General features: G+C 34.1%; 54 protein-coding genes (1 of these 54 cut by a window edge). 38 read left to right on the top strand and 16 right to left on the bottom strand.

Annotated features, from left to right (window positions below; translation table 11 throughout):
* Positions 1-48 precede the first annotated feature (48 nt).
* The 3 genes from tyrS to P2W65_RS15050 form a co-directional block, all read right to left on the bottom strand.
* On the bottom strand, positions 49-1,251 hold the full coding sequence (gene tyrS / locus P2W65_RS15040; protein WP_289658655.1) for a tyrosine--tRNA ligase: 1,203 nt from the start codon (positions 1,249-1,251) through the stop codon (positions 49-51).
* Between the two features lie 261 nt (positions 1,252-1,512).
* Positions 1,513-2,619 carry an NADH:flavin oxidoreductase gene (locus tag P2W65_RS15045; protein ID WP_289658657.1) on the bottom strand — a complete coding sequence of 369 codons (1,107 nt, stop codon included), beginning with the start codon at positions 2,617-2,619 and terminating at the stop codon, positions 1,513-1,515.
* 7 nt (positions 2,620-2,626) lie between these two features.
* The gene (locus tag P2W65_RS15050) at positions 2,627-2,929 is read right to left on the bottom strand and encodes an ArsR/SmtB family transcription factor (protein ID WP_091496855.1); all 303 of its coding nucleotides are present in this window, start codon (positions 2,927-2,929) and stop codon (positions 2,627-2,629) included.
* A gap of 223 nt (positions 2,930-3,152) precedes the next feature.
* Between P2W65_RS15050 and P2W65_RS15055 the strand changes: the two genes are divergently transcribed.
* Entirely contained in the window at positions 3,153-3,641 is a 489-nt protein-coding gene (locus P2W65_RS15055; RefSeq protein ID WP_289658661.1) for a TlpA family protein disulfide reductase, read from the top strand.
* Between the two features lie 62 nt (positions 3,642-3,703).
* The gene (locus P2W65_RS15060) at positions 3,704-4,108 is read left to right on the top strand and encodes a lysozyme inhibitor LprI family protein (RefSeq protein WP_289658663.1); all 405 of its coding nucleotides are present in this window, start codon (positions 3,704-3,706) and stop codon (positions 4,106-4,108) included.
* Positions 4,109-4,176: 68 nt separating this feature from the next.
* On the opposite strand, the gene P2W65_RS15065 is transcribed toward P2W65_RS15060, so the two are convergent.
* Entirely contained in the window at positions 4,177-4,557 is a 381-nt protein-coding gene (locus P2W65_RS15065) for a hypothetical protein (RefSeq protein ID WP_109192937.1), read from the bottom strand.
* 212 nt (positions 4,558-4,769) lie between these two features.
* On the opposite strand from P2W65_RS15065, the gene galA reads away from it, so the two are divergent.
* The 7 genes from galA (at position 4,770) to P2W65_RS15100 (ending at position 14,420) form a co-directional block, all read left to right on the top strand.
* Positions 4,770-7,586 (top strand): beta-galactosidase GalA, encoded by a 2,817-nt coding sequence (gene galA / locus P2W65_RS15070; protein ID WP_289658666.1) that lies wholly within the window; start codon positions 4,770-4,772, stop codon positions 7,584-7,586.
* 254 nt (positions 7,587-7,840) lie between these two features.
* Entirely contained in the window at positions 7,841-8,710 is an 870-nt protein-coding gene (locus P2W65_RS15075) for a helix-turn-helix domain-containing protein (RefSeq protein WP_289658668.1), read from the top strand.
* Positions 8,711-9,110: 400 nt separating this feature from the next.
* Positions 9,111-9,518, top strand: coding sequence for a cupin domain-containing protein (locus P2W65_RS15080; protein WP_289658670.1), 408 nt, complete (start codon positions 9,111-9,113; stop codon positions 9,516-9,518).
* A 230-nt stretch (positions 9,519-9,748) separates the two neighbouring features.
* Positions 9,749-10,801, top strand: coding sequence for an NAD(P)-dependent alcohol dehydrogenase (locus P2W65_RS15085; protein WP_289658672.1), 1,053 nt, complete (start codon positions 9,749-9,751; stop codon positions 10,799-10,801).
* Positions 10,802-10,987: 186 nt separating this feature from the next.
* Positions 10,988-11,971 (top strand): aldo/keto reductase, encoded by a 984-nt coding sequence (locus P2W65_RS15090; RefSeq protein WP_289658674.1) that lies wholly within the window; start codon positions 10,988-10,990, stop codon positions 11,969-11,971.
* A 121-nt stretch (positions 11,972-12,092) separates the two neighbouring features.
* On the top strand, positions 12,093-12,965 hold the full coding sequence (locus P2W65_RS15095; RefSeq protein ID WP_289658676.1) for an AraC family transcriptional regulator: 873 nt from the start codon (positions 12,093-12,095) through the stop codon (positions 12,963-12,965).
* A 93-nt stretch (positions 12,966-13,058) separates the two neighbouring features.
* Complete coding sequence (locus P2W65_RS15100) at positions 13,059-14,420, top strand: amidohydrolase (RefSeq protein ID WP_289658678.1); 1,362 nt, start codon at positions 13,059-13,061, stop codon at positions 14,418-14,420.
* A gap of 192 nt (positions 14,421-14,612) precedes the next feature.
* Here P2W65_RS15100 and P2W65_RS15105 read toward each other — a convergent pair whose 3' ends face one another.
* Entirely contained in the window at positions 14,613-15,200 is a 588-nt protein-coding gene (locus tag P2W65_RS15105; protein WP_289658680.1) for a DUF4142 domain-containing protein, read from the bottom strand.
* Between the two features lie 207 nt (positions 15,201-15,407).
* Here P2W65_RS15105 and P2W65_RS15110 point away from each other — a divergent pair, with 207 nt between their 5' ends.
* From P2W65_RS15110 to P2W65_RS15145, 8 genes are all read left to right on the top strand, one after another.
* Entirely contained in the window at positions 15,408-16,208 is an 801-nt protein-coding gene (locus tag P2W65_RS15110; protein WP_289658681.1) for a hypothetical protein, read from the top strand.
* Positions 16,209-16,240: 32 nt separating this feature from the next.
* The gene (locus P2W65_RS15115; RefSeq protein ID WP_289658683.1) at positions 16,241-17,113 is read left to right on the top strand and encodes an XAC2610-related protein; all 873 of its coding nucleotides are present in this window, start codon (positions 16,241-16,243) and stop codon (positions 17,111-17,113) included.
* A 3-nt stretch (positions 17,114-17,116) separates the two neighbouring features.
* Entirely contained in the window at positions 17,117-17,512 is a 396-nt protein-coding gene (locus P2W65_RS15120) for a hypothetical protein (protein WP_289658685.1), read from the top strand.
* Positions 17,513-17,525: 13 nt separating this feature from the next.
* Positions 17,526-17,975 (top strand): hypothetical protein, encoded by a 450-nt coding sequence (locus tag P2W65_RS15125; protein ID WP_289658687.1) that lies wholly within the window; start codon positions 17,526-17,528, stop codon positions 17,973-17,975.
* Positions 17,976-18,176: 201 nt separating this feature from the next.
* Positions 18,177-18,416 carry a DUF7218 family protein gene (locus P2W65_RS15130; protein WP_179003443.1) on the top strand — a complete coding sequence of 80 codons (240 nt, stop codon included), beginning with the start codon at positions 18,177-18,179 and terminating at the stop codon, positions 18,414-18,416.
* Positions 18,417-18,457: 41 nt separating this feature from the next.
* The gene (locus tag P2W65_RS15135) at positions 18,458-19,552 is read left to right on the top strand and encodes a DNA topoisomerase IB (protein ID WP_289658690.1); all 1,095 of its coding nucleotides are present in this window, start codon (positions 18,458-18,460) and stop codon (positions 19,550-19,552) included.
* An 81-nt stretch (positions 19,553-19,633) separates the two neighbouring features.
* A complete protein-coding gene (locus tag P2W65_RS15140) occupies positions 19,634-19,795 on the top strand; it encodes a DUF1328 domain-containing protein (protein WP_091496826.1) in 162 nt (53 codons plus the stop codon).
* Positions 19,796-19,889: 94 nt separating this feature from the next.
* The gene (locus P2W65_RS15145; RefSeq protein ID WP_289658692.1) at positions 19,890-20,534 is read left to right on the top strand and encodes a DUF5661 family protein; all 645 of its coding nucleotides are present in this window, start codon (positions 19,890-19,892) and stop codon (positions 20,532-20,534) included.
* A 62-nt stretch (positions 20,535-20,596) separates the two neighbouring features.
* Here the strand turns inward: P2W65_RS15145 and P2W65_RS15150 are convergent, their stop codons facing one another.
* Positions 20,597-21,157, bottom strand: a complete 561-nt coding sequence (locus P2W65_RS15150) for a hypothetical protein (RefSeq protein WP_289658694.1) — start codon at positions 21,155-21,157, stop codon at positions 20,597-20,599.
* Between the two features lie 188 nt (positions 21,158-21,345).
* On the opposite strand from P2W65_RS15150, the gene P2W65_RS15155 reads away from it, so the two are divergent.
* The 3 genes from P2W65_RS15155 (at position 21,346) to P2W65_RS15165 (ending at position 23,440) form a co-directional block, all read left to right on the top strand.
* A complete protein-coding gene (locus P2W65_RS15155; RefSeq protein WP_289658696.1) occupies positions 21,346-21,927 on the top strand; it encodes a YciE/YciF ferroxidase family protein in 582 nt (193 codons plus the stop codon).
* Between the two features lie 68 nt (positions 21,928-21,995).
* Entirely contained in the window at positions 21,996-22,727 is a 732-nt protein-coding gene (locus P2W65_RS15160; RefSeq protein WP_289658698.1) for a DNA-formamidopyrimidine glycosylase family protein, read from the top strand.
* On the top strand, positions 22,724-23,440 hold the full coding sequence (locus tag P2W65_RS15165; RefSeq protein ID WP_289658699.1) for a DUF72 domain-containing protein: 717 nt from the start codon (positions 22,724-22,726) through the stop codon (positions 23,438-23,440). Before P2W65_RS15160 ends, P2W65_RS15165 begins: the two co-directional genes overlap by 4 nt.
* A 174-nt stretch (positions 23,441-23,614) precedes the next feature.
* Here P2W65_RS15165 and P2W65_RS15170 read toward each other — a convergent pair whose 3' ends face one another.
* Positions 23,615-24,115, bottom strand: coding sequence for a pyridoxamine 5'-phosphate oxidase family protein (locus tag P2W65_RS15170; RefSeq protein WP_289658701.1), 501 nt, complete (start codon positions 24,113-24,115; stop codon positions 23,615-23,617).
* A 225-nt stretch (positions 24,116-24,340) separates the two neighbouring features.
* On the opposite strand from P2W65_RS15170, the gene P2W65_RS15175 reads away from it, so the two are divergent.
* Positions 24,341-24,772, top strand: coding sequence for a response regulator (locus tag P2W65_RS15175; protein ID WP_289658703.1), 432 nt, complete (start codon positions 24,341-24,343; stop codon positions 24,770-24,772).
* Positions 24,773-24,774: 2 nt separating this feature from the next.
* Here the strand turns inward: P2W65_RS15175 and P2W65_RS15180 are convergent, their stop codons facing one another.
* Positions 24,775-27,975: a PAS domain S-box protein gene (locus tag P2W65_RS15180; protein ID WP_289658706.1), complete on the bottom strand. Its 3,201-nt coding sequence runs from the start codon at positions 27,973-27,975 to the stop codon at positions 24,775-24,777.
* 198 nt (positions 27,976-28,173) lie between these two features.
* Between P2W65_RS15180 and P2W65_RS15185 the strand changes: the two genes are divergently transcribed.
* Entirely contained in the window at positions 28,174-28,515 is a 342-nt protein-coding gene (locus P2W65_RS15185) for a hypothetical protein (RefSeq protein ID WP_289658708.1), read from the top strand.
* A gap of 332 nt (positions 28,516-28,847) precedes the next feature.
* The gene (locus tag P2W65_RS15190) at positions 28,848-29,672 is read left to right on the top strand and encodes a hypothetical protein (RefSeq protein WP_289658709.1); all 825 of its coding nucleotides are present in this window, start codon (positions 28,848-28,850) and stop codon (positions 29,670-29,672) included.
* Positions 29,673-29,734: 62 nt separating this feature from the next.
* Here the strand turns inward: P2W65_RS15190 and P2W65_RS15195 are convergent, their stop codons facing one another.
* Complete coding sequence (locus tag P2W65_RS15195) at positions 29,735-29,995, bottom strand: SemiSWEET family sugar transporter (protein ID WP_289658711.1); 261 nt, start codon at positions 29,993-29,995, stop codon at positions 29,735-29,737.
* Positions 29,996-30,252: 257 nt separating this feature from the next.
* The gene (locus tag P2W65_RS15200) at positions 30,253-31,101 is read right to left on the bottom strand and encodes an SDR family oxidoreductase (protein WP_289658713.1); all 849 of its coding nucleotides are present in this window, start codon (positions 31,099-31,101) and stop codon (positions 30,253-30,255) included.
* A gap of 371 nt (positions 31,102-31,472) precedes the next feature.
* Between P2W65_RS15200 and P2W65_RS15205 the strand changes: the two genes are divergently transcribed.
* From P2W65_RS15205 to P2W65_RS15225, 5 genes are read left to right on the top strand one after another with little or no spacing between them, the layout of a single operon-like run.
* Positions 31,473-32,693, top strand: a complete 1,221-nt coding sequence (locus P2W65_RS15205; RefSeq protein ID WP_289658715.1) for a hybrid sensor histidine kinase/response regulator — start codon at positions 31,473-31,475, stop codon at positions 32,691-32,693.
* 11 nt (positions 32,694-32,704) lie between these two features.
* A complete protein-coding gene (locus P2W65_RS15210) occupies positions 32,705-36,271 on the top strand; it encodes a response regulator (protein ID WP_289658717.1) in 3,567 nt (1,188 codons plus the stop codon).
* A gap of 18 nt (positions 36,272-36,289) precedes the next feature.
* A complete protein-coding gene (locus P2W65_RS15215; protein ID WP_109192962.1) occupies positions 36,290-36,655 on the top strand; it encodes a response regulator in 366 nt (121 codons plus the stop codon).
* A 7-nt stretch (positions 36,656-36,662) separates the two neighbouring features.
* On the top strand, positions 36,663-37,472 hold the full coding sequence (locus tag P2W65_RS15220) for a CheR family methyltransferase (protein WP_179003455.1): 810 nt from the start codon (positions 36,663-36,665) through the stop codon (positions 37,470-37,472).
* Entirely contained in the window at positions 37,454-38,047 is a 594-nt protein-coding gene (locus P2W65_RS15225) for a chemotaxis protein CheB (RefSeq protein WP_289658723.1), read from the top strand. Before P2W65_RS15220 ends, P2W65_RS15225 begins: the two co-directional genes overlap by 19 nt.
* A 184-nt stretch (positions 38,048-38,231) precedes the next feature.
* On the opposite strand, the gene P2W65_RS15230 is transcribed toward P2W65_RS15225, so the two are convergent.
* Together P2W65_RS15230 and P2W65_RS15235 are read right to left on the bottom strand one after the other, a co-directional pair.
* Positions 38,232-38,990, bottom strand: a complete 759-nt coding sequence (locus tag P2W65_RS15230; RefSeq protein ID WP_289658725.1) for a porin family protein — start codon at positions 38,988-38,990, stop codon at positions 38,232-38,234.
* Between the two features lie 10 nt (positions 38,991-39,000).
* Positions 39,001-40,122 carry a hypothetical protein gene (locus tag P2W65_RS15235; protein ID WP_289658727.1) on the bottom strand — a complete coding sequence of 374 codons (1,122 nt, stop codon included), beginning with the start codon at positions 40,120-40,122 and terminating at the stop codon, positions 39,001-39,003.
* Between the two features lie 234 nt (positions 40,123-40,356).
* Here P2W65_RS15235 and P2W65_RS15240 point away from each other — a divergent pair, with 234 nt between their 5' ends.
* The 8 genes from P2W65_RS15240 (at position 40,357) to P2W65_RS15275 (ending at position 50,325) form a co-directional block, all read left to right on the top strand.
* Positions 40,357-40,680 (top strand): DUF6660 family protein, encoded by a 324-nt coding sequence (locus P2W65_RS15240; RefSeq protein ID WP_289658728.1) that lies wholly within the window; start codon positions 40,357-40,359, stop codon positions 40,678-40,680.
* 97 nt (positions 40,681-40,777) lie between these two features.
* Entirely contained in the window at positions 40,778-43,921 is a 3,144-nt protein-coding gene (locus tag P2W65_RS15245) for an efflux RND transporter permease subunit (RefSeq protein WP_289658730.1), read from the top strand.
* Positions 43,922-43,941: 20 nt separating this feature from the next.
* Positions 43,942-45,201, top strand: coding sequence for a TolC family protein (locus P2W65_RS15250; protein ID WP_289658732.1), 1,260 nt, complete (start codon positions 43,942-43,944; stop codon positions 45,199-45,201).
* A 2-nt stretch (positions 45,202-45,203) separates the two neighbouring features.
* Positions 45,204-46,487, top strand: coding sequence for an efflux RND transporter periplasmic adaptor subunit (locus P2W65_RS15255; RefSeq protein ID WP_289658734.1), 1,284 nt, complete (start codon positions 45,204-45,206; stop codon positions 46,485-46,487).
* 482 nt (positions 46,488-46,969) lie between these two features.
* Positions 46,970-47,185, top strand: coding sequence for a hypothetical protein (locus tag P2W65_RS15260; protein WP_289658737.1), 216 nt, complete (start codon positions 46,970-46,972; stop codon positions 47,183-47,185).
* 75 nt (positions 47,186-47,260) lie between these two features.
* Complete coding sequence (locus P2W65_RS15265; protein ID WP_289658739.1) at positions 47,261-47,449, top strand: hypothetical protein; 189 nt, start codon at positions 47,261-47,263, stop codon at positions 47,447-47,449.
* Between the two features lie 584 nt (positions 47,450-48,033).
* On the top strand, positions 48,034-49,149 hold the full coding sequence (locus tag P2W65_RS15270) for an IS3 family transposase (RefSeq protein ID WP_289658741.1): 1,116 nt from the start codon (positions 48,034-48,036) through the stop codon (positions 49,147-49,149).
* A 6-nt stretch (positions 49,150-49,155) separates the two neighbouring features.
* Positions 49,156-50,325: an IS3 family transposase gene (locus P2W65_RS15275; protein ID WP_289658743.1), complete on the top strand. Its 1,170-nt coding sequence runs from the start codon at positions 49,156-49,158 to the stop codon at positions 50,323-50,325.
* Between the two features lie 157 nt (positions 50,326-50,482).
* Here P2W65_RS15275 and P2W65_RS15280 read toward each other — a convergent pair whose 3' ends face one another.
* Positions 50,483-51,769 (bottom strand): phage tail-like protein, encoded by a 1,287-nt coding sequence (locus P2W65_RS15280; RefSeq protein WP_289658746.1) that lies wholly within the window; start codon positions 51,767-51,769, stop codon positions 50,483-50,485.
* A 449-nt stretch (positions 51,770-52,218) separates the two neighbouring features.
* Here P2W65_RS15280 and P2W65_RS15285 point away from each other — a divergent pair, with 449 nt between their 5' ends.
* Entirely contained in the window at positions 52,219-52,911 is a 693-nt protein-coding gene (locus tag P2W65_RS15285) for a LexA family transcriptional regulator (protein ID WP_289658748.1), read from the top strand.
* A gap of 260 nt (positions 52,912-53,171) precedes the next feature.
* Here the strand turns inward: P2W65_RS15285 and P2W65_RS15290 are convergent, their stop codons facing one another.
* The 3 genes from P2W65_RS15290 to P2W65_RS15300 all read right to left on the bottom strand — a co-directional run bounded on the left by P2W65_RS15290 (position 53,172) and on the right by P2W65_RS15300 (position 56,508).
* The gene (locus P2W65_RS15290; RefSeq protein WP_289658750.1) at positions 53,172-54,233 is read right to left on the bottom strand and encodes a phage tail-like protein; all 1,062 of its coding nucleotides are present in this window, start codon (positions 54,231-54,233) and stop codon (positions 53,172-53,174) included.
* Positions 54,234-54,308: 75 nt separating this feature from the next.
* Positions 54,309-55,454 carry a phage tail-like protein gene (locus P2W65_RS15295; protein ID WP_289658752.1) on the bottom strand — a complete coding sequence of 382 codons (1,146 nt, stop codon included), beginning with the start codon at positions 55,452-55,454 and terminating at the stop codon, positions 54,309-54,311.
* Positions 55,429-56,508 (bottom strand): phage tail-like protein, encoded by a 1,080-nt coding sequence (locus P2W65_RS15300; RefSeq protein WP_289658754.1) that lies wholly within the window; start codon positions 56,506-56,508, stop codon positions 55,429-55,431. Before P2W65_RS15300 ends, P2W65_RS15295 begins: the two co-directional genes overlap by 26 nt.
* 789 nt (positions 56,509-57,297) lie before the next feature.
* Between P2W65_RS15300 and P2W65_RS15305 the strand changes: the two genes are divergently transcribed.
* Positions 57,298-57,671 carry the 5' end (the start) of a heavy metal translocating P-type ATPase gene (locus tag P2W65_RS15305; RefSeq protein WP_289658756.1) on the top strand. The gene runs 1,624 nt beyond the window's last position, so only the first 374 of its 1,998 coding nucleotides appear in the window; the start codon lies at positions 57,298-57,300; its stop codon lies beyond the right edge, outside the window.

Here is a 57,671-nt window from a genome sequence, read left to right on the forward strand (position 1 = left end):
AAAGTAAAACCTTTGTTTCTCTGTTACTTTGCCGCTTTGCACCTTAACCTAGAGTAACTCATAAAAATTCCTTTTCCCAATTTTAATTTTGGTCTCTTTGATTAGCGGAACCAACTCGTATGGATTTAGAATCTTCTCCTGATTAATCTGAACAGCGCCACTTTCAATCAATCTTCTGTTTGCTGATTTTGTGATGTCATTTTTAATTAAAGAACAAAGATCAATCAGGGTGATTTGATTGGATTCGTTTTCTAAAGAAGATATCATAACCGAAACGAATGATTTTGCTTCTTGATTTTTATTTTGAAATTGATTGACAAAGAATCTTTCAGCTTCCTCAGCGCTATTTTGATTATGGTATTGTTTGATGATGTTTTTTGCAATTAACTTTTTAATATTCATGGGGTTTTCAAGTTCCAATCTTTTTTTGATTTCCAGTTTCTCTTTAAATGAAAAATCGGTTGTCAAATCTAGAAATTCCAAAATAAGATCATCTGGAATTGACATCGTTTTGCCAAACATTTCATTTGGTTCATCCGTTAAACCAATAATATTGCTCAAAGATTTACTCATTTTTTCTTTTCCATCCAATCCTCTTAATAAAGGCATACACATCACAATTTGGCCGGACATTTTAAAGGTTTCCTGTAATTGTCTTCCCATGGTACAATTAAAAAGCTGATCGGTGCCGCCCATTTCGATATCAGCATTAATTTTAACCGAATCAAAACCTTGTAATATTGGGTACACCAATTCGTGCATTGCAATTGGGGAATTCTCCGTAAAACGTTTGTTGAAATCATTTCGTTGCATAAGCTGGGCAACAGTCACGTTTGACATAATCTGAATTACTTCAGAAAAAGAAAGCGCATCAAGCCAATCAGAATTAAAAACGATTTGTGCTTTTTCAACATCAATAATTTTGGATAATTGTGCGATGTAAGTTTCAGCATTATGACGTACTTCTTCAGCAGTTAATGGTTTTCTACTTTTGTTTTTTCCTGTCGGATCGCCAATTCTGGCTGTAAAACTTCCCACTAAAATCACAATTTGATGCCCCAAATCCTGAAATTGTTTTAGCTTTTTCAAGACAACAGCATGTCCTAAATGTAGATCAGGCGCTGTGGGGTCAAATCCTAGTTTAATAATTAGTTTTCTGTTTTCTTTTGCAGCTTGATTTAGCTTTTCTTCCAAACCATTTTCAGGCAGGAAGATGGCGACATTTTCTTTAAGTTTTTGAATTGTTTCCATTTTTTTTGAAAATAAAAAAGCCCGGACAAAATGCCCGGGCTTTAAGGTTTATATAATTTATCTGTTTATTTACAGTTGAGAATACGTTGAATTATATGCATAGCCTATCCGAGCAGATATTATTGCATAATAATAAGTGCTGAAAAATGGAAGACGTAATATGCTGTTCAAGAATTTCATGACTGCAAAGATAAAATTTTTAATTATGGTATTCAAAAAAACTTAGCGGCTAAGAATCTTAGCTACTTAGCATCTTGAAATTTATTCTAAAACCAATTGTCCTAAAGCTTCTTTGCTAAAACCTTTTAACTCATCAGTTTTCCCTGCTTTGATTTTAGCCACCCAATTCGGATCAGATAAAAGCGGTCTTCCAACGGCAACTAAATCAAAATCGCCTCTGTCGAAACGTCTGTTTAATTCTTCCAAAGAAGTCGGCTGAGAGCTTTCTCCTGCAAATGCACCGAAGAAATCACCAGAAAGTCCGACAGAACCTACCGTAATAGTTGGTGCTCCCGTTACTTTTTTAGCCCAGCCTGCAAAGTTTAAATCAGATCCTTCAAATTCTGGTTCCCAGAATCTGCGTTGAGAAGCGTGTATAATATCAACTCCAGCATCTACAAGAGGAGTAAGCCAAGCTTCTAATTCCTGTGGATTTTTAGCCAGTTTATAATTGTAATCAGAAGGTTTGAATTGAGAAAAACGCATAATAACGGCAAAATCATTTCCAACTTGCTTTCTAATTTCTTTGATTACTTCAATAGCAAAGCGATTACGTTCCGGAAGAGTTTTTCCTCCATAAATATCTTCACGTAAATTAGTTTCAGCTCTAAAGAATTGATCGATTAAATATCCGTGTGCTCCGTGAATTTCGATTGTATCAAAACCTAATCTTTTAGCATCAGCTGCAGCTTTACCAAAAGCAAGGATGGTATCTTCGATATCTTTTTCAGTCATTGCTACACCATTTCTAAAATCAGGACGATTCAATCCCGACGGACCTTCGAAAGGAACTGGCGGAACCCATCCTGAATGATGATTGTCCATAATTCCCATGTGCCAGATCTGTGGCCCCATTTGTCCACCGGCAGCGTGAACTTCATCAATTACTTTTTTCCATCCGTTTAAGGCTAAATCGCCATAAAAATGAGGAACATTAGCATCGTTAGAAGAAGAAGGTCTGTCAATTACAGTTCCTTCAGATAAAATCAAACCAACTTCGCCTTCCGCTCTTTTTTGGTAGTAAGCGGCTACTTCGTCAGTTGGAACTCCGTTTGGAGAAAAAGAGCGCGTCATTGGCGCCATTACGATTCTGTTTTTCAGGTTTAACGTTTTTAAGTTAAACGGAGAAAAAAGGTTGTTTGTACTCATAGTAATTTTACAAATTAGATTGAATTAATTTACTAAGTGCTTCAAAGGCACCTTCGTTGCGTTTATAGTAAGTCCATTGTCCCACACGTTTGGCTTCGATAAAACCAGCACGTTGTAAAATAGACAGATATTCTGAAACTGTCGATTGTGTTAAACCAGCCTTAGCCTGAATCTGACCCACACATACTCCGTGTTCAAATCCGGCATGTTCCAGCTGGCCCGGAAAGTTAATTTCCGGTTCTTTTAACCATTCCAGCATTTGTAGCCTGGACTTGTTAGATAAAGCTTTAAAAATTTCTATCGTTTCCATGGTACAAATATATCGACTTTTCCCGATATATCAATTAAGAGAAATTTATTTAGCATAATTTTATGATTGAGGAAGGATAAAATGCTGAGATGCTTTAGAATTTTAGTAAAGAAAATTTATATTTGTTTTTGTATTCTATTCTCATTTTATGTTATTTCTGAAATGACAAACAATGTGGTTATAGCAAAATTTTATTGCCCTCAAATCAAATTAAACTTAAATCATGAAAAAAACTTTACTCATTTTTACATTCTTATGCTGTGTAATAACCAATTCAAAAGCCCAGGTTGTAGGTGCTGATGTTGGAGACATTGCGCCAGAAATTGATCTTCCAGATGCAAAAGGAGAAAATATAGCACTCTCTTCTTTAAGAGGTTCTTTAGTATTAATTGATTTTTGGGCTTCTTGGTGCGGACCCTGCATTAAAGAACAGCCGTCATTGTTAAAATTACACAACGCATATCCAGATAAGTTATCAATTTATAGTGTTTCGATGGATACAAAAAAAGCTTTATGGACAGCTGCAATTGCAAAAGGAAAATTACCTTGGACAAATGTAAGTGATTTAAAATATTGGCAGTCTCCGGTTGTTGGAGATTATAGGCTTCAATCTGTTCCTTTGAATTTTCTAGTGGATAAGAATGGAATTATTTTAGCTAAAAACGTTCACGGAAAAGGCCTTGAAGATATGGTGAGAAGTATTTTAGAATAAATATTTATTGATTTACAGAATTATGTATCATTTAGGAATAACAATAATTAAATAGTAAGATTATGATTAAAAAGACGCTTTTAGTACTCTTCGCTTTGATTTCGTTTAAATCCAATTCACAGACGTTGGAAACAGTTTCAAAAATGAAATCCAATTATCAGAAATGTTTGGATAGGGGAAATAATATGAGCGGTTGTTCTATAAATTATTACAATCAATCGGACAGTTTACTAAATGTTGTTTATAAAAATCTGAAAGAGAAAATAAGTTCGAAAGAACAGTCAAAATTGAAAAAAGAACAGTTGGAATGGCTTAAAAAACGTGATTTGTATTTCGAAAAAGTTTATGCTGACACCAAGAAAGAAGGTCATTTTATTGAGGGAACTCGAGATTTTGAAATGGTCGTTTTTGATGAAAAAGCCAATTTTGTTTTCGGACGAGTAAAAGAACTGATTAAGAGAAATTAGATTTTGTAATCTCAAATTCAAAAGTTAAAATAAAAAGCCCAATTGATTTCAATTGGGCTTTTCTCTTTTTAAGACTCTTTGATTGGTTTTTTAACCCCGCCAAAACTTGTTTTCAGCATTTCTCTAATCTGAAATTGAGTTTTGTTTCCCGATGCACTTTTCCACTCTTTAAGATCAAAAATATGAATCTGATCAGCGTAAGGATTTGTTAGAAATGAAATTCTGGAAATCGCATATTTATAATATTTCAATTCATGAGATACATGTCGGTTTGGAACGACTATCAGAATATTTTCCCATTTCAGGAAATCCTTTGCAACATCACTTCTCTCTGTTAATCCTAAAGATTCAAAAAAAGCAACAATTTTTTGATCATTAAGCTCGCTAATCTTATGATCCAGGGTTTTAAATTTACTGTGGAGTCTATTTTCATTTATAATAGTACTCATAATAATTCTTGCTTTTTTTATGATTTTAAGATAAAGTTACATCAAAAGAAAATTATTCTTGAATCTTAAGCCATTAGATTCATTCTAAATTTTGAAAGCCTGTTTACAAGCATTAATATGAATGAGTTATCAGCTTTTGATAAAATACTATTAATGCGTTTATGCTAAAAACCTTATTTTTATCGCTATTTGATTTACTAACAACCACCTTTATGAAAACCACTTTTGTTTCAAAATCTTTGCTTTCTTTTTTTCTGTTATTCTCTTTCTGGGTTTCGGCTCAAAAATCGGATAGAGAACTAATTTTAATTGATAAAGACTGGCGATTTTCGTTTGGACATTTATATGATACACAAAAAGATTTTGGACATGCTACAGGCTATTTTTCATACTTAACTAAAACAGGTTTTGGAGACGGGCCTGCAGCAAAAGATTTTGACGATCGTGCTTGGAGAAAACTTAGTCTTCCTCACGATTGGGCAGTTGAACAGCCTTTTAGCGAAAGCGGCAGTTTCAGCCACGGATTTAAAGCAGCAGGTAAAAATTATCCTGAAAAAAGCATTGGCTGGTACAGAAAGAAAATCACTATTCCAGAAAGTGATTTGGGTAAAATTATATCCATCAAATTTGACGGTGTTTTTAGAAATTCGAAAGTATTTTTTAACGGATTTTATCTTGGAACAGAACAAAGTGGTTACAACGGTTTTGAATACGATGTAACGGCTTATGTGAATTATGGTGGAGAAAACACTATTGTTGTGCGCGCCGATGCATCTATGGAAGAAGGCTGGTTTTATGAAGGAGCAGGGATTTACAGACATGTGTATTTACAGAAAACAAATCCAGTTCATATTAAGGCAAATGGAACTTATGTGACTTCAGAGTTTAAAAATAACGATGCTGATGTTATTGTAGCTGTTTCAATAGAAAATAAAGGAAATTATAAAGGTTCGATTGAAATTGTTCAGACTATTTTTGATAATGAAAAGAAACAGATTGCAGCTTTTTCAGAAAGTCTTTTAGCGCCGGAGTTTTATAAAACAATTACACATCATTCAAAATTCTATGTTGAGAATCCTAAATTATGGGATATTGATTCGCCGAATTTATATCGTTTAGTAACTCAAATCAAGCAAAATGAAAAACTAATTGATAGTTATGAAACTACTTTTGGAATTAGAACTATTGCATTTGATCCTGAAAATGGTTTTTTTATTAATGGAAAATCTCTCAAATTAAAAGGAACCAACAATCATCAGGATCATGCAGGAATTGGTACGGCGTTGCCAGATGAAATTCAGTATTATAGAATTAAAAAGCTCAAAGAAATGGGTTCAAATGCGTATCGTTGTTCGCATCATCCGCCGACTCCTGAGCTATTAAAAGCTTGTGATGAATTAGGAATGCTGGTGATTGATGAAACTCGTTTAATGGGAATTAACGATTATCATTTAAATGATTTACAGCGAATGATGGAACGTGACCGAAATCATCCCAGTATTTTCTGCTGGTCGGTTGGAAATGAAGAATGGAATATTGAAGGAGGTATTGTAGGTGAAAGAGTCACTAATGTAATGCAGAATTTTGCCAAAAGTATCGATCCGACAAGACCAGTAACAGTTGGAATTAGCAGTGGATTTAAAAGTGGGATTTCGTCTGTAGTTGAAATTATGGGTTATAATTATCTTGGAAACGGAGATATTGATGCACATAGAAATCAGTTTAAAAATCAGCCCGGACTGGGAACGGAGGAAGGTTCTACGTTTGCAACCCGAGGAATTTATTTTACAGATGATACTAAACATTACCAAAGTGCCTATGACAAAAAGCCAAGACCGACTTTTTATAGTATAGAAGAAGGCTGGAAATTTTATGCGGAAAGACCATATTTAGCAGGGATGTTTATCTGGACAGGTTTTGATTATCGAGGAGAACCAACACCTTACGGCTGGCCATCAGTAACTTCCTATTTCGGAATGATGGATGTCTGTGGCTTTCCGAAAGACAATGTTTTCTATCTGAAATCTTGGTGGGGAAAGGAACCTGTTTTACACCTATTACCGCATTGGAACTGGAGTGGAATGGAAGGCGCAGCAATTGATGTCTGGGCTTATTCAAATTGCGATGAAGTAGAACTTTTTCTAAACAAGAAAAGCTTAGGCAAAAAGAAAATGGAGCAAAATGGACATTTAGAATGGAAAGTAAATTACACACCGGGAACTTTGGAAGCAGTAGGGTATAAAAATGGTAAAAAAGTACTGACTGAAATTCAGAAAACTACAGGAAAGGCCGAAAATATCAAGTTGTCATTAGATAAAGAAAATGTTGCAAAAGGAAATGTTTCTGTAGTTACGGTTGAAGTTACAGATAAAAATGGCTTGCCTGTTCCCACAGCAAATGATGAAATTGAATTTTCAATAAAAGGCGGTAAAATTTTAGGCGTAGGAAATGGCGATCCAACTTCATTAGAAAACGATCAGTTTATAGATGACCTAGCTTTGGTTGCTATAACTAACTTTCAGGAACAAAAAGGAACAACTGCTGTTTTGCCTCAGCAATTATCAAATTATCCAGAAAAAGATTGGATAACTGCTTTTAAAGACCGTGATTATAAAAAACAAGCACCGAGTTATATTTATAAAGGAGAATTTGAATTGAAAAGCAATTCGGCTAAAAATGCAGTGAATTTCTTCTACAAAAAAATAGGAGTAGAAACAGTTGTTTTTGTAAACGGAAATAAAGTTGAACCAAGTAAAGAAGATGCTCAAAAATATACTTTTAATACAGCGATTTTAAAAGAAGGAAAAAATACTATTTATATCGCAGTAACACCTTTGCAAAAAGTAAAAGACTGGGATGTAATGAATACTGATCCGGGAATTATTCAGGTCATAACACCAGCAGAATCTTGGAAAAGAAAACTTTTTAACGGTTATGCACAAATCATTATCCAAAAAGAAGATAATGCCAAAGAAGTTATTTTATCCGCTTCCGCGAAAGGATTAAGAACCGGAAGCTTGAAGAATTAATTTTTAACCGCAAGGAGCGCTAAGATTTACGCAAGGTTCGCAAGTTTTTTTTATAGAAGAAAATGATCTCGCAAAGTCGCTAAGACGCAAAGAAATTGGAAAACTCTGCGTCTTAGCGACTTTGCGAGATTCTATTGTTCTTTTTTTGCGTGCTTTGCGTAAATCTTAGCGCTCCTTGCGGTTAAACCTGAAACTTAAAACCTGAAACAAAAATAAACCAAAATAATATTGTTTGATTTTCATAACTTTGCAAAATGAATAATCAGACAGAAACTCAGAATTGCGATTTTACTTCAGATTTAAAAATGAAGGGATTTAAAGTGTATCCTATAAATGGGGATTTTAGTAAAGTTCCAGTTTACAGTCGAAGAGACTTTTATAAAATCTGTATCAACACTAGTAAAAGCCTTATACAATACGCTGACCGTGGTATCGAGACCGACGGAAGCATTTTGTTTTTTGGTAATCCGATTATTCCTTATTCTTGGGAAACGCTTTCAGAGAATTATGAAGGTTATGCCTGTGTCTTTACAGAAGAATTTCTGAAAGCAAAAGACCGTTCTGAAACTTTGCAGGAATCACCTTTATTTAAAATAGGAGGTACGCCAATTTTTTCTTTAAATGCTGAACAAAAGGTTTTTATAGATTCATTATTCCAGAAAATGATTCAGGAATATGAAACCGATTATGTTTTTAAAGACGATTTGATGCGCAGTTATGTCAACTTGATTATTCATGAATCAATGAAGATGCAGCCTTCGGAGAATTTCTTCAAACATAAAAATGCCTCTTCTAGGATTACATCTCTATTCCTAGAATTGTTAGAAAGACAATTTCCGATAGAAACCAAAAATGAGCCATTAACATTAAAGACACCGCAGGATTATGCGCAAAGTCTAGCGGTTCATGTCAATCATTTGAACCGTTCTGTAAAAGAAATTACCGGAAGACCAACAACGGCTCACATTACAGACCGAATTATTAACGAAGCCAAAGCATTATTACAGCATACCGATTGGAGTATTTCTGACATTGGTTATTCTCTAGGATTTGAATATCCGAGTTATTTTAATAATTATTTTAAAAGGCTTACAGGAACGGTTCCAAAATCACTTCGTATGTAAATTGTTTCAATTTCATAATTTTTTGTTTGAATATTGTTATTTTTCAGAAGCATTGTTAGCCTAATTTTGCCTCTGAAATTACAGTATTAATCATTTATCAGCTTTTAACGGACTAAATAACTACTTCATAAAGCGTCTTCTAGCTTTCTCCAATTTAGTTTCCCGATTCTGATAATTCCTAAAACCGAAAAAAATTATGAAAAACTCTGAAATGAATTAACAACTCTATTTTCTAAAGCGAGATTCAGCTTTTAGAATATTTTACACCAGCTGGAAGGGAAATTAACCAAACAGTGAATTTATACATTATACAAAAAAGAATAACGGGTTATTCTTAACGTTTTGGTAATGAATAATATATAGTTTAAAATAAAATCAAACTCAAAAAATAAGTAAATTTATGTCAACAAATTATTCAGCCGTTATCGAAGAAGGAAAAGTCCCGAACACCTATATGACGGGTGACGTTTCCTATAAAAAACAAACCAGTGATATTCACCCAGAAAACACTGTTGTAAAGGAAGTGACTTTCGAGCCTTGTGCAAGAAGTAATTGGCATAGTAATGCAGGCTTGCATATGCTGATTACGAAAGAAGGAAGTGGTTATTACCAAGAGAGAGGAAGTGCAGTGAGAATGCTTAAAAAAGATGAAGTTGTAACTATTTTACCAGGTGTAGAGCACTGGTACGGTGCCACTCCGTTTGATAAATTCTCTTATGTAGCTATTATTACAGAAGTGGATAAAGGACACGGTGTCTGGATGGAAGCTGTAACTGATGGAGAGTATTTTCTCTTAAGTAGTTTCTAGTAAAGTTGCTATCCCTATAGCTATCGGGACTAAGATACTGAGATTCTAAGTTTTTTTGCTTGATGCATAAATCTCGCAAAGTCGCGAAGTCGCAGAGTTTTATTTTCTTGCGTGCTTTGCGTAAACTTTTGCTCCCGATAGCTATCGGGATTGCGGTTAAACCTGAAACCTGAAACCTGAAACCTGAAACTTGAAACTTGAAACAAAAAACTAAACAAATTATAAAAAAAATGGAAACAAAAAGCATTAAAGCCTTTGGTACAGAAGCAGCCGAAGCACCATTACAAACCTTAGATATTAAAAGAAGAGCAGTACAGGCACATGATGTTGAAATCGAAATTTTATACTGCGGAATCTGTCACTCAGACTTACATACAGCTAGAAACGAATGGCATGGAACAATTTATCCAATCGTTCCCGGACACGAAATTGTGGGTCGTATTACAAAAGTAGGAGAACATGTAAAAGGTTTCAAAGTTGGCGATCTGGCAGGAGTAGGTTGTATGGTAGATTCTTGCAGAGAATGCGAACATTGTAAAAATGATCAGGAACAGTTCTGCGATGAAGGAAATATTCAGACATTCAATTCTCCGGATAAACATTTAGGAGGACAAACTTACGGAGGTTATTCTCAAAGTATTACGGTTGATGAAAGCTTCGTTCTGCACATTTCAGATAAATTAAATCTTGCTGCTGTAGCGCCATTATTATGTGCCGGAATCACCACTTATTCGCCATTAAAACACTGGAAAGTTGGCCCTGGTCAAAAAGTAGGAATCGTTGGAATTGGAGGTCTTGGACACATGGGAATCAAAATAGCAAAAGCTATGGGAGCTCATGTAGTGGTTTTTACAACTTCATTATCTAAAACTGATGATGCAAAACGTCTTGGAGCAGATGAGGTTGTATTGTCTACAGACGAAACGCAAATGGCACAACATGCCAGAAGTTTAAACTTTATTTTAGACTGCGTTTCTGCGGAACACAATATCGATTCTTATTTAAATTTACTAAAAGTTGACGGTACGCTTACTTTGGTTGGTGCACCAATGGATCCGCTTCCTGTAACCTCTTTCAGTTTGATTTTAGGAAGAAGAAGTTTCTCGGGCTCGCTAATTGGAGGAATTAAAGAAACTCAGGAAATGCTTGATTTCTGTGCAGAACACAACATTACTTCAGATGTTGAAGTAATTGGTGTTAATGATGTAAACGACGCCTATGAAAGATTATTAAAAGGTGATGTCAAATACCGTTTTGTAATTGATATGGAGTCTTTGAAATAGGTTCAAAGTGACAAAGTAACAAAGGTTCAGAGGTTTTTCTTTAAGAAATCTTTGAGCTTTTGTCAAACTAATTCAAAAGAATTTAAAACTAGGTTTAAAGTGACAGGGATTTAAACTTGCAGAGGTTTTTGCTAAGAAACCTTTGTCTCTCTGTCCCTTTGAATCTTTGTAACTAAAAAAGAAAAAATGCAAACACGTAAACTAGGAAATAGTGGCTTGGAAGTCTCTGCTTTGGGACTGGGCTGTATGGGAATGAGTTTTGGATATGGTCCTGCTCATGACAAAAAAGAGATGATCAGTCTTTTGCGTTCTGCTTATGAAAAAGGAATTACTTTTTTTGATACTGCCGAATGTTATGGACCATTTCTTAATGAAGAATTGCTTGGAGAAGCTTTAGCTCCTTTTCGCGATAAAATTGTAATTGCAACTAAATTCGGTTTTTTGGAAGGAGATTCTAAAAAAGGGTTAGACAGCCGTCCAGAATGGATTAGAAAAAGTATAGAAGGTTCATTAAAAAGATTGAACACTGATGTAATTGATTTGTATTATCAGCATCGTGTAGATCCAAATGTTCCAATCGAAGAGGTTGCAGGAACTATAAAAGATTTAATTCAGGAAGGAAAAGTGAAACATTTTGGACTTTCGGAAGCTGGAGCTGAAAGTATTCGTCGCGCGCACGCTGTCCAGTCTGTTACAGCCTTACAGAGCGAATATTCGCTTTGGTGGAGAACACCGGAAGAAGAAATTTTCCCAACCTTAGAAGAGCTTGGAATTGGATTTGTGCCTTTCAGTCCATTAGGAAGAGGTTTTTTAACTGCAAAAATTGATGAAAATACGGAATTTGACAGTTCAGATTTTAGAAATACACTGCCTCGTTTTGCTCCTGAAGCCAGAAAGGCAAATCAAACTATTGTTGACTTAATTACCAAAATAGCTTTTGAAAAAGGAGTAACAAATGCACAAATTGCCCTTGCTTGGATTTTAGCTCAAAAACCTTGGATTGCACCAATTCCAGGAACAACTAAATTGCATAGATTAGAAGAAAACCTTGGTGCAGCTACTATAGAGCTTTCAGCAAAAGATGTTGCAGAATTAACAGAAGCAGCTTCAAAAATTACAATCGAAGGCTCGAGATACCCACAGCATTTGCAAAATACAGTGGGGAGATAAGATTCTGAGATGCTGAGTTACTAAGGTTCTAGGCTTCGAGATACTAAGTTTCTGAGTAAAACTTAGTATCTTAGCATCTTAGTAACGCAGCATCTTTTTTAAAAATCAAAAGTAAAGTTTTTTGAATAAAGAATCGATTCCTATATTATCTGTTGGAAATATACTTGGAGAAGAAACTTTGGGTATCACTTTATTTCGTCATAGTGTAAAGGGACGAAATACATTTGAACAACCTCATAAGCATGATTTTTATTTGGTTTTCTTTGTCGAAAAAGGATCTGGAATTCATAATGTAGATTTTACTCAATATGAAGTTGCAAATCATCAAGTTTATTTTGTTCGCCCTGGACAAGTTCATAATTGGCTTCTAAATGTCGATACGGTTGGTTTTCAACTCATGCTTTCACCTGAAATAATTACGGTTTTCTCGAATCTAATGCAATTTTCTTTTTTTGAACAAAGTGTTCCATGTTGTCTTTCGTTAAACCAAAGTAAATTTCAAGAATTTGAAAATCATCTTCATGAAATAGAAAAAACGGTTTCTGAAAATGATTTGATTACAAAAGAAATTACTTTGCTTCGTTTGCATTTATTACTGAAACTACTTCAGAAGGAATATTTGCTTGAATTTCCAGAGCATGATTCGTCTTCTAAGCCAGAAAAAATAATTAAAAACTTTAACGCCTTAATCGATCTTTATTTTAACAAAGAGTCTTCTGTGAATTTTTATGCAGAAAAGTTGAACATAACGCCAAATTATCTCAATATGCTTTCGCAGAGATACTTAAAAACACCAGCAGGAGATGTAATAAAATATAGAACGATACTTGAAGCCAAAAGACTTCTAACTAGTACCGACTTATCGATAAAGGAAATTGCTTATCAGCTGGGCTTCAATGACAATACCTATTTTAGTAAAGTTTTTAAAAAGTACACTGGAAAAACACCAGGCGATTTTAAAGAAAGTTATAAATTTTACCATCCTTATCCGTAATATTACCGTTCTATTTTCGGTTTGTAAACGATTTTTGCAAGACATGATCTTCAATATAAATTTGAAGCAGTATTGAAAATGTAAAATTTAGTTATGGAAGAAAATCTGATAAGCAGAAAGAAATTTTTAGGATTAGGCGCAGCTGCAACTGGCGCAGCATTGTTTTCTGGAATTGGAGCAAATGCAGCTTCGAAAGTTTTGCCTTTTACGGAAGATAACAAAACTTCAGGAGAATACATTTTAAGCAATGTACGATTGGAGGACGGTTTTGAATACAACGAAAAAAATGAAGTTGTGGCAACAAAAACGTCTCTATACAGTCTGCATATTGCCAATGGAAAAATCAAAAATATAACTTCGGGTAAGGCAACTTTAAAGCTAAAAACTATTGATGCAAAAGGACTTTTGATGCTCCCAGGTTTGAGAGATATGCACATTCATATTGATAAAACGTATTATGGAGGGACTTGGAATGCAGCACCTAGAAAAGGCTATACGGTAAAAGACATGATTACGCTGGAGCAAAAAATCATTCCACAATTATTAACCGATTCGCAGCGTAAAGCAGAAGAAGCCATTCAATTGATGAAGAGTAAAGGCAGTTATTTTGCGAGATGCCAGTGTAATATCGATCCAGTTAGCGGATTGAAAAGTTTGGAACATCTTTTAGCCGCATTAGAAAATAACAAAGATAGTTTTGGATGGGAAATTGTTGCTTTTCCGCAGCATGGAATTTTATATTCTCAGTCAGAACCTTTATTACGAGAAGCAGCCAAAATGGGAGTTGATTTTATTGGAGGGCTCGATCCAACAAGTGTTGATGGGAATATGGAAAAGTCACTGGATACGATGTTTCAGATTGCACTGGATAATAAAAAAGGGATTGATATCCATTTGCATGAATCGCCGCCATCTGGTAAAGCAGCAATTGAATACATTATAAAAAAGACAGAAGAAAATAAGGAACTACAAGGAAAAACTTATATCAGCCACGGTTTTGCATTGGCCCGAATGGAACCAAAAGATATGGAGAAAATTGCCGAACAGATGGGGAATTTAGGAATTAGCGTAATTTCAACCATTCCGATGGGAAGAACCATTATGCCTATTCCGACCCTGAAAAAATATGGTGTAAAGCTTATGACAGGAACAGACAGTATTGTCGATCACTGGCAGCCATTTGGAACCTGCGATATGCTAGAAAAAGCAAAATTATGCGCACAGCTTTATGGATGGACAGATGAGTTTGGTTTAAGCCGTGCCTTACATATTGCCACAAAAGATGAAATTTTACCGCTTAATGATGCAGGAACACGTACCTGGCCAATAGAAGGAAACGATGCCGATTTTATTTTGGTAAAAGCAAGCTGTTCTGCTGAAGCGGTTGCCCGACTTCCAAAAAGAGAAGGCGTATTCTTTAAAGGAAAAATGATCGGAGGAGAATTAAAGATCTAAATTTCTGAAAATCTTAGCTGCTAAGTCTCTAAGAAAAACTTAGCACCTTTGCATCTAAAAAACAAACCCCTTAAGCAATTCAACTCTTAAGGGGTTTTTTAACAAAGATCTGAGGGGTTTAGAACTAAATTGTGAAAAAAATCTACTCAGAATCTTTGCTGTTCAAATAAATAATAACCAATTAAATTTATTTTACTTTTTGTCTAGGTTTTGCTTTAGCAATTTAGCATGTTCTAAATGTGCTGTTAAACCCGCAATACTGTTAGATGCCCACGTTTTAACATCTTCGTCTACCGCATTTTTTGAGGCATCTTGAAGTTTATTAATTGCTTTTTCGTGACCATCGATCATCATATCTGCAAATTTTTTATCAAAATCTACACCTGATTTTTCGTTTAGCTTTTTATATTCTTCCTGACCTTCTTCTGTTAGAGAAGTTGGTAAAGTAAAGTTTTTTGCTTTTGCTAAAGCGCTTACCTCTGAAGCTGATTTAGTATGCTCATCAACAAGCATTTTACCAAATTTTTTCACTTCTGGATTGGTACTTTTACTTTGTGCCAGTTTTCCTATTTCGATTTCAGCTAAATTAATTTCTGCCTGATCTACTAAAAATTCAGAATCATCTTCTTTGCTGTCAATTGAATCAAATTTAGCCTCGTTTGCATCTTCTGCCACTTCTTTTGGATCTTCTTGTTTGGTTTCGTTTTTACAAGATTGAAGAAATAAAATAATTAATCCTGCTCCTAAAATTGCTTTTCCGGCTAATAATAACTTTTTCATGATTGTATGGTTTAAATGTTATGGTGTAAAATTATTCTATAAATTTGAGGAATGTCTTACAAGATTTTTTGAGATCGTTATATGATTTGAATTAAAAATAGCTAGCATACGGTTTCACGTAAAGAAAATACATTATAAATAATAATCTTTGCTTGTAACCAAAATAGAGTAAAACTAAAAGTAACTAAACCAATACAAATCAGCATTATGGGAAATGAAAAAGAGAGTCAAGGCAAACAAATTTTATTAGGAATTTTTATTACTGGATTAGGAGTGTATTCCTATAGATTGTTTGGTAAATTAATGACCAATGATAATAGCGCTATGTCAGTGGCTTGTGAGCTGTTTGGGAAATATTTATTGTCTGCTTTTCTATTTGTAATTGGAATTAAAACGCTTTATGCGGGTATCAAAGGCACTATAAATCAAGAAGAAGAGGATGAGCAATTTGAGCAAATAGAGCCAACAACAAATCAAGAGTTGTTAAATTACAAACCAGAAAACAATGAACCTCAAAATATTAAAGTAGATATTAGAAACGAAGAGTTTGGGGTAAAAAAGACGCTTAATTACAGAGAAGATTTTATAGGCAATAAAATTAGAATGGAAAGTAATACTTATACAGAATATACTAATTATGTTTCGGATGTAAAAAATAAACAATTGTATTTCGAAACTTTAATTTATCTCATGAGATTCATAGAAAAACAGGACAAAAGTGTAGCTATTTCAACTAATAAGTTTTATCAATTAGCATTAGAAAATGTAGATGAAATTGAAAATTTAGATATAATTGAATTAGAAAAAAGAATACTTGAAAATGCACAAAAATGCGAAATAGAATTTAATGATGTTGAAATAGGTTCTTTGCTTAGAAATAGCATAAATATTCTGAAAGGGAAATTTGTTATTAGTCCTGCTGTAACAAATTTATATTTTAAATTATTTGACGTAATGAAAATTCAGGCATTGAATAAAGAGGTTTACTTTTATAGTTTATTAGGTTAAAATACTATTATTGTGGTTATATATAAAGCTTCATGAAACAAAAAATTACTTTACTATTTCTTCTAACAACAACTTTGCTTTCAGCTCAAATATCCTATTCTGGATTTATTGATAAATATCCAATAGAGTTTGTCACCTATGTTTATTCAGATGGAGTAGGCTCTGGAATTTACGCCTACACTAATTTTGATACTCCAATTGCTTTAGATGCTAAACTAAAGGGCAAAACTTTGGTTTTTACAGAAAAAGACAAAAACGATAAAGCTACTGCTAGTCTGACATTTCAAAATTATAATGCAAAAAGTAGTCAGTTAAATGGAATTTGGAAAGATTTAAATTCAGGTAAAGAACTTACAATAAGACTGATTAAGGATTTTGATGTCGAGCTGGCATATGATATGGAAGAGAAAGAAAGGGAAATTCTGCAGCGGGTTTCTTTTAAGGATAAGTATTTTAAATTAGTACTTTCTAAACAAAAAGAGGATTACGAACCGAAAGTGAAAGGAGTGAAGATTTATGAAAAGAAAACAGATAAGCTAATTCAGAAATTCGATGTAGAATGCCAGCTTTTAGGAATAGGAAACATTAGTATTGATGATTACAATTTTGATGGAATTGAAGATTTTTCTGTTTATGAAGGAGGCTCCGCTGGCCCAAATACTTCGAGTTTGTATTTTTTGTACAATCCCAAAACAGGAAAATATTTTGAAAGTAGTTTCAGCGGTTCTTCATTAGAGTTTGATAGTAAAAATAAAAAAATCTACGAACATAACCAATGTTGTGCAGGAACTAGTGTTACTGAAGCTGAGTATAAAGTAGTCAACAATAAAATGGTGCTTCTAAAAAGAAATTGTTTCAAGTTAGATACAAAACTGGGTAAATTAAAAAAAGTTAAATGTGATTAATTTATGACGAAGAGTGCTAAGATTTTTTTCGGAATTTTCTTTTTTGGAGTTTTTTGCTTTTATATTAATTTTTTCTCTCCATTTGTTATGCCTTGGTATAGAGAAGAAGCTATCGAAGCGACTTTAAGTTGGGGAGAGTTGCAAAAACTTCCCAAAGATGCCGATATTACACATTTGGAAAAGAGAGGAAGTATGTTTACCAGACAGTTTATAATTGAATTTACTTGTTCTGATTCACAGATAAAAAAATGGATGCAGGAAAGTAAAGGATTTAAAAACAGTAAAATAAAAGTAAAAGACGGAACAATTATTTATGAAATTCATCCTAAAAAAGGGGCTTATGGCGGAAGAGTCAAGATTAATGGAAATAGAGTTGTAATTGATATGATTTGGAGTTAGTTATAAGGTATTTATGGAAATTAGATCGAAATTTAGAAAACTATTTTGGGTAAGAATTGGAATCGGTTTTTTACTTTTTATTTTTACATTATATCTATGCTTAAATAGTATTTCACAATATTCGCAACTTAGTAAAAACCCTGTTTTTATTATATCGTCTGTGTTTTTGGTCTTGTTCTTTTTTGCAGCATTGGATTTAATTAATGTTTTCAAACTAATCGTTACAAATCAGGAAATTGAAAAAATATTTTTCATATCTGGACGTAAAGAAAAAATCCCTTTCACATCTATTATTGGTTTGAAAAATAAAAAAATAAGGATGCAAACTAAATCAGGTCATCTTACAGATGGTTATACTTTGACTATTTTGGAATTAGATGACAATAGTACCATGATAATTTCACCTGATAATTTTTCCAATTATAAAGAGATTATGTCAGCTATTAGAAGCAAACTGGAATAATATCATAATTTGATTTTTATAGCTTTTACAAAAAGAATCCCGCCATTACAATGAGTGGGATTTTTTTATATCCAGCCTTTCACAATTCCCATCCCACAAATATGAAATTTCCAACAAAAATTCTGTAACGAAATTCTTTCGCTTATGGGGGAACTTTGTATTATAAGATTTTAAAAATACAAACCATTAAAATTTAAAGTCATGCCAGATCCAAGAATTAAAAACGAAGAGCAATATAGAGCACTTGTTAAAAAGGGATATAGCAAAGAAAAATCAGCTCGTATTGCCAACACTCCCGATGCAGGAGTAAAGGGTGGAAAAGCGAAACCTTATGAGGAATGGACAAAAGAAGAGCTTCAGAAGCAAGCATCAAGAGTCGGAATCAAAGGAAGATCGTACATGAACAAAAAAGGACTTATTGAGTCTCTTAGAAATAATTAAAATTCAATTCATTTTATCGATGTGATAAAAATATAAATACCATGAACGCAGCCAGAAAAGAATTATTAATGAATCAGCTGATAAAAGCGCCACATCTCGTGATCGAAAAACTGGATTTGGAGTATGTAAATGATAATCAGCTGACCATTGTACGCTGTCGTGAAGGTGAGGATTTCGTCTATAAAAAAAATGGGAGAAATGTAAAATCAAAATCAGAATTAAAACGAATAAATAGTTTGGTTTTACCACCTGCATGGGAAAATGTAAGAATAGCAGATTGCACAAATGGACACTTACAGGCGGTTGGCGTAGACGACAAAAAAAGAAAACAATATCGTTATCATCCAAAATGGAACCTGATTCGAAACCAGACTAAGTTTTACAAAATAGCCGAATTTGGAGCTAAACTTCCGTCAATTAGAAAGCAAGTTGATATTGATTTAGGAAAGAAAGAATGGTCTAAAGAGAAAGTTACGGCTTTGGTGATTCGATTAATGGAAGAAACGCATATTAGAATTGGAAACGAAAAATACGCCAAAGACAACAAATCGTATGGACTTTCTACTTTAAGAAAGCGTCATATCAATATAAATAAAAATTCGCTTCGGTTTGAGTTTATTGGCAAAAAAGGAAAACTTCATACCATTACAACAAGAAACAAGCAATTGATAAAATTAGTCAGTCGTTGTGAAGAAATTCCAGGTTGGGAAGTTTTTAAATATTATGATAAAAACGGAGAAAAGAAAGTGTTGGACAGTCATATGGTAAATGAATACCTGCACAACATTTCAGGTGAATATTTTAGTGCAAAGGATTTTAGAACATGGGCGGCATCAATTATTTTTTTTGAAAGTTTGATGGAAATGGGTATTACGTCCGATGAAAAAGAAATCAAACAAAACATTTTGACAGCCTTTGATTTAACCGCTGAAGCACTAGGAAACACAAGAAAAGTATGTAAAGATTATTACGTTCATCCGCTTTTAATATCAACATACGAAGACGGAACTATTCAGAAGTATTTTGATAAAGCGAAAAAAAGCCGAAGCACAAAAAAATATTTTACTAAAACAGAAACCGCTTTTTCTGAATTGATCCAGAATTATCAAATCGATTTAGAATCACCGTGTCAATAAAAAAATAGAGTTACTGCATCTCTTTAAAAGCTTTGAATTTGAAATACAAACAAAATCAGTATTAACTAAAAAACTATTATTATGTTACGTTGGACAGTCATTTTTATTATTCTAGCCATAGTGGCGGGAATATTTGGTTTTGGCGGAATTGCCGCTGGAGCTGCTAGTATTGCTAAAATTTTATTCTTCATATTTTTAGTATTATTTATTATTTCTTTAATCTCAGGAAGATCGAAAGTCTAAGAAGAATATCAGTAAAATAAAGAACAAACTACAACGACACATTTATTTCGATAATGTGTCGTTTGTGGTTTCAATAAAGAAAAAAATATCAATCATGGGAACAAAAAGCGGTGCTTATCAGGATGTTTATATTAAAAGGGATGATGAGATGGTAAGCCTAAAAAATGATGTAACAGATTTTTGTGAAAAATACATTAAACCTGTTCATCCTAAAAATTGGGATTGGTCGGTTCGCGACTTTGATAATCCTAAAAACGATCCTACAATTGCCGAAGCCAGAGCAATTGCAAACGTAGTTTTTAAAGATTTAAATAGTAAAAAGACAGATGTTGATCTTTCGACGATGAATAATGTACATGCGATTAAAGCCTATTTAGATCCGAAAAGCAAACACGAAGCTTTTAATATGGAAGAATTTGCTTTTGCATTAAAAGTAGAATTGGAACACGGCAAAGTAAAAGATGTGAATGTGACCAATAATCATCCTTTTTTAACAGCGATGATTGCACTTGCCCACATGACCGAAAGTTTGACTTATTATAAAAGATTAAAAGTGATGGAAGCTGAGGGCGAAATCTATGAGATTATCCGAAAGTTGGAGACTTCTCCAAAAGGAAAGGAACAATGGTATATAGAATTAGGCAAAGCAGAACAGGAACTTGATGAAGCGAGAGCAGGTCTGGCAGAACGCCTGTCGCGAATGGACGATATCCCAGTATTAAAAATTATTGGTGATTAATTGAATTTTAAACTCAATAAAAAGCCGTTAAGAATTGAACTTAACGGCTTTTTTGGTTTCAATTAATAAAACCTTCTTTGGTCTTCTTTTGTAAATTTATTTCTTTTCTTTTGACGCTGGACATCGTCTTCGACATAATTGTTGTTTTCGTAGTCATCATCATCGTCGATATCTTCTAAAACATCTTCGGTTTCATTGAAGTCATTTTCGAATGTATCAGCAGGATTGTCAAATTCGTCGTTTTCAACTTCATCATCTAAATCCTCTTCAATGTATTCCTCTTCGTCATCAAACTCATCGTCAAATTCTTCTCCTTCTTCCAAAACCACTTCATAGACATCGTCATCGGTATCTTCTAAATCTCTGTCATTATGAAAATCGTCATTTAAATCATCCAAATCATCATCATCATAACCATTAAGTTTTTCATCAGGATTTGGTTTATTCGGATTATGGCCGTCTCGAACCGTATATCCTCGCTCTGCATCTTCAGCATTACTACTTTGGGTTCTTTCCGTATTTAAGTCATAAAGTTCCTCATTCATTACAGTGTTTCTGTCTGTAGTATTTGGATTTCCTGGATCTTTAGGAAAGGTGCTGTTTCTTTTATCTGTAGTATCCATGATATTCAATTTTAGTAATTTATATGTTCAAATTTAATACTGAATAATTTAGGAACCCTTATACGATTGTCTTGGTTAATTGTATAATTAACAGATGTTTAGAATGAAATTTAAAGGTAAAATAATATAACCAGTCTGATTTTCCAGACAGTAATTTTATCATCTTATTAATCATAAAAATTATTACCATGAAAACTACAGAGAAAACTACGAATAGTAAAAAAGCCACTGCAAAGGAAACAACGCCTAGAGGAGTTACAAAACCAAAATCGAATGCAGCTTCGGGACTTACAGAATTATTTGAAGACGGTTTAAAAGATATTTATTGGGCAGAAAAAGCTTTGACCAAAGCATTGCCAACAATGGTTAAAAATGCTTCTTCAGTAGAATTGAAAGATGCAATTGACAATCATTTAACCGAAACCGAAGAACAGATTAATCGTCTAGAGGAAGTATTTAAAATTATTGGTAAAAAAGCAACAGCCAAAAAATGCGATGCTATGGAAGGTCTTATTGAAGAAGCTAAAGGAATGCTGGAAGAAACCGAAATTGGCGTGGTACGTGATGCGGCTATTATTGCTGCGAGTCAGAAAATTGAGCATTATGAAATTGCAACTTATGGTACTTTAAGACAATTTGCAGAAACTCTTGGACTGCCGGAAGCAGCAACACTTTTAGAACAGACACTCGATGAAGAAAAAGGTGCAGATAAAATTTTGACTGAAGTCGCAGTAAATGCAGTAAACCTTGAAGCTGCAGAAATTGAATAAAAAATTAAATATACTTATAAGTGCAGTTTTCGGACTGCACTTTTTTCTACAAACCTAAAAAGAATTATATGCCTGAAGGTCCTTCAATAGTGATTTTAAAAGAAGATGTACATCAATTTACTGGAAAGAAAGTCGTTTCTGTTTCTGGAGATGCAAGTATTGATGTCTCCCGACTAAAAGATAAAACTATTAATGCCTTTAAAACCTGGGGTAAACATTTTTTAATTTGTTTTGATTCTTTTACTGTTAAAATTCACATGCTGATGTTTGGCACTTATAGAGTTAACGAACGTAAAGAATCTACGCCACGTTTAAGTCTAGTTTTTGAAAATGGAGAACTCAATTTTTACACCTGTTCCGTTAAACTCTTAGAAGGCGATATTAATTCTCACTACGATTGGAGTGTCGATGTAATGAATGAAAGTTGGGATCCCAAAAAGGCACAAATCAGTTTAGGAGAAATGCCAGATAAAATGATCTGTGATGCAATTTTGGATCAAAACATTTTTGCAGGAGTAGGAAATATCATTAAAAACGAAGTTTTGTATCGCTGTTATATTCACCCAGAATCTATAATTGGAAAAATTCCGCCAAATGATATCAGTCAGATTATTGCCGAATGTTCGACTTATAGTTTTGAATTTTTGTATTGGAAAAAGAAATTTGAACTCAAACAGCATTGGGAAGTTTATACTAAAAGTATCTGTCTAAGATGCAATCTTCCTATTCTTAAAAAACAGACTGGAGACCGAAAACGCAGCAGTTTTTTCTGTACTAATTGTCAAGAATTATACATATGAAAAATCAAGTTTTAATAGGTTGCTCTAGTTATTACAACAGCTTTTGGAAGAAAGTATTTTATCCACAGAGTTTACCCTCAAAAGAATGGTTTAATTTTTACTGCCAGCATTTTAGCACTTATGAGTTTAATGGCAGTTTTTATAAGTTTCCAACGCTTAAAATTTTTCAGAATTGGTACAATAAATCGCCGGAAGTATTTTTGTTTTCAATTAAAGTCCCAAAAGAAATTACACATATCAAAAAACTTCAAGACTGTGAAGGTCTTTTACATGATTTTTATAGCATTTGCCAAAACGGAATGAAAGAAAAATTGGGTGCCATTTTATTCCAGTTTCCGCCTAGCTATGCTTTTAGCAGAGAAAAATTACATAGCATAATTGGTATTTTGAATTACAACTTTCAGAATGTAATCGAATTTCGTCATGAAAGCTGGTGGAATGCTGAAGTTTGGAATTCTTTTAAAGAAAACAATATCACGTTCTGCAGTGTGAGTCATCCCAATCTCCCGAAGACGATATTTATAGATTTTCCTTTACTATATATTAGGTTTCACGGAATTCCAAAGATGTTTCATTCCAGTTATTCTACTGGTGAATTAACAGATATACATACTGCAATTGATTCTAAAAAGAAAGGATTTATTTATTTTAATAACACAGCAAGCGAGGCTGGTATTTTGAATGCATTAGAGTTAAAACGAATGCATGTTTAGAGTAAATTTAACCGCCAAGAACGCAAAAGAGTTACGCAATCCCGATAGCTATCGGGAGCAAAGTTTTTTTTGAGAAGTCCTATATAAAAGCAAGGTTCGCAAAGTTTTGAGTATAAAACTTTGCGAACCTTGTAGTTGTTCTTTGCGAACTTTGCGGTTAAACCACTCCAGCTATTAAAGCTTCAAAGTTCCTTCAATTCCATCATCCATCGTTTGCCCCGTAACCAAAGCAGCAGTCATTTTGGCAATGGCAACCATTTTTCCATTTTTATTGTTCCAGTAATATCCATCTTCTGGAACTACTTTAATCACACTTAAATTCGGATCATCTTCACCGCCAGGCATCCAGACTTTTACCACCGGACTCCATAATTCTTTAATTGTTTCTCGATCGTATGAAATACTTGCCGTTCCGTGAAGCGTAAGAAATTTATCGTGCGGTTCAGAAAAGAAAATTTCTACGGTTGGATTTAATGAAATCTCTGCATTCTGACTGCTATTTCTGTCCGATAAGAACCAAAGTTGTCCCAAATCATCTATTTTTTGTACAGACATTGGTCTTGATTGCAATCTATATTCGTTATACGTACAAAACATACATGTTTTGATGTGCTCTGCCAGATCTTTAATTTTGTCGACAGCAAATTCGTCTCTAAGGTCTTTATGATCTCCCATGATATTGTGTTTTAAAGTTTGTATTTATTTGACAAACAATTGTTTGTCTGATGTTTTATAAAAACAAAGTTGGCATTTTTATCCTCTTTCTAATTATACAATTAGACTTATAAATTATGAGATTTCAATTATTAGGTTTTGTAGGAATTAAGTTTAAATTACGGCTTTCCGGAAAAAATACCCTATATTTGGACTGATTAAATTTACACTCGAAAAAAAAATACAATGGCTGATTACACTATATTCTATACTGACGATGATGAAGATGATATCAGCATTTTTACTGACGCAGTAGATTCGATCCCTAGAGAAATTAAATTGCAGACGTATTCAGGAGGCGAGAAGCTATTAAATGCTATTTTTAATCCCCCAACGACACCTTATGTGGTATTTTTGGATTTGAATATGCCTGGTAAAAATGGTTTTGACGTTTTAGAAGAGTTAAGAAGTGCAGAATATAAAAAAGATATTCCTGTTGTAATTTATTCTACATCAAGTGAACCTAGTATTATTGAGAAATGCCGAGCTCTAGGCGCAAATGCCTTCATAACAAAACCTATTTTGATGAGTGATATTATCAAATCTATAGAGCATGCGATTCAGGTCGAGTGGGATAAATTTGTTCCAACCCAATCTAATTTTGTTTTCAAATTCTAATTTCACGATAAATCAGGGATAAAGACATTAAAAGTCGATCCTTTGTCTTTTTCGCTGGAAACCGTAATAAATCCTTTGTGATTTTCAACGATTTTCTTTACAATTGCAAGACCAATTCCGGTTCCTTTAAATTCGCTTTCCGTATTTAAACGCTGAAATACCTCAAAGATTCTGTCTTTGTATTCTAGATCAAAGCCAATTCCGTTATCTGAGACTTTAAGATGATGATACAGTTTATCTTTAAATTCGGCATTTGGAAGAGTACTGCCGTTAATTTCTGTAACCGAGATTTGTACTCTTGGCGGAATACCATTTCGGGAAAACTTTAAAGCATTTTCTACCAAATTATGTAATAGCTGTCTAAATTGAAATTGAATCAGCGTGGCTTCGCCTAAATCATGATATTCGACTTTGGCTTTCTTTTCTTCAATTCGATCCGAAAAATCGCTAATCACATCTTCTGCAATATCATTTATGTTTACGGTAGTAAAAACCCGATCGGCAGAATTGGCACGTGAGTAAGTCAATAAATCTTGTATAAGAGCCTGCATTTTTTTTGCTGATATTTCAATTTTGGACAAATAGGTTTTAGCATTCGCCGAAATATTCTGATCGTCCAATTCGTTCAATCGGCTGGCAAAAGTTTGTATTTTTCGTAGAGGTTCTTGTAAATCATGACTCGAAATATAAGCAAAAGACTGAAGTTCGATATTCATATTAACCAAATCTCTATTCTGAATTTCGAGTTGAGTTGTACGATCAATAATTTGTTCTTCCAGCTGGTTGGTAAAGTTTTTTTGGTCTTCGATATCAGTGCTGGTTCCAACCCACATCGAAATTTTACCAGATTCATCTAATTGAGCCACTGCACGGCTTAATTGCCAACGATATTCGCCGTCATACCGTTTAAAACGATGTACAAAAAGAAAATCATGCCCTGTTTTTACAGATTCCATCCAGAGTTTTACATTTTCTTCCCGATCATCAGGATGCACTACCTGAAGCCAGCCGTTTTTTTCAATTTCTTTTTTCGAAAATCCGCAAAAGTTATAAAAAGTTTCATTGAAATAATTTAGATTTCCAATTGAATCGCTTGTCCAGATTTGCTGTGGAATAGAGTCAGCAAGAAGTCTGAATTTCTTTTCGCTTTTTTCCAAAACCTGCTGGTTGTTTTTTTCGACAGTAATATCCATGACCGTTCCAATCATTTTGGCCGGTTCTTTATTTTCGTCAAAAAAAACTTTACCATGCACTTTTATCCAGCTGATGGTATTGTCTAATTTTAAAATACGGGCTTCATATCTGTAAATACTAGTTTTAAAAGCCTTTGTTAAAGCTTCCTCTATAATAGGTTCATCTTCAGGAAGAATTCTACTTCTAATATCTTGGTGAACCAACTTTTTGTCTTTTTCAAAACCAAATAGATCCAGTAGATTATCGCTATAAATTAGCTTTTTGGTTTTGAGGTCTAAATCCCACATAGCAATTTCACCAATTTCGGCAGCCAATCGCAATCTTTGTTCGGCAGTTTCCAGTTTTTTTCTGGCTTTAACTTTTGGCGTGACATCATTAACGGTGACCATAATTCCAGATGATTTACCGTTTTTTTCATATAGAGGCGTATACTCATAATCGAGATAGAATTTTTTTAGTTTTCCTTTAATATCAACATAAGCAATTGATTCGTTTTCGCGAATCGTTTTTCCATTACTGATAACTTCGTCTAATAATTCAGGATATTTTTGATTGGTCAATTCGGGAAAAACTTCCAATAAAGGTTTTCCAATAACATCTTTTTCTTCTTTCTGCCAAATGGTATACATCATAGTAGTATTGGCCATTTCGATAATATGTTCTTTTCCTCTAAAGATTGCCATTGCAATTGGAGATTCCATCACAATATTTCGAAAAGCTTTTTCACTCTCGGTCAAAAGATGTCTTCCTTTTACTTCCTCAGTTACCTCATAAGCTACGACGATAACCCCCGTAATAATATCATTTTCTTTCAGCGGATAAAAGACTAGATTAAAATAACCCAGTTCTTCAGTATTATAGCGGTTTAATGTTACAGGAAGTTCATCAGTATAATAAGGAACGCCCGTTTCAAAAACAGTCTTTAATAGTGGAAAAACAGTTTCTTTGGCTTCTGGAACCGAATCAAAAATGGGTTTATCGATAACATCACTTTCATTCTTGTCAATAATATGAAGATAAGTCGCATTCGCCATTTCCAAAATAAGTTCTTCTCCTTTTAAAATACCAATTCCAAGCGGAAGCTGTTTAACGGTATTTCTAAACCTTTTTTCGCTTTCTTCAACTGCATTTCGTGCGTTGACCTGTAGCGTAACATCATTAGCAACAGCCAAAATTCCAGAGATTTCACCGTTGGATTCTTTTAAGGCTTCATAAGTTACATTGATAAAATGAGTTAGGATATTGCCTTTTCGATACAATTTCACAGGGAGTTCTTGAGCTGTAAAAGTTTCTCCAGTCGTATAAACATTTTTTAAAATTTCTTCTAGACCTTGGTCACGAACTTCAGGCAGAGCATCAAAAACGGGTTTATGGAGTACTTCTTCTTCCTTTCGTTCCCAAATTTCGAGCATTAATTTATTGGCAATTTCAATAGTATAGTCGGAACCTCTAAAAATGCACATCGCATTTGGAGCCTGCATAATGTTGTTTAAATGGCGCTCGTTGCTTTCTTTGAGTTTTTTATTGATTAGGACTTTTTCGGTAGTTTCATTACAAATGACTAATACACCCGAAGTCTTTCCTTCTTCATCGTTTACAGGACTGTAGCTGAAAGTCCAATAAACATCTTCCATTTTGCCGTTTCTATAAATAGGAAGCAATTGATCTTCATGCCAGGTAGCTTCTCCTTGAGTTAAAACCTGATCGATTAAAGGTTGAATAAAATCCCATATTTCAGACCAGAAATCGGCTCCTTTTTCGCCAAGTATTGCAGGATGTTTGCCATCGTTTCCTAAACTTGGGCGATAAGCATCATTATAAAAACAAATATGATCTGAACCCCAAAACAAGAACATTGGAAATTTAGAATTTAATAAAATTCCCAAAGTAGTACGAAGACTCTGAGGCCAAAATTCTACTGGTCCAACGGGTGTTTTGCTCCAATCTTTGGCTCGGGTAAGTTCTCCCATTTCTCCTCCATTTGCCAAAAAATCATAATTATTATTCATTAAAAAAGGGTATTTGTCGTCGTGTAATAATTCTAAAGGTCGTATAAAAAAAGCTTACTCAGAGTAAGGCATAGTTAAAATTAATAAAAAATAAAATCTATTTTCATTTGATTTTTGAATGAGCTACGATTAAAATCGTTAGAGTTAATTTTATCTCGTTTCAATACGGAAATTTGATAAACAGATTAAATAAAGACTATGAAACAAGAAGATTCAAAACACGAAACAGACTATATAAAAAGGTATCAGGAGGAAGGATATACCGTTAACTATATATTTGAAAATGACAATTTAATTGATTCAGAGACTAAAATTGCTTACAAGCCTGAAGATATTTTTATAGTAGCGCATCACCGTTACGAAGGAATGAGTGATCCAGACGATATGTCAATTTTATATGTAATCGAAACGAAAGACAATAGAAAAGGAACTCATTTATTAGGTTATGGCCCTACAGCGGATTTAGAGGAAGCAGAATTCTTTAAAGATATTCCGAAAGCCAATTATTCTAAAAATGCCGATATAAACGAACTTACATAAATAGGTAAAAATAGATTGATATTTTTATTTTGCTGATGAGCAGTTGTTTCAAATTTATTTGAGGCAGCTGCTTTTTTTATAAGTTTCTAATATGCTAAGATTCTAAGGGACTAAGTTTTTTAAGATTTTAACTCTTTTGCATCTCGGAATTTTAGCATCTTAGTATCTCAAAATCTTAGCAACTTAAAATAATGAAATATCTCTCCGAAATTGTATAAGAAATTGATTGACAAGATGAACGAAATTTGAAGTATAGAAATTAAGATAAAAACCAAGGTTAGTTTTTGTACGTAAATAATTACTAACTCACTTGTTCAACCAAAAACCATATAATGAAAAAACTTTACATAAATACTGGAGGATTTGATGCTGTCTTTAATAATTTTAAAGAGAGTTTTGGCGGTAAATTAATAATTTCTGCCAATGAATATAAGTTGACTTTTAAATCAAGATGGGCAAAAGGAAGTATTACCGGTGTTCGTTTTGAAAAAGAAATGACTTATCTCAATTTTGATTTTACTTTTAATGAAGATGTTAACTTAAGTATTGAATCTAATCCGTTTACACCAGTGTTTTTTGTGTATTGTGAGAAAGGAAATGTACAGCACAGTTTTGGTGCGAATGGTGATGTAAAAGGTTTGAATAAAAATCAATCGGGAATCATGAGTAATTCTTCGTCTATCAATAGTGTAATGTATTTTGATAGTCACAAACACATTCAGTTTTCTTTAATTGGAATGCCTACAATGGTAAATAATGAAGAGAACAATTTTGTTTCTGAAATCAGAAAGATATTTACAAATGAGTCTGGTAATTACATTTACATTGGAACTGAGAATCATAAAATCGAACAAAAGTTTGAGGAATTGAAAACCATTCCGAAAAAAGGAACAGTTCGTTATTTGATGATGAGAAATATATTAAGAGAAGTTTTAGAATTGGAAATAGCACAGCATAGTTACAACTATTTAAGCACGTTTAATCCGATTTTGAATTTTGCTTCCAAACAAATAAACGAAATCAAAAAACTTTCAACTTTAAGTGTTTCGACTGTAATAATGCCGTTGCAGATGATCCGTAGAAGTTTACAGTCGCGAACACTCAAACAAAAATATCAATTGGAATTAAAATCGTACAACCAGAAATTAGCTAGCTAAAAAGCCTGACATATACTTCAAAAAAACAGCTCCAAACGGGCTGTTTTTTTCTTTTTATAAACTTATTCTTTTTCATAATGAAGAATAAAATATACCATAATAAGATTTAAACAAAGTGAAATTCCATTAGTGATAATAATTGGCCAGTCGCTTTTCAAAATGCCATAGACAATCCATATCGCAATTCCGAAAGTTAGTATTGAAAACATTTTGAGCGAAATCTCTTTTACTTTTTTGGTTTTCCAAACTTTTAAAATCTGCGGAATTGTGGAAATGGTAATACAAGCTCCAGCAAAAAGTCCGATGATGTCTATAAAGGTCATTTTTTTGAGGTTCTAAGTTTCTAAGTTTCTAAGTTTCTGAGATGCTGAGTTTTTTGGTTCTTGCAAAGTCGCGGAGACGGAAAGTTTTGTCTTACGCAGATTTGGCGGATTCTAGCAGATTTTTATGTTTCTTTAATAAAAAAAAACTTAGCGTCTTTGCGACTCTGCGAGATTAAAACATAATAAACTTAAAAAAACTCTGCGACCCTTGCGTATCCCGATAGCTATCGGGATTGCGCTCTTTGCGGTTAAAAAAACTACGCACCAACCAATTCACCACCATTTATATGAATAAACTGCCCCGTAATATAACTACTGTCCTCACAAGCCAGAAATACATAAGCAGGCGCAACTTCAGAAGGCTGTCCGGCTCTTTCCATCGGATTATCTTTTCCAAAATCAGATAATTTATCAAAAGTTGCCACGATAAGCGGAGTCCAGATTGGTCCAGGCGCAACGCCGTTAACTCTTATTTTTCTCTTAGCCAGCATGCCCGAAAGCGATCTGGTAAAACTTACAATCGCACCTTTTGTACTAGCATAATCTGCCAGATGTTCGCTGCCACGAAAAGCAGTTACAGAAGTCGTATTGATAATCACATCACCTTCTTTTAAAAGGGGAAGTGCGGCTTGTGTAATATAGAAATACGGATAAATATTGGTTTCAAAAGTTTTATGAAGATTGGCGGTTGTAATCTTTTCCAATTCTTTTTCGGGAAATTGCACTGCAGCGTTGTTCACTATAATATTGATGTTCTTAAAAGTAGAATGACATTTTTTAATCGCCGATTTGCAGAACTTCTCATCTTTTAAATCACCACTTATCAAAAGGCATTGCTGGCCTTCTTTTTCTATCATTTCTTTCGTTTTAAGGGCATCTTTGTCTTCCTTTAAATAAACAATGGCAATATTAGCACCTTCTCTGGCAAAATGTATGGCAACACTTCGCCCAATGCCACTGTCACCACCGGTTATAAAAGCGGTTTTTCCTAGTAGTTTACCGCTTCCAGCATAATTTTCTCTAATGATCTCTGGTTCCGGTTTCATCATATGTTCGTTGCCAGGGAGATTTTGTTTTTGTTCGGGGAATGTTTTTGTCTTCGTCATAATCTTTCTCTTTTAATGCATTTTAAATTTAGTTCAGAACATCAATTTGGCTTGCCTTAAAAGAAATTTTGTTTACCTCAATAAATGATTTTGTATGAAAATACTTTTGTTTCTGCAAAATTTTAAAATAACACGAATTTTTTAATGTTTTACAAAGTCATTATTTAACCTAAAAAAGACAATTAAAGGTGGGAATTTTGTAACTATTTTTGATTTAGATAAAAATGCCCCCGGTTATTTTTTTATACATTTGAGAATTTCCGCATAGTTTTTAAGAGTTACTTCTGTAATTTCATAAAAAAATAAGAAAATTTTTATAATAATTTAAATTCAACAGTTTTGACTTACAACAGATTTAGCTTCAACACGGCATGGTATTAATTGTAGACGATATAAGGGCCAATATTATTGCCTTAAAGAAGACATTAGAACTGCATAATATCGATGTCGATAGTGCCGAATCTGGTGAAGAAGCTCTAAAGAAAATTCTAAAAACAGATTATTGCCTGATTATAATGGACGTTCAGATGCCGGGACTTGACGGTTTTGAAGTCGTTAAAATCCTTTCTGGTAATCAGCGCACCAAAGATATTCCGGTTATATTTCTTTCGGCACTTAATACAGAGAAGAAATATATCTTTAAAGGTTATGAAACGGGTGCTGTAGAATACATTACAAAACCGGTCGATTCTGATTTGTTGATTTTAAAAGTCAAAACCTTCATTAAAATCTACGAGCAACAGAACGAGCTCAAAATAATGAAAGACCTGCTTTCTAAAGAAATCAAAATTAGAAAAGAAGCACAGGACAATCTCGAAATCAAAATTGCAGAAAGAACCAAAGAACTGGTTCAGAAAAACGAAGAATTAGAATTTCGAAATCATGAACTACAGCAGTTTTCCTGGGTGGTTTCGCACGATTTGAACGAACCGATTCGTAAGATTCAGATTTTCATCAAGATTATAAAAGACTTGTATTTAAAAACCGATGATAAGGCGGTCGATTATGTCAATCGAACGATAAAATCGGCAGAAAGAATGCAGACTTTAATCACTGATCTTTTGGCTTATTCCAGACTTTCGGCTCAGGTAAAACCGGAGAAAACCGATTTAAATGTGGTTTTGCAAGAAGTACTTTCAGATTTTGATTATCTAATTGAAAATAAAAATGCAGTAATTAAAACTAACGAACTTCCAACAGTAGACAGTATTCCGAGTCAGATGCGTCAGGTTTTTCAAAATCTAATTGGAAACGCGCTTAAATTTTCGGGAAGTCAACAGAAACCGGAAATCGAAATCACTTCTGAAATCATTGTGGAGAAATCTTTTGATAGCCCTACTTCGCCGGAAGGCAGTTTTTGCAGAATTATGGTAAAAGATAACGGAATTGGCTTTGACGAAATTTATTTAGACAGAATTTTTATTATCTTTCAAAGCCTAAACGATCGCCAGACTTACGAAGGAACCGGAATTGGACTGGCAATTGCTAAAAAAATTATAGAAAAACACAACGGATTAATAACTGCAAAAAGTGAAGTAGGAAAGGGCGCAAGCTTTATTATTGTGCTTCCTTTGAAATACGAATCAAAATAATTTAGAAATATATGAATGGTAATTTTAAAAGAAATTTACTAATTAGCTCACTCGTTTCCTTACTTGTACTCACTATTAGTTCTGTTGCTTCTTTTATTAGTATTAAAAGTTTACTAAGCAGTAATTTTTGGGTAAACCATACCCAGGATGTAATTTATAATTTAAACGAAGGTTCGGCAATTATCACTGAAGCTCAAACCAGCATGCGAGGGTATCTGCTTACAGGCGATGAACAGTTCGTAGATCGTTTTAATGATTCTGAAGCCAAATCGAATAATTATTTTGATAAACTGGATGAACTTACATCAGATAATCCTTCTCAGAGAAAAATGCTTGATGAACTAAGATCTAAGCGATCTGGTTTCTTTAAATACCTGAACAATCAAATCGTAAAAAAGCGTTTAAGCAAAGAAACGTTGATTTTTGATTTGAATGAAGGCCGAAATATGATGAATGAGATAAAGGCAATCATCAAAAAAGTCGAAAATACAGAGCAGAAACTTTTAGAAGAACGCAATGCCAATTCAGAACGTTATGGAACTTACAGTTTAATTCTGATTATTATCGCTTTCTTTATTGCGTTTATTATTTCGATTGTGTTCCTGATTAGAATTCTCAAAGATTACAATGAAAGATCAGCATTACAACGTGAGCTTGAAAGAAAAGACAAAGAAATTGCAGAAAGATTAGAAGTTATCGGTGGAATTGCCATCCAAATTTCAAAAGGCAATTACGATGTTCAGATTGATGACCGAAAAGCCGATACACTAGGAACTTTAGGAGAATCGATTCATGAAATGAGGGATTCTTTAAAAACCTCTTTTGAACTTTTATCTCAAAAAGAATGGCTCCAGACAGGTGTTGCATCTTTAAATGATAAAATGCTGGGCGAAAAAACGATTCAGAAACTGGCAAAAGATGTCATCGAATTTTTGTGTCAATACACCAACAGCAGTGCTGGGGTTTTATATGTTATAGATGGCGAAGAACTTACTGTTACCGGAGGATATAGTTATATACCGAGCAAAAACAGAGAAAGAATCAAAAAAGGAGAAGGACTTATTGGACAGTCTATTGTTTCCGGAAAAATGCTGGAATTAAAATCACTTTCTCCAGACGATATTCAGATCAATTATGCTTTGGGTGAAATTAAACCAACCCATGTTGTGGCACTTCCGTTAACAGATTTCAAAGTAGAAGGTGCTGTAGAATTAGCTAGTATTTATGGTTTCTCTGTATTGCAACTGGAGTTCTTAAACATAGTTTCCAATAATATCGGAATTGCTTTAAAAGCAACTCAAAATCGTAAACGAGTGATGGAATTGCTGGAAGAAACCAAATCACAGTCAGAAGAGCTTCAAATTCAGCATAGCGAACTGGAAGCCATCAATGCAGAATTGGAAGCGCAAACCGAAAAATTACAGGCATCTGAAGAAGAACTTCGCGTACAGCAGGAAGAATTAGAACAAACCAACGAAGAACTTTCAGAAAGAAGTGTTTTATTAGAAGAAAAAAATACTGAAATTCAGAAAAAATCAGAAGCTCTTGAATTAACAACACGTTACAAATCAGAGTTTTTGGCGAATATGTCGCACGAATTAAGAACACCGTTAAATTCGATTTTATTATTGAGCCGTTTGTTGTCTGAAAACAACAACAAAAACATGAACAATGAAGAAATTGAGTTTGCAAAAGTAATTCAGAGTTCAGGAAACAGTTTATTGGGATTAATTGATGAAATCCTTGATTTGTCTAAGATTGAAGCCGGTAAAATGGATCTGGAATTCCTGGATGTTTCAACTAAAGAAATTACCGACAACCTGCATAATTTGTTTTATTTAGTGGCAAAAGAAAAAGGAATCAACTTTGAAATCATTGCTAAAGATGCTCCAATTGTCATTAAAACAGATAAAATGCGTTTGGAGCAAATTCTGAAAAACCTGATTTCAAACGCTATTAAATTTACAGAAAAAGGAACGGTTTCCCTTGAAATCAAAGTAGATACAGACGATGATAAAATAATCTGTTTTATTGTAAAAGATACGGGAATCGGAATTCCGGTTGAAAAACAGCCATTAATTTTTGAAGCTTTCCAACAGGCCGATGGTTCAACGAAACGTAAATATGGCGGAACTGGTTTGGGATTGTCAATTAGTCGTGAACTAGCTAAACTATTAAGAGGAGAAATCATCCTGCATAGCAAAGTAAACGAAGGAAGTACTTTTACTTTATGTCTTCCTGTTTTAGGATTTGCTATCAATAAAGTTTCAGTCAATAAAATTCCGCATGCCGAAGAAATTGAAGTTGAAATTGAAAACGAAGATGCAAGACCAAAATACATCAGTGAAGTAATTCCTGCAGAAATTGAAGACGACCGTGATTCTATTGTAGAAGGCGATAAAGTGATTCTGATTGTAGAAGACGATATCAATTTCGCAAAATCATTACTGGCTTTTACGCAGAAAAAGGGATACAAAGGAGTAGTAGCTGTAAGAGGAGATTATGCCCTGAATTTTGCCCTGATTTACAGACCAATCGGAATTTTACTGGATATCGAACTTCCGGTTAAAAGTGGCTGGCAGGTTTTAGAAGAATTAAAAAATCATACACATACCAAGCATATTTCGGTGCACATTATGTCTTCGCATAAACTGAAACAGGAAAGTTTGTTAAAAGGAGCTGTAGATTTCTTAGACAAACCAGTTGCGTTCGATAAAATTCCGGATGTTTTTAAACGTATCGAACACATTATCAATAAAGAATCTCAAAAGGTTTTAATTATTGAAGATAATCCACAGCATGCCAAAGCACTGGCTTATTTTCTGGAAACGTATAATATCAATTCAGAAATAAAAAGCGATGTTTCAGAAGGATTATCTGTTCTGACAGATAAGGATGTAGACTGTGTAATTCTTGACATGGGAATTCCGGACAAACAAGCTTACGAAATTCTGGATGGCGTAAAGAAAAGTCCGGGATTAGAAAATCTTCCGGTAATCGTATTTACAGGAAAAAGTTTGTCTATTAAAGAAGAATTGAAGATTAAAAAATATGCCGATTCTATTATTGTAAAAACCGCACATTCATACCAAAGAATGCTCGATGAGGTTTCGCTTTTCCTTCATTTGGTAGAAAACAAAAAAGAAGGAAACGGTAAAAAAGAGAGTACTAAAAAACTGAATTCTTTAAATAATATTTTATTTGAGAAAAAAGTATTGATTGTGGATGATGACGTTCGTAATATTTATTCGCTTTCTAAAGCTTTAGAAGCGTTTAAAATGAATGTTATTACTGCATTTGACGGTAAAGAGGCGATTAAAATTCTGGAAGAAAACCCAGATACAGATGTTGTATTATTAGATATGATGATGCCAAACATGGACGGTTACGAAACTGCTGAAAAGATAAGAGCTAATCCTAAATTCCTTAACTTAGCAGTAATTGCCGTAACAGCCAAAGCAATGACAGGAGACAGGGAAAAATGTATTAAAGCGGGAGCTTCAGATTACATTACGAAACCGGTAGATGTCGATCAGTTGTTATCATTGCTTCGAGTTTGGTTATACGATAAAATCTAATCTTTAAAAATACTGTAAATGGAAAAGAAAAAGGTATTGATTGTGGATGATGATTCCAGAAATATCTTTGCATTAGTAAACACTTTAAAGGCTAGATCTTTTGAGTGTTTATCTTGTTTAAGTGCAGAAGAGGCTTTAAAAATATTAAAAAATGACAGTTCGATTGATGCTGTTTTAATGGATATGATGATGCCGGAAATGGACGGTTATGAAGCCATTCCGCTTATAAAGGCGATTCCGTCACAAGAGAATACATTTGTCGTTGCCGTAACGGCGCAGGCAATGACAGGAGATAGAGAAAAATGTTTAGAGGCTGGAGCAGATGCATACATCTCAAAACCCGTAGATGTTGATAAATTACTTCAAATCCTGGGAGAAATTTAAATGAATTATGATTGAAGATATTGAACTAGAAACGCTTATAAATGAAGTTTACGAATATTATGGTTTTGATTTTGGAAGCTATTCCAGAGCTTCACTTAAAAGGCGCGTAAATAGGGTTTTCTATTTAGATGGTTTTAAGCATTTTCATGAGTTTTTATCAAAAGTCAGAACAGACGAGGAGTATTGCAAAAGAATGATTGATGAGATTACGGTAAACGTGACAGAAATGTTCCGTGATCCGTCTTTTTATCTCACGCTTCGAAAAGAAATTCTGCCCTTGTTGGGAACCAAACCTTTTATCAGAATCTGGCATGCCGGATGTTCTACAGGCGAAGAAGTCTATTCGATGGCCATCATGCTTAAAGAATTAGGATTGCTGCATAAATCGATATTGTATGCAACAGATATCAATGCCACTGTTTTAGAAACGGCAAAAAGTGGTATTTTTCCATTAAGAATGATAAAGGATTACGCCGATAATTACCGTGATTCCGGCGGGCAGGAAGATTTCTCCGATTATTACATTGCCAATTATGGTTTTGCCAAATTCAACGAAAGCCTTTCTGAAAAAATGGTTTTCTCACAGCATAATCTGGTTTCAGATACTTCTTTTAATGAGTTTGATCTTATTATGTGTCGCAATGTCCTAATTTATTTTGATAATAATCTACAGAAAAGAGTTATAAATCTTTTTGATGATAGTCTGGCCATGCTTGGTTTTATAGCACTTGGAACAAAAGAAACAATAAAGTATTCTATCTCTCCAACCAAATACAAACAGTTTGATAAAGAGAAAATATGGAGGAAAATAAAATAATAAAACATTGTAAAGTAGTTATCATTGGAGGTTCTGCAGGAAGTTTACAGGCATTATTAAATATTTTGCCTTTTATAGAAAGCCCTATTTCTTTTGCCATTGTAATTGTGGTGCACAGAAAAAACTCAGACGAACAAACCTTAGAAGACTTAATTGCTTTAAAATCTAAAGTTGATGTAAAAGAAGTTGAAGATAAAGTAAAGTTGAAGACCGGATTCATCTATATTGCACCTTCCAACTATCATTTGCTGTTTGAAAAAGACGAAACCCTTTCGTTGGACACTTCAGAGAAAATAAATTACAGCAGACCAAGCATAGACGTTTCTTTCGAATCGGCTGCGGAGATATATGGCTCAGAATTAATTGGGATTTTATTATCCGGATCTAACTCTGATGGAACCGTTGGAATAAAAGCTATTAAGCAAGCAGGAGGAACAACCGTAGTACAAAATCCGCTTTCAGCAGAAATGTCTTTTATGCCGAATAATGCAATTTTGCATGCCTCACCAGATTTTATTTTGAAGACAGAAGAAATCCTTGAATTTTTAAAAGGAATAAATCAGGAAACTGCTTAGAGAATTTTATTTTTTAAACACATAGAAACATAGATTTTCTTTGTCTAAAAGGCGTTTCACTTGCATTAATATACATAGAGCTATGTGTTAGAAACTAGTTTCTTTCTTGTTCTCTTTTGTAAAAACAAAAATCTATGTTTCTATGTGTTTACAAATAGATCGAAAGTATATAGCACAAACTATTTTATTTTTCATCTTCAGGCAGAATAACTTTATTTATTTCAGCTTCTTTTTCAGCTCTTTTTTGTGCTGCTTTTCCTTTTCCAATAGGAATTCCGGCAGTTAAGTACAAAGATCTATTATAGACATTTGGGCCATCTCCTTTCATAACAGGAACTAATCCGTAGTAATATTGAATAGTAATATTTAAACCGTTGCCAACGTTCATATGATAACCTGTTCCAAGAGCAATTCCGGCATCAATCACACGAATTTCGTCCCTTATTTTTTTCTTGTACGTAACATCATTTTTATTGATTTCATTTGTAAACTCATCAAAAGCAGAAGCCAAAAGTCCTAATTGCGGGCCTGTTTTAAGATAAATTCTATTTTTGAATTGATATTTTATTAAAATCGGAACATTAAAATATCGAATTTCTCTGTTCACAGTACCACCTTCAAAAGTAGTATCAAGATTTTCATCTTCTAAAGAATAAACAGGAATATGTCTTGCACCCATTGGAGATTTAACAATAACTCCGGTATTAATCATCCAAGCGGGATTTTTTTTGGATCGGATATCAAAGTAAAAACCGAGATTAAACCCCGGATTCATTCCAGAACTTTCCAGATTCGAAATATCCGAAAGATTAAGTCCGCCTTCCAGACCAAATTCTAAAAAAGGCGAATTGAGTTTGTCTCCAAAAATCAGGGATATTAAAACCTGAGATTTCGCCTCACTCATACAAAAGAAGGCGAGAAGTATGAATAAACCTTTTTTCATAAAAATGGGTTTAAAGTCCAAAGCGATATTGGAGACCTCCTAAAAACTGTGTACGACTGCCCAAGAAACCAGCTTCAAATCGAAACATGATATGTTTATTGTATTGATACTGTGTTCCCATGATAAAGTTCCACATATCTTTCGGAGCTTTTTGTAAAGAATATTGCACCGTCGAATTATCAGCTGTACTTAATGCCCCATCTAAATGCGTTAAAAAAGTTCCGGCTCGGTCTAACGCACGATTTGCCGTTTCATGTTTTGCTTTATTTATTGGATTTGCTTGTTGTGCAGGAGTTAAACCATTCCACCAATTGTCAACATTAGTTTGGTTTTCGTTCACTTTTGCCAAACCGTCGTCTACTTTTTGCTGGGCATTGCTGAGGTCAAAAATGTCTGATAAAGGAATGTTTCCGTTGGTATCTCCAGAAATATGAACCCTAAAACCGCCAACCCAAACCGCAATGTTTTGATCTTTTTTATGAAATTTAAAGGTTTTACCTAATCTTGGCCCAAAAACATAGGAAAAAGCAGGTTTATCCAACGAACTAATATCCGTCCATGCCATATTCATGTCGAGTGCCAGCCAGCCGCCGCCAATTCCAATTGTCGGTGTCATACCCAAACCAAAAGTAGTGGCATTAAAATTAGCTTTTGTACTGAAAGAAGCGACCTGAGACCAATTATTGTCAGCGTCAGGAACCCAGATTCCAGCGTTAATTTTGGTTGCGGTGTTGGCTTTGCCAAAGATTCCATAAATATTTAAAAAAGGCAGTAACCATATATCAGGTCGAATAGTAAGAGCGCCCGCTTCGACAGAAGATTTATCAAAACGAACGATCTCGTCCAGATTAAACATTGGACTGTTATTAAAACCGACTTCCAAATTACTGATATTGATTTGAGAATCCTGCCAAAAATAATTGATGGATAATCCGGCAGAGTAAGGAAGTTTGTAGCCCTTTTGAGCCACTTTTTCTCCCCAGATAGGCAGTGCGTATGGATATTCTTCTATTTTTAAACTGTCTTTTAATTGCTGATTTTTTTCTCCTACGATTTTGTCGGTGTAGACCTGACCAAAAAAAGGAACACTAAATAATAAGAAAAAGGCTGATATTAGTTTATTACATTTCATTGACTAGAGTGTTTAATTGTTAAATAAAACTGCTTGAAATAATGATGTACTAATGTATTCTGAAGGAATTTCGGCTTGTCTTTTACTTTTTTGGAGTGTAGAATATGTGGTAATTAGTGTTAAAGTTAACTAAAAATTCTTTTGTTGCGTCTAAAATTTTAAGAAATGTAGTTAACAATCAGTTGATTATGTTTTTTTTGAAAAGGGAAACAATAAATTATTATTTTTACACTCATGAAATGGATAGCAATTGTAATGTCAATTTATTTGATGGCACTTTCAAATATGCCTTGCGCAGATATGGAAGTGAACAGTGCTATGCATAAAACAGCACAGTTTGCCTCAGAAGACAATCATTCGCATGATAAAGACAATGATTTGTGTTCGCCATTTTGTGCTTGCAATTGTTGTGGTGCTCAGGTTTTAAGTTATCAGACTCCTGTAAACTTTGAGTTTCCTGCGCCTTACAATCTTATTTCAATTCCTTTACCAACTTACCAATCTGTTTTTATTTCCGATTTCTACGGAAGTATTTGGCAGCCCCCTCAAATAGCATAATGATTGCCTGATTCGTTTCGGGCTAGAGAGCTGTGGACTTTCCACAAATTTATAAGACAAATTCTTGTCTCATTTCTCATGTCATTATATATTTCAAATGCTAGATAAAATCATTCAATTTAGTATACGAAACAAATTCGTTATACTATTATTTACCCTCGTTTTAATAGCTTGGGGAAGCTATTCGCTTAAAAAATTACCACTTGATGCTCTTCCAGATGTAACCAATAATCAGGTTCAGATTATTACTACTGCGCCAACTTTGGCAAGTCAGGAAGTGGAACAGTTAATTACGTATCCACTGGAACGTGCTGTAAAAACAGTTCCAGATATTATTGAACTTCGCAGTATTTCGCGTTTTGGATTATCGGTTGTAACCGTCGTTTTTGAAGACGATGTTGATATTTACTGGGCTCGCGAGCAGATTTTCCAACGCTTAAAACAAGCCGAAGAAAACATTCCAGATTATGTGAATTCTCCTGAATTAGCGCCTATTACAACTGGTTTGGGCGAAATTTACCAATATGATGTTTATGCCAAAAAAGGCTATGAAAACAAATACAGTGCGGTCGAATTAAGAACGATTCAAGATTGGATTATTATTCCGCAATTACAGGGAATCCGCGGTATTGCCGATGTAAGTACGTGGGGCGGAAAACTAAAACAATACGAAATCGCCGTAAACCCAAATATGCTGAACAGTTTGGGAGTCACCATAACCGAAATTTTTGATGCTTTAGAAAAAAATAACCAAAATACAGGTGGTGCTTATATTGAGAAAGATCAATATACCTATTTTATCCGCGGTGTCGGAATGGCAAAAGGTGTAAAGGATCTTGAAAATGTCGTAGTAAAAAATAGAAACGGTTCTCCCGTTTTGGTTCGGAATGTGGCACAGGTTCGTGAGGGCGTTGCATTGCGTTACGGCGCTTCTACCAAAGACGGAAAAGGAGAAATCGTTTCTGGAATGGTTTTAATGCTGAAAGGAGAAAATTCCAGCGCTGTTGTAAAAAGAGTGCACGAAAAAATGGAACAAATAAACAAAAGCCTTCCAGAAGGTGTTGTTGCCGAAGCCTTTATTGATAGAGGAAAATTGGTTGACAATTCGATCAAAACGGTGGCAAAAAATCTTTTAGAAGGAGCATTGATTGTCATTTTTGTTTTGATCCTATTTTTAGGAAACCTTCGCGCTGGATTAATTGTTGCTTCTGTTATTCCGCTGGCGATGCTGTTTGCTGTTATTTTAATGAATGCCTTTGGCGTAAGCGGCAATCTAATGAGTCTCGGAGCAATAGATTTCGGGATCATAGTCGATGGCGCCGTGATTATTGTAGAAGCCACGATGCATCATCTACAGAAAATCAAAAATAAAAAAGAACTGACTCAGGAAGAGATGGACGATGAAGTCTATAACTCGGCTTCAAAAATTAGAAATAGTGCCGCTTTTGGAGAAATTATTATTCTAATTGTATATCTGCCGATTTTGGCTTTAATTGGAACAGAAGGAAAAATGTTTAAACCGATGGCGATGACAGTTGGATTTGCCATTATTGGCGCTTTTATTCTTTCTCTGACTTATATTCCAATGATGAGTGCTTTGTTTCTTTCCAAAAAAACAGAACACAAAGAAAACTTTAGCGATCGAATGATTGCGTGGCTTGAAAGCCGTTATACGCCGTTATTGAAAAAAGCTTTGGAATTTAAAAAAGTGGTTCTTTCTATAGCAGTTGCATTATTTGCTTTCGCTTTTATCATTTTCCAAAATATGGGAGGCGAGTTTATTCCAACCATCGAAGAAGGCGATTTGGCGATCAACGCGACTATTATGACAGGAAGTTCGCTTACGCAGATGGTCGAAACCACTACCAAATACGAGCAGATTTTAAAAGCGAAATTCCCAGAAATCAAAACGATTGTCACTAAAATAGGAAGCGGCGAAATCCCAACCGATCCGATGCCAATTGAAAGCGGGGATTTGATTATTGTTCTCAAAGACAAAAAAGAATGGAAAGGCAAATACCATAATTGGGAAGAATTGGCGAATGCCATGAAAGAAGAAATGGAGGTAATTCCAGGAGCCAATATTGAGATTTCGCAACCAATCCAAATGCGATTTAACGAATTAATGACCGGAAGCCGATCTGATATTGCAATTAAGATTTTTGGGGATGATTTGGAAATTCTGGATGCTAAAGCCACAGAGCTAATTTCAAAAATAAAAGGAATCGATGGCATCGGAGATTTGAAAGCCGATAAAGTCACAGGTTTGCCACAGATTACAGTAAAATACGATTACGATAAAATCGCGCTTTACGGATTGAATATTTCTGATATCAATCAAATTATCCGTTCTTCATTTGCCGGAGAAAGTGCCGGAAAAATCTATGATGAAAGCAAACGATTTGATGTTGTAGTGCGAATGGATGAAAACAATCGCGCTGATATTACCGACGTTAGCAATTTGTTTATTCCGCTTCCAAATGGTCAGCAAGTACCGCTTTCTCAAGTGGCTTCTGTAGATTACGAGCAAGGCCCGGTACAGGTCATCCGCGAAGACGGAAAACGAAGAATCACTGTTGGTTTAAATGTCCGCGGAAGAGATATTAAAAGTGTGGTGGAAGAAATTCAGGCAAAACTGGATCAAAGTTTTAAACTTCCGGCGGGCTATTATGTGACGTACGGCGGACAGTTTGAAAACTTAATTGAAGCCTCCAAAAGACTTTCGGTTGCTTTGCCAATTGCGTTAGGACTGATTTTGGTATTGCTTTATTTTACTTTCAAAAGTGTCAAACAAGCTTTGTTGATTTTTAGTGCGATTCCGTTATCGGCGATTGGGGGCGTTTTTGCGCTTTCGCTGAGAGGAATGCCGTTTAGTATTTCGGCAGGAATTGGATTTATCGCGCTGTTCGGAATTGCGGTTCTCAACGGAATTGTATTGATTTCCTATTTCAATCAATTGAAAACGGAAGGAATTTCAGATCCGTTTCAAAGAATCATTATCGGAACCAAAACGAGATTACGTCCCGTTTTAATGACAGCTGCAGTTGCTTCATTAGGATTTTTGCCAATGGCATTATCCACAAGCGGCGGGGCAGAAGTACAAAAACCTCTAGCAACCGTGGTAATTGGCGGTTTAGTCTCAGCCACTTTATTAACCTTAATCGTTTTACCGATTTTGTATTTATTATTGGAGCGTGGGTTTAACCGCAAAGTTCGCAAAGATTTACGCGAAGAACGCTAAGAAATTTAAAAGAGAGAAAAATGAATTCAATATATAAAACACAACACACAACTTTTGCGAACTTTGCGAAAGACCTTTGCTCCCGATGGCTATCGGGATTGCGGTTAAGCATATTCCTATTGGCAAGCACAGCAACATTTGCACAGCAATCTATCAGCCTAGAAAAAGCTATAGAACTTGCCAAATCAAACAATATCGACTTAAAAATAGCCGATAAAGAAATCGAGAAACAAACTGTTCTCAAAAAAGCCGCTTTCCAGCCCGATCCGCTTCAGGTACAGTATCAGGGCGGACAGTTCAATAGTGTCGATTTTGATCATAATGTTTCTGTACAGCAATTTTTTCCGTTAGGCAATATCACAAAAGCCAACAGACAATTACAAGAAGAATTGGCAAAATTGGCCGAAAAAAGAAAAGCGTTATCAACTTATGAATTAGAAAAAGCGGTAACATTAGCTTATTACCAGTATTTGTATGGCGTTTCAATTCAGAAGTTAAACTCGGAACTGAATGATATTTACACCAAATTCTTAAAGAATGCCGAACTCCGATTTAAAACAGGGGAAAGTGGGAATATCGAAGTGATTTCTGCAAAAGCAAAAGTCAAAGAAATTGAAACCCAAAAAACGCAGTTAGAATACGATTTAGTGATTTACCAAAAACAGCTTCAGTTTTTTATTCAGACCAATGAAAACATTGTTCCCGATCAAAATACGGCATTGCAATATGTTTTTGTTGAAAATGAACAAAATTCAAAAGCAGAAAACTTGATGACAGAATGGTATCAACAGCAAATTTCGGTCTATCAAAAAGAAGCTGGAACTTTTAAAGCTTTGCGCACGCCAAAAGTCGGATTGGGGTATTTTGCCCAAACTATTAATACAGAATCTTTGTTTCAGGGCTTTACGGCAGGATTACAGATTCCGTTGTTTGGAGGCGTAAATACAACGAAAGCCAAAGCAGCAGAAATTGGTATTTCGCAATCGCAGTTGGCTTTAGATAAAAACAAAATGATCTTGAGTTTACAAAAGGAAGAGTTACAAAACAACTTCCAAAAACAGCAGAAAAACTTAGCTTATTATCAAAACGAAGGTTTGCAGTATGCGAATCAAATTATTGAAACATCGCAGAAAAGTTATGCCAATGGCGATATGAGTTATTGGTCGTATATCAGTTTTTTAAATCAGGCGATTGATATTAAAAAACAATATGCTGAAGCCACACACAGCTATAATCAAAGTGCAATCGAACTCCAATTCCCAACCATCAAAAACAATTAATCATGAAAAATATATTTAGTAGCGTAGATTTAACCGCAATCCCGATAGCCATCGGGAGCAAAGGTTTTTCGCAAAGCACGCAAAGTTCAATTTTCTTGCGCCCCTTGCGCTTTGTCTTTGCGATCCTTGCGGTTACATTAACAAGTTGCAATGAAAAGAAAGCAGAAGAAACCCACGAAGAAGAAAAATCAAGTACAGAAGTTGCCTTAACAGAATCGCAATACAAAACCGTAGGCATTGAAACAGGAATTGTAGAAGACAGAAATCTCAACAAAGTCATTAAAGCCAATGGATATACCACAGTGCCGCCTCAAAATTCTGCTGAGGTTTCGACTTTAATTGGCGGAACAGTAAAGGATATTTTTGTTTTGGAAGGCACTTATGTCAATAAAGGAAAAGTTTTGGCAACAATCCAAAATCTGGAAGTGATTGAAATGCAGGAAGAATATCAGTCGGCAACGGCTAATGTTGAATATCTGCAGTTAGAATACAATCGCCAGAAAACCTTGAGTGACGAAAATGTAAATCCGAGAAAGATATTTCAAGAAGTAAAAGCAAAATTAGCGGCAGAAAGAGCCCGCGCTCAGGCAGCAAAAAACAAATTAGATGCTTTGCATGTTGGAGCAAAAGGAAGTTCATCTTTAGTTCCAATTGTAGCACCAATAAATGGCTATGTAGGTAAAATCAATATTGCGAAAGGCGCTTTTGCCAATACAGGAGTTTCTTTGTTTGAAGTGGTAGACAACAGTCAGATGCATTTGGATTTAAATGTGTATGAAAAAGATTTGGGATCGATTTCTATTGGTCAGGTAATTGATTTTGTTCTTACCAATCAGTCCAATAAATCGATTAAAGGAAAGATTTTCGGAATCAATAAATCTTTTTCTAACGAAAGTAAAACCGTGGCTGTACACGCTAAAATTGATCCAGCCGACGCGAAAGGTTTGATTCCGGGAATGTATGTTTCGGCCAATATTAATATTACGAATGCTACAGTTCCGGCACTTCCAAAAGATGCTGTCGTTAAAAATGCCGATAAATATTTTGTTTTTGTTCAGGAAGAAGCACATGCGGAAGAAAAACACGAGCACGCAGCAGGCGAAAAAGAAGAAGCTCACGAAAAAGAAATTCATTTTAAAGCAATTGAAGTAATGCCCGGAACAACCGATTTAGGTTTTACCGAAATTAAGTTTGTGGATAAGATTGAACCGCAGACAAAAATCGTTACAAAAGGTGCTTTTTATTTATTGTCGGCAATGAAGGGCGGGGGAGAGCATGAGCACTAAAAAGGTGGTTTTGCCACGAAGTCGCAAAGGTACTAAGCTTTTTCCACATTTTATGTCATCCTCAGGAACGAAGGATCACACATGAAACTCGACAAAGATTGGCGAAGTACTTTATAGAATTATGATGCGCAGTTTCTAGTGTGATCCTTCCTCCGTCAGGATGACAAAAAAAGCTGTAAATTTTAAGTTTACAGCTTTTTTGCTTTGTGTCTTATCGTTGCGGGCACGGATTACAAATCCGCGCTATCGTTGTGTTTAAATATCTGCGCGATCGGGGAAGTCTTCTTGTAAATACTCTGTCATATCTTCAAGACTGAAATACATTGTTGTTCAAATTCTGTCTTGTTTATGCTTTCGTCCTGCAAAAGCTTTTCTTTTTCTAGTATTTTCAAATCATTGTGTTTAAAGTTTCAAAGTTAGTGTTTTAATATTAGTATTTATCTGAATAATTTCTTAACTATGTAATCTAATAACTTGTGAAGATGAATATAAAAGAAGCAAATGAAATAAATTTAAGTCTTATATCCCACAAAATACGAATTAAAGCTTTAGAGAGCTGTCTTACAGAAGAGCAAAGAAAAATATTTGATGCTAATCTGAAGGAAAGTAAAGATGAAATTCGAAAACAATTTGAAGAATCATTGCGTTCTAAACCTAAAGAACTTGCAGAGTTTTTAAAGAGAATTGACAAACTTTAATTTTAAGCTGTTAATTGTCTATAATTTTATTATTACTGTTTTTGATATATTTGATTCAACCAAAAATTACTCAATATGGATACACTTACTAACATAGACCGAAATGTTGTAAAAATTGGCCTTGCTCAAGAAAAAGAATTCAAATCTTTAAAATCTCGCATAAATACTATAGAATCAAATCAAGTTACTTTAAGTAATCAATTGAAAAATATAGATAAGAAATTAGATAGCATACTTACTATCTTAAAAAAGAATTCTTTTTAATTCTGTTTTTAACTTCTTTCAATATTTCTGTGTTTTCTTTAATCGAATTATCTTTTAATAAAGCAATAATTTCAACTATCACTTCATTATTTTTTTTTAGATTTTCTAGGGATATTTTAAATTCCATATTTTCTATAAATTAAAAAATCCGCCTAATTAAAGCAGACTTTGTTTAATATTTAGTTTTTATTTTTGTTCGGTATAAAAAGGATATACTTAACTTAATAAATTATATTGTAGAAAATTACTTCTTAAGTACTACTAAAGAAAGGTGTAATTCTATATTGTTAATTTTCTTTATCTTTGTAGGTAGGTTCTAAAATACCTTTTATCATAAAATCATTAAGATTATTATAAAACAAGCTACCGTAGCCCATAATAATTTTTTACTTTTTCTCTGCCAAAGTATTTTTCTTCTTTTAGACTCAGCTTGCACTAATTTCTCTACGTTTTTTATATCAATACCATTTATTCTCATTACTGATATCTTTTTTTCAAACGTAGAATAAATGATAAACTCAAACAGTACTCTAAAGTTTTTTTTGTGATAGAATAAGATATATAACTTTTAAATTTAATAGTATATGCAACGAAAGCTAAAAAAATATGATAGGGATTTCAAGCTGAGAGCAATCCAATTAGGTTATGAAAGAGGTAATATTACTCAAGTAGAGAGAGAACTTGGACTTCCAAAGTCTTTGCTATGTACTTGGTGCTCAAAATATAAAAAATTTGGAGCGACAGGTTTTTGTGGAACTGGACATTTAAGATTGAGCGAAGAACAACTGATGGTTAAAAAACTTGAGAGTGATTTCAGAGATTTAGAATCACTATATGAAAGTTTAAGAAAAGAACATAAGTCTCTTTTTCAAAAACGTTCACTTATTTATCAATTTATAGATAACAATAAAAAAACATATTCTATTTCTAATATGTGTAAAATTTTAGGAATATGTAGAGCAGCCTATCAAACTTGGACAAAACAAACTATTTCAAATAGAGAAATAAATAGAACCTTAGTAAAAAATGAAATTAAAAATATATTTTTTGAAACAAAACAAGTATATGGAGGCGCAAGAATTACAAAAGAACTTAAAGAAAGAGGATATAAAACGAACTACCAAAGTGTTTTAAGTTACATGCGTGAGTTAGGTTTGTGTAGTTTAATGAATACAAGAAAAGCAAAAATAAATCCGATTTTTAATTCTTTTGCTGCTCCTCTTATTTTAAATCCAGAACAAAAGTTTAATGAGCCCTCTCAAGCGTGGATATCAGAGATAAATCATCTTAAAGCAACTACAGGATATTTGTATTTAACAATTATTTTGGATTTATATGATAGAAAAATAATAGGTTGGAGTGTAAGTAAAAAATTAAATTCAAAAAAAACTTCTTTACCAGCCTTGAAAATGGCAACAATTAATAGAAAAATTACGAATGAGTTAATATTTCATTCCAATAGAGGAGTTCAATATAAATGTAAAAGATTTATAAAATTATTACATTCATACAAAATTATTAAGCAAAGCATGAGTCAGAGAAAAGACGACCGTCATAATGCTTTAGCGACAAGCTTTTTCTTTCAATTAAAAAAGAATGTTTATAAAAAAACTAGATTTCTCAGTGAAAAGGATGTGAAATTTGAAATATTCAAATATATAGAGTTGTGGAATTACCAAAGTGAAAGTGTTTTAATTTGAAAAAATATGAAAAAAAGATTAAAAACTTATGATCGTCTTTTCAAAGAAAAAGCTATTCAGCTAATTAGTGAAAAGGGTGTTGCAGAAGCTGCAAAAGATCTTGAAATGACCCAAAGCATGTTATTTAGGTGGCGGTTAGAATATGAAAGATTTGGTGTAACAAGTTTTTGTGGGAAAGGAAGAGGTCATGTAAGATTAAATCCTGAACAGAGAAAAATTAAAGAATTAACTAGAAAAATCAAAATTACTCAACAGAAGTTGGAAATTTTAAAGAATGGAAGTAAGTATGTTTTACAAGGAAGATTGATCGCTTTTCAATACATTAAAGATAATGAAAAAGTATATTGGATTAAAACAATGTGTAAAGTTTTAAGAATTGATATCGCATCATATTATAGATGGAAAAGACAATTTGTTTCGAAGGCAAAAGAAAGAAATAATTTACTAAAAGAAGAAATAAAATCTATTTTTTTTGAATTTAAACAGCGACATGGGACTAATACGATTACTAGTGAACTTCAAAAAAGAGGATATACTGTATCGAGATCAACAGTAGGAAAATATCTGGTAAAATTAGATTTACATTTTAAGCAGAAAAAAAAATTTAAAATTACAACTAATTCAAATCATAATCATTTTCTTGCTCCTAATATTTTAAATAGAAAATTTAAAGTAAAAGAACCTTCTAAGGCTTGGGTTTCAGATATTACATATATAAGAATACAAGGTGGTTTTATGTATCTTACAATTATTTTGGATTTATTTGATAGAAAAATAATTGGATGGAATTTAAGTAGTTCACTTTCAACTATAAATACAATTCTACCTGCTTGGGATATGGCGGTTAGTAACAGAAAAATTACTAATGAATTAATATTTCATTCCGACAGAGGGGCTCAATATTCAAATAAAATTTTCATGGAAAGACTGTCTTCTAATAAAAATATCGTTAGAAGTATGAACCGACAAGGAAATTGCTGGGATAATATCATTGCAGAGGCTTTTTTCAGTATACTTAAAAAAGAATTGATTTATATAAACACACTTTTTACAAAAGAGCAATTGAAAGCTGAAATATTTGAGTTTATAGAAAATTGGTATAATAAGAAAAGAAGACATTCTTTTTTAAAATATAAAACTATTGAAGAATTTGATAAATTGAAGAATGTAATTTGATTTTTGGCTAGCATTCAATAACAAATATAAAAAAGCTGTAAATTTTAAGTTTACAGCTTTTTTGCTTTGTGTCTTATCGTTGCGGGCACGCATTACAAATCCGCGCTATCGTTGTGTGTAGATATCTGCGCGATCGGGGTATCCATACATTCTTACTTTAAGGTATTTGATACCAAGTATCTTTACCATTACTTATAACTTTTATTGCATTTGAGGTAGCAGTTGTAGTAGTTGCCCCGCCTATAACAGCTATTTTATCTCCACTTGCAGCAGTTATAGTTACTTTACCTGATGTGCCACCTCCCGAAGCAACAAAAGTAAACATAGCGCCTACATTTGTAGCATCTGCTTTTTTTAAGGTATAATTAAGTGTTGAGTTTGCGTTATTAATGTACAATGATGTTTTATTATCAATATCATCTATAACTGCAGTTGCAGCACTAGTAGCAACTCTAAAGTTTGAACCTATAATTCCCACAAGAAATACATCTACTTTTGTATTTGCAGGATCTCTTTGAGCGCCAGCAGTAGAAGGGATTACAGTAATAGGTAATGCATTATAGAAATCTGGAGCATACACTTTTCCTAATGCAATTCCATTATCTACAAGTATACCATTATTGGTATTAGAAGAAATATGTAATTGTCCTATAGTAGCGCTACCATCTGATTTAGATCCTGCATAATAAGTAGTCATCTTTATTAGTGGCTGCATTTTAATAATTGCTGAGGGATTGAATGTACTCCATTGTATTGTTCCAATACGATCACCAATCTCTGCCAGTTTTGGGCTTGCATGACTTCCTCGGCCTCTGATAATATTTAATCCATTATCATTACTAAAATAAGGTTCTTGAAACTGTGAAATGCTAATTCCATGAGCATTTGAGTTGCCGAATTTATCTGTCATTAAGCGTAAAAAGCCCATATCAGCTTGGAGTCCTGGATCAAAGATAAAATTTGGGTTGACATTATTGTTTCCTCCTAAACTTAATGCTCCGGTCGTAGATAAACTCATTTTAGCAGTTCCATTAGTAATAAAAGGAAGTGGTTGTGCATCTTTTGTTCCTAATTCTTTTAAGGCTCCGTTTGTATTTCCACCCAAAGTCCAGTTATTATTGCCATCAGCAGACGAAGTAATACGTACCCATTTTGTACCATCGTTGTAGTATTCTCCTGGCGTTACTTGGTTAGCACCAGCAACAGAGGTAAAGGTATTGTAGACTTTCATTCCCTCAACATGTGCGGTCATTGGGCTGGCGCTTGTAGTAGAGGAAAGTTCTACTTTTGGTAAAAGTAAACCTTTGTCATTTTTTCCATCTGTGTTGTTTAAATCTAATGTTGCGTTTGGGTTTGGGGTATTACTGTTCATTCCTACTTGTGCATAAATCCCACTCGTTGTCAGGCAGCAAAGTAAGCATGCTGCTTTAAAAAACTTTTTCATAAAAATTAAAAATAAATTGTTTGTTTTTAAATGTTTTAAATTTTCCAAAACGGAAAATTTCATTTGCAATTTGTTTTTAGCTTGGGAGGAAGTAAGGCTTTGAATTGGTTTCCGGAAGTGGTATTGGAAACTCTTGAAAAAAAGCAGAAAGCTTATAATTTGGTAACCTTGTCTTGTATGGCTTTTAAAGCTTCATTTTGGAGCTTATTGTATTCGGCTTTTAGGGTGTCGCTCATGGGACCAACGCGATCGCCACGAATGGCCTTTCGAATATAGTCGTAAGAATATCCGTACCGGTCATGGATAATCTTTAGGACATCTTGGTTGTAACTCGACTTTGTTTTCATATTTTTGTCTATTGTTCATTTTGTATTAAGAACGGGACAAATATAATAAGATATATCTTAAAATAAATATAAAAAGTAAGATTTTTTCTAAAAAGTTGCTTTATGACAGAGAATACGCTACAGAGGATCAAGCAATATATAGACGCAAAAGGTATTAAAGTGAGTACTTTAGAGCGTGAAGTAGGCATGTCCAATGGTTCTTTTGCCAGCCAGCTTAAAAATAATAAGACTATTGGAGTAGATAAATTAGAAAATATCTTAAGAAAATATACAGATGTAGACCCAGAATGGCTCTTAACGGGAAATGGTACTATGTTTAAAGGGCAAAGTTTAGCTGCTGTTAATCCTTTTAGAACAGTAGAGCAGGAGGCAGGCAGTCACAATATTCCTGTTTTTAATGTACGCAGTATTAGCGGTATTGTAGATTTATTTGGCGAAAACCAAAATCAGATTCCTGTAAATTATATCAGCATTCCTGAAATTTCCCAATGCGATGGCGCATTGTATGTAGCGGGTGATAGTATGTATCCGTTGTTAAGCAGCGGTGATATTGTTATTTTTAAAAAGATTAATGCTCCCGAAAACAATATAATTTGGGGCGAAATGTATCTGGTTTATGTAAATAACGATGGAAACGAGTTTTTTTTAACCCGTTTTTTAAATAAATCTAAGAAAGAGTCTTATGTAGAATTTGTTTCCCAAAACCCAAATCATCAAACGGTAGAATTTCCAATAGGCAGTATTAAAGCGCTGGCCTTGGTAAAAGCTTCTATACGGGTTAATGCACAGTTTTAGAATTACAATAAATTTTCTAAAATTCCCGATAGCTATCGAGAGCAGCGTTGAAAAGTTTACTTCAGTTGCCTCCAGCTTTAGCTGGAGGTAATAAATATAAATAGGAAAAGGCTTTAGCCAAACTTTACGCAAGTTGGGCTAAAGCCTTTACATTAGAATCTATAAAACCTCCAGCTAAAGCTGGAGGCGATTAAAGGAATATTTTTTTTCGTCTTACTATTGTTGTTAGTAGATATCTGTGCTATAAGGTTATATTAATCTTATGGAATTTTTTGATACCAAATGTAATCTTCAGGCCATCCACCGCCGAACTTGCTTAATCCGGTACCACTCAAATTACGTCCATTTATTTTTACAATAAAGTAATATGTTTTATTGACCGTACCACTGTTTCGAATTATCAGATTGCCTGTCATCATACCATTTTTTGCACTAGGATAAAGAGGAGCTCCCATAAGATTGCCTGTAGTTAGAATATCTGTTGTTGGAGTTAACGTAGTGCTACTGTTACTGAAAGTAGCATTTGCCCATAAAAATTCATTGGAATTATTAAACACTGGTGCACTTGCTCTGCTTAACAGCATGTTTACATTTATAAGCCATTTTCCAGGAGCTAGCGTAATACTGGTGTTGGTGTAATACCATTTATCAAGTGGGGTAATAGGAACATTTACTCCAGCAGTAGATAATGTTGCTATGTTCTTATTAATTGCCTGCATCTGCCATTGTCCCACACCATTTGCATCTGAAATTAACCCATAACTTAATTGTTGTGTACCATCTTGAAGCTGTAATGCACCTGTAGCACTGCTATTTAGAATTACTTTGGCATTGGTGCCACCTGTAGGTACAGTAGTAGTTCCTACCAGAAGTTTTCCTGCTGCAGTAACCCTGTTTCGTTCAATTCCATTTGTTACCGTTACAAAGTCGACAGCATCTGTTGTACCTACAAAATTGGATGTGGCATTTGTTCCTGCATTTCCTCCAGTAGTCCAAGGAATTGTAGAGCCATTTACGGAATACCAACGACTTCCATCATTGTAATAAGTTCCTTTAACAACCTGGGTTGCACCACTTCCAGCAGGATTTGTGTTGTAAACATAAATTCCAGCTGTATGTGCTTTTAATGGCGATGGATTATCTGTCGCCAATAAACTCACTTTAGGTAATAATAAGCCTTTATTGGTAGTACCGGTTGTGCTGTAGTTTAAGTCTAGTATTGCATCTTTTATAGGACTATTTAAAGGCATACCCACTTGGGCTTTTACAGTTACAACGGTTATGAGTGCCATTATAATTATAAATCCAATATTTTTTTTCATATTTTTCATTTTTAAACTTTTTTAATACGCAGCTTTATTCTCAAACTACTTTTAAAAATTAAATTGTGGTAATATTTAATTTATTTTTTGAACGACAATATAATTTCCATTACCCAAGCGACCTATTGACTGAAGAACTTGCGTAGCCGTAGGATTGTTTGTAGTAACGTATCCTGCACAGAAATAATAGTCTTTATTTGTACTTGTAGTATTTTGTATAATCATAGACCCTTTCATAACAAAGCTATGTGCCATTGGAGCCATAAAAGCTGAAATATAAGGAGCAGAGGAGAGAATATCCGAGCTTGGAGCCATTGTGGTACTGCTATTGCTAAATGTTGCTCTTACAGACCAGCTTTCATTAGTTGCGCTATATGTGTAAACTGGACAATTAAAGCCGATCCTTAAAAGCCATTTTCCTGGGGGAAGTGTAATCACCCTATTTGTAAATGACCATGTTGCAGTTGCTGTACTAGGTAGAGTAACTCCTAAATCTGGAGAAGAATTACCAAACATGGAGTTTAAGTTTAATGAAGGCGGAGCCCAGCTTCCTAATCCGTTGGCATCAGAAGTAAATACCTTTCCCTCACCTTGTGGCGCAAGACCTTCGGTACCATCTTTTATCATAAGCGCACCATTAGTACTCCCATTATTGATAATAAGTTTGGGGTTGCTTCCCCCTGTTGGTACTACAGCTGTATTAACAAGAAGTTTTCCACCTGTAGTTACGCGAAGTCTTTCTGTATTATTGGTACGAGTTACAAAATCAGTATTATCTGTTGTACCAATAAAATTTAAACTATTTACATTATTATTTCCTTTTAAATCCCAAGGAATTGCAGTAGCTCCTAAAATTGGTATCCATTGGCTTCCATCGTTAGTATATATACCTTCTTTAACCTGTGTTGATCCTGAACCAGTTGCTGTTGTATTGTATACCATCATGCCTGTTACATGACCCGATAGAGGAGAAGGATCAGTTGTGCTAATCAAAGTAACCCTTGGAAGAGCCAAGCCTTTATTTGCTGTTCCTGAACTATTATTTAGGTCGAGAACCGAATTAATATTAGGATTATTACTATAATTACCCACCTGAGCCTGTAATGTTGTACTTATTCCTACTGCTATAAAAACTATTATTAAGTATTGTTTCATTTCATTTACTTTTTTGTATCTTAAAAAAGATTTTTTAACTTTAGTATATTCTTTCTGCAATGACATTGTTTTCAGAACCTGCTGCAGGGAGTTTAACTGTCATGTTAACAAGAGAGTTGAATCCTCTTTCAACCCAATAATAATAGGTTTGATTAGTAGACGTATTATTTTCAATAATAGTTGAACCTTGTATCGTTCCATACAAGCTATTAGGGGGAAAATACCCATAGATATTATCCATGAGATAAAAATAACCAAATATTTTATTTGGAGTTATGTCAGCAGTACTACTTGTAGAAAAGAAAGTTTTAAATTGAGCACCAGAGTTCGAGGCAGAGTATGTTCCATCTACTTTTTTAATGATTAAATTAAATGTGCACATCCATTTACCGGGAGGTAAGGTTAAACTGCAGTTTGTATAAAAACTACCCGTACCTGCGCTTGGAAAAGTATCAAGATCAGCTCCTCCAGAGGCTGGTACAAAACTAGGATAAATTACTTCTGCCAAAGGTTCTTGCCAGGTGGCTAAACCATTCGCATCAGAAGTTAATACTTTACCAGCACCCTGTGTACCATCTATTAACTGGATTGACCCAGGATTGTCTGTTTTTACAGCCATAGTAGCTGTTGCGCCTCCTGTTAAAGTAGCAGGCGTTCCTATTAAATAATTGTCAGTTGTAGTTATACGAGTAGCCTCAGTATTATTAGTTTTAGTTACAAAAGGATAAGAAGATAAGGTACCAATCTTATTTGTACCGGCGACAGTACCAGTATTACCAGTAGCAGACCAAAACGTATTTTCTTGGGCTTCTAAAATCCATTTAGTGCCATCATTATAGTAAACACCTGGTACAACATGATTTGTAGAAGTTCCTGTTACTGTAGTTGTAGTAGTATTGTATACTTTCATTCCTTTAATATGTGTGCTTAAAGGAGCAGGACTATTTAAAGCTGTTAAAGCTACTTTGGGTAACAAAAGTCCTTTGGTATTAGTGCCATCTGCATTGTTTAAATCTAAGACCGCATCTTTGTTTGGGCTGTTAGTCGTCATTCCTACCTGAGAATACATAACTGTTGCCGTGAACCATAAGAAAAATGTCAGCATTACATGCGTTTTCATAAATTTTAAAATAAAGTTTGTTAGTAAATGTTTTTATGTTTTCCTAAAAGGAAAATTTTTATTATCAACTTGCTTTGGGGCAAAAAGGGCTCTGAGTTTGTTTCCTGAAATGGTATTAGAAACGGTCAAATTAAACAGTTGGCTTATAGTTTCTTAATTTGACTTTGTCTTGTTTATGAGACAAATGGATTATAATTCAATATGAAATAAAAAATTTATTGCAAAATTATTGCTACACTAAGAGCGTAATTACCCCCAAAGGGTTTATTTGTGTTAGAATAGGATAAAAGAGTCTCTTTGATAAGACTAATTGATATCCTCGCAGAGAATCATAATAACTATTTTTAAGGTTGGAGAGAATTAATCTCGCAATCCCGATAGTTATCAGGAGCAAAGCCGCTAAGTTTTTTTGATTAATAATTTCACAAACGATTGTAATTTTTTCTCATTTTGTGTCATTTCGACGAAGGAGGCTCGAGCGATAGGGAACTGGAGAAGCAAATCATACTACAATTTACGCAAAGTATTGTTTCGGTGCATATTCACGTTGCGTTCCTGCGGTTGAAACCGCAGGCTATATTTCCAAATGATGCGTTGATTTTTTTTGCCAAAAAGGCGCTATGGTACAAAGTATGTAAAAAAAAACTTCGCGTCTTAGCGCCTTTGTGGCAGAAAAAATAGCGTCTTTGTGGCATAAAACTTTAAAACAAAAGCTGTAAATTTAGGGCATTATTAAAACCAAGTTTCAGAGAAACTCCAACCTGAAACCTGAAACCTGAAACTCAAAAAATGATACATCAAGATAAAGAAGTAAAAAATATAAAAAATAAACCTAAAGCAACTTGCTGCTGTTCTCACGATGAACCGGTACATACTGAAAATGACGGCCACGACCACGGACATGACCACGAGCATCATGCAGAAGGTGGCTGGTTTAAATTGTTTCTTCCTGCCATCATTTCCTTTGTTTTATTACTTATAGGAATCGTTTTTGACAACTATGTACCGCAAAGCTGGTTTACAGGTTCTGTAAGAACGGTTTGGTATGCCATTGCGTATCTTCCGGTTGGGCTTCCAGTGCTGAGAGAAGCCTACGAAAGCATTAGAAAAGGAGATGTTTTCTCGGAGTTTTTCTTAATGTGTATTGCCACAATCGGAGCCTT

The organism is Flavobacterium panacagri (genome assembly GCF_030378165.1).
In the GTDB taxonomy this organism is placed as follows: Bacteria; Bacteroidota; Bacteroidia; order Flavobacteriales; family Flavobacteriaceae; genus Flavobacterium; species Flavobacterium panacagri.

Excerpts from the sequence above, each read along its gene's own strand:
- P2W65_RS15180 (WP_289658706.1), bottom strand. The coding sequence starts at position 27,975 with ATGAATAATAATTATGATTTTTTGGCAAATGGAGGAGAAATGGGAGAA.
- P2W65_RS15300 (WP_289658754.1), bottom strand. The coding sequence starts at position 56,508 with ATGAAAACGCATGTAATGCTGACATTTTTCTTATGGTTCACGGCAACA.
- tyrS (WP_289658655.1), bottom strand. The coding sequence starts at position 1,251 with ATGGAAACAATTCAAAAACTTAAAGAAAATGTCGCCATCTTCCTGCCT.
- P2W65_RS15165 (WP_289658699.1), top strand. The coding sequence starts at position 22,724 with ATGAAAAATCAAGTTTTAATAGGTTGCTCTAGTTATTACAACAGCTTT.
- P2W65_RS15050 (WP_091496855.1), bottom strand. The coding sequence starts at position 2,929 with ATGGAAACGATAGAAATTTTTAAAGCTTTATCTAACAAGTCCAGGCTA.
- P2W65_RS15260 (WP_289658737.1), top strand. The coding sequence starts at position 46,970 with ATGAATATAAAAGAAGCAAATGAAATAAATTTAAGTCTTATATCCCAC.
- P2W65_RS15190 (WP_289658709.1), top strand. The coding sequence starts at position 28,848 with ATGAAAAAACTTTACATAAATACTGGAGGATTTGATGCTGTCTTTAAT.
- P2W65_RS15140 (WP_091496826.1), top strand. The coding sequence starts at position 19,634 with ATGTTACGTTGGACAGTCATTTTTATTATTCTAGCCATAGTGGCGGGA.
- P2W65_RS15130 (WP_179003443.1), top strand. The coding sequence starts at position 18,177 with ATGCCAGATCCAAGAATTAAAAACGAAGAGCAATATAGAGCACTTGTT.
- P2W65_RS15255 (WP_289658734.1), top strand. The coding sequence starts at position 45,204 with ATGAAAAATATATTTAGTAGCGTAGATTTAACCGCAATCCCGATAGCC.
- P2W65_RS15265 (WP_289658739.1), top strand. The coding sequence starts at position 47,261 with ATGGATACACTTACTAACATAGACCGAAATGTTGTAAAAATTGGCCTT.
- P2W65_RS15115 (WP_289658683.1), top strand. The coding sequence starts at position 16,241 with ATGAAACAAAAAATTACTTTACTATTTCTTCTAACAACAACTTTGCTT.
- P2W65_RS15285 (WP_289658748.1), top strand. The coding sequence starts at position 52,219 with ATGACAGAGAATACGCTACAGAGGATCAAGCAATATATAGACGCAAAA.
- galA (WP_289658666.1), top strand. The coding sequence starts at position 4,770 with ATGAAAACCACTTTTGTTTCAAAATCTTTGCTTTCTTTTTTTCTGTTA.
- P2W65_RS15270 (WP_289658741.1), top strand. The coding sequence starts at position 48,034 with ATGCAACGAAAGCTAAAAAAATATGATAGGGATTTCAAGCTGAGAGCA.
- P2W65_RS15090 (WP_289658674.1), top strand. The coding sequence starts at position 10,988 with ATGCAAACACGTAAACTAGGAAATAGTGGCTTGGAAGTCTCTGCTTTG.
- P2W65_RS15210 (WP_289658717.1), top strand. The coding sequence starts at position 32,705 with ATGAATGGTAATTTTAAAAGAAATTTACTAATTAGCTCACTCGTTTCC.
- P2W65_RS15065 (WP_109192937.1), bottom strand. The coding sequence starts at position 4,557 with ATGAGTACTATTATAAATGAAAATAGACTCCACAGTAAATTTAAAACC.
- P2W65_RS15160 (WP_289658698.1), top strand. The coding sequence starts at position 21,996 with ATGCCTGAAGGTCCTTCAATAGTGATTTTAAAAGAAGATGTACATCAA.
- P2W65_RS15060 (WP_289658663.1), top strand. The coding sequence starts at position 3,704 with ATGATTAAAAAGACGCTTTTAGTACTCTTCGCTTTGATTTCGTTTAAA.
- P2W65_RS15075 (WP_289658668.1), top strand. The coding sequence starts at position 7,841 with ATGAATAATCAGACAGAAACTCAGAATTGCGATTTTACTTCAGATTTA.
- P2W65_RS15170 (WP_289658701.1), bottom strand. The coding sequence starts at position 24,115 with ATGGGAGATCATAAAGACCTTAGAGACGAATTTGCTGTCGACAAAATT.
- P2W65_RS15275 (WP_289658743.1), top strand. The coding sequence starts at position 49,156 with ATGAAAAAAAGATTAAAAACTTATGATCGTCTTTTCAAAGAAAAAGCT.
- P2W65_RS15250 (WP_289658732.1), top strand. The coding sequence starts at position 43,942 with ATGAATTCAATATATAAAACACAACACACAACTTTTGCGAACTTTGCG.
- P2W65_RS15135 (WP_289658690.1), top strand. The coding sequence starts at position 18,458 with ATGAACGCAGCCAGAAAAGAATTATTAATGAATCAGCTGATAAAAGCG.
- P2W65_RS15200 (WP_289658713.1), bottom strand. The coding sequence starts at position 31,101 with ATGACGAAGACAAAAACATTCCCCGAACAAAAACAAAATCTCCCTGGC.
- P2W65_RS15280 (WP_289658746.1), bottom strand. The coding sequence starts at position 51,769 with ATGAAAAAGTTTTTTAAAGCAGCATGCTTACTTTGCTGCCTGACAACG.
- P2W65_RS15290 (WP_289658750.1), bottom strand. The coding sequence starts at position 54,233 with ATGAAAAAAAATATTGGATTTATAATTATAATGGCACTCATAACCGTT.
- P2W65_RS15105 (WP_289658680.1), bottom strand. The coding sequence starts at position 15,200 with ATGAAAAAGTTATTATTAGCCGGAAAAGCAATTTTAGGAGCAGGATTA.
- P2W65_RS15245 (WP_289658730.1), top strand. The coding sequence starts at position 40,778 with ATGCTAGATAAAATCATTCAATTTAGTATACGAAACAAATTCGTTATA.
- P2W65_RS15080 (WP_289658670.1), top strand. The coding sequence starts at position 9,111 with ATGTCAACAAATTATTCAGCCGTTATCGAAGAAGGAAAAGTCCCGAAC.
- P2W65_RS15085 (WP_289658672.1), top strand. The coding sequence starts at position 9,749 with ATGGAAACAAAAAGCATTAAAGCCTTTGGTACAGAAGCAGCCGAAGCA.
- P2W65_RS15055 (WP_289658661.1), top strand. The coding sequence starts at position 3,153 with ATGAAAAAAACTTTACTCATTTTTACATTCTTATGCTGTGTAATAACC.
- P2W65_RS15195 (WP_289658711.1), bottom strand. The coding sequence starts at position 29,995 with ATGACCTTTATAGACATCATCGGACTTTTTGCTGGAGCTTGTATTACC.
- P2W65_RS15185 (WP_289658708.1), top strand. The coding sequence starts at position 28,174 with ATGAAACAAGAAGATTCAAAACACGAAACAGACTATATAAAAAGGTAT.
- P2W65_RS15225 (WP_289658723.1), top strand. The coding sequence starts at position 37,454 with ATGGAGGAAAATAAAATAATAAAACATTGTAAAGTAGTTATCATTGGA.
- P2W65_RS15230 (WP_289658725.1), bottom strand. The coding sequence starts at position 38,990 with ATGAAAAAAGGTTTATTCATACTTCTCGCCTTCTTTTGTATGAGTGAG.
- P2W65_RS15235 (WP_289658727.1), bottom strand. The coding sequence starts at position 40,122 with ATGAAATGTAATAAACTAATATCAGCCTTTTTCTTATTATTTAGTGTT.
- P2W65_RS15295 (WP_289658752.1), bottom strand. The coding sequence starts at position 55,454 with ATGTCATTGCAGAAAGAATATACTAAAGTTAAAAAATCTTTTTTAAGA.
- P2W65_RS15155 (WP_289658696.1), top strand. The coding sequence starts at position 21,346 with ATGAAAACTACAGAGAAAACTACGAATAGTAAAAAAGCCACTGCAAAG.
- P2W65_RS15150 (WP_289658694.1), bottom strand. The coding sequence starts at position 21,157 with ATGGATACTACAGATAAAAGAAACAGCACCTTTCCTAAAGATCCAGGA.
- P2W65_RS15240 (WP_289658728.1), top strand. The coding sequence starts at position 40,357 with ATGAAATGGATAGCAATTGTAATGTCAATTTATTTGATGGCACTTTCA.
- P2W65_RS15045 (WP_289658657.1), bottom strand. The coding sequence starts at position 2,619 with ATGAGTACAAACAACCTTTTTTCTCCGTTTAACTTAAAAACGTTAAAC.
- P2W65_RS15215 (WP_109192962.1), top strand. The coding sequence starts at position 36,290 with ATGGAAAAGAAAAAGGTATTGATTGTGGATGATGATTCCAGAAATATC.
- P2W65_RS15220 (WP_179003455.1), top strand. The coding sequence starts at position 36,663 with ATGATTGAAGATATTGAACTAGAAACGCTTATAAATGAAGTTTACGAA.
- P2W65_RS15125 (WP_289658687.1), top strand. The coding sequence starts at position 17,526 with ATGGAAATTAGATCGAAATTTAGAAAACTATTTTGGGTAAGAATTGGA.
- P2W65_RS15120 (WP_289658685.1), top strand. The coding sequence starts at position 17,117 with ATGACGAAGAGTGCTAAGATTTTTTTCGGAATTTTCTTTTTTGGAGTT.
- P2W65_RS15100 (WP_289658678.1), top strand. The coding sequence starts at position 13,059 with ATGGAAGAAAATCTGATAAGCAGAAAGAAATTTTTAGGATTAGGCGCA.
- P2W65_RS15110 (WP_289658681.1), top strand. The coding sequence starts at position 15,408 with ATGGGAAATGAAAAAGAGAGTCAAGGCAAACAAATTTTATTAGGAATT.
- P2W65_RS15145 (WP_289658692.1), top strand. The coding sequence starts at position 19,890 with ATGGGAACAAAAAGCGGTGCTTATCAGGATGTTTATATTAAAAGGGAT.
- P2W65_RS15205 (WP_289658715.1), top strand. The coding sequence starts at position 31,473 with ATGGTATTAATTGTAGACGATATAAGGGCCAATATTATTGCCTTAAAG.
- P2W65_RS15175 (WP_289658703.1), top strand. The coding sequence starts at position 24,341 with ATGGCTGATTACACTATATTCTATACTGACGATGATGAAGATGATATC.